The following is a 46408-nucleotide window of genomic DNA, read 5'->3' on the forward strand; positions in this document are numbered from 1 at the left end:
TGCTCAGGAGCTGCACCAACTCCTTCTACGAGAACCGCACCCGGCCTTGCCTGCTGTTCCAGATCAAGCGCTGCGCCGGGCCGTGCACCGGCGAAATCTCGCATGGCGACTATGCCGAGCTGGTCGCCGAGGCGAAGGATTTCCTCTCCGGCCGCAGTCAGAAGGTGAAGACGGAGATCTCCGCCGCCATGCAGCAGGCGTCGGAAAACCTCGATTTCGAGCGGGCCGCCATCTATCGCGACCGGCTGGCGGCGCTGTCTCATGTGCAGAGCCACCAGGGCATCAACCCGCAGACAGTCGACGAGGCCGATGTCTTCGCCATCCACCAGGAAGGCGGCCAGGTTTGCATCCAGGTGTTCTTCTTCCGCACCGGCCAGAACTGGGGCAACCGCGCCTATTTCCCCAAGGCCGATCCGGCGCTGGAGGGATCGGAAGTGCTGGGCTCGTTCCTGGCGCAGTTCTATGACGACAAGCCGACGCCGCGCGCCATCCTGTTGTCGCATGGCGTCGAGGACCAGGAATTGCTGGCGGAGGCTCTCTCCACCCGCGCGGGCCGCAAGGTGTCGATCTCGGTGCCGCAGCGCGGCGAGAAGAAGGACCTGACCGACAACGCACTTCAGAATGCCCGCGAAGCGCTCGGCCGCCGGCTGGCCGAGACCTCGACGCAAGGGCGGCTGCTCGCCGGTTTTGCCGAGACCTTCGGCCTGAAAAAACCGCCGGTGCGCATCGAGGTCTACGACAACTCCCACATCATGGGCACCAACGCCGTCGGCGCCATGGTTGTCGCCGGGCCGGAAGGTTTCGTGAAGAACCAGTACCGGAAATTCAACATCCGCTCGACGGAGATCACGCCGGGAGACGATTTCGGCATGATGCGCGAGGTGATGGAGCGGCGTTTTTCGCGGCTGCTGAAGGAACATGGCGATGTGCCGCAAAGTGGAGAGCTGGCGGACGACCCGACCCCGACCGAACAGGGCGACGACATCGAGGACACCGGCAGCTTCCCGGCCTGGCCAGACGTCATCCTCATCGACGGCGGCCAGGGCCAGATGACGGCGGTGCGCAAGATCCTCGCCGATCTCGGCATCGAGGACCGTGTGGTGGCGATCGGCATCGCCAAGGGCCAGGATCGCGACGCCGGCCGCGAACGCTTTTTCGTGAGGGGTAGAGACTCGTTTTCGCTCCCCGTGCGTGACCCGGTGCTTTATTTCGTCCAGCGGCTGCGCGACGAGGTCCACCGCTTCGCCATTGGTTCGCACCGCGCCCGCCGCAAGAAGGAAATGGTCAAGAGCCCGCTTGATGAGATCGCCGGCATCGGCCCCGGCCGCAAGCGCGCGCTGCTCATGCATTTCGGCACCGCCAAGGCGGTCAGCCGCGCCGCGATCGAGGATTTGATGGTGGTCGACGGCATTTCGGAGCAGGTGGCAAAGCTGGTCTACAACCATTTTCACGAGAGCTGATGGATTCGGCTATTTTCGGTTGGTCCATCGACTATCGCCTGTTGACCCCCCACATTCGCTTCTGATTTGAGTACGCAGGCAGAGAGAGTTCCCAAAATATGGCCCAGCGCGCATTAAACCTGCCCAACATCCTCACCTACGCCCGCATTCTCGCGGTGCCGCTGGTTGTGCTGTGTTTTTTTCTCGAAGGGCATCTGAAGTCGAGCGACTTCGCCCGCTGGTCGGCGCTGGTCATTTTTCTGCTGGCCTCGATCACCGATTATTTCGACGGCTATCTGGCGCGCGCCTGGCAGCAGACCTCCAATATCGGCAAGATGCTCGATCCGATCGCCGACAAATTGCTGGTCGCCACGTGCCTGCTGCTGCTCGCCGCCGACACCGACCGCCATGCCGGCATCGCCGGTTGGTCGCTGTGGGCGGCGATCATCATCCTGTGCCGCGAAATCCTGGTTTCGGGCCTGCGCGAATATCTGGCGGCGCTGAAGGTCTCGGTGCCGGTGACGCAACTGGCAAAGTGGAAGACCACCATCCAGATGGTCGCCATCGCCTTCCTGCTCGCTGGCCCCGCCGGCGACAAGATATTCCCGCTGACCACGCAGACCGGGCTGGTGCTGTTGTGGATCGCCGCGTTGGTGACGCTCTACACCGGCTACGACTATTTCCGCGCCGGCCTCAAGCACATCATGGATGAGTGACATGGCAACGAGGCTCATTTATTTCGCCTGGGTGCGCGAGCGGATCGGCAAGCCGCAAGAGGATGTCGAGCTGCCCGCCGGCATCGAGACCGTGGCCGACCTGCTGCGCTGGCTGAAATCGCGCGGCGAGGAATACGACCACGCGCTGCAATATCCCGATGTGATCCGCGTCGCCATCAACCAGGAACATGTCGAGCATCGCGAAAAGATCGCCGGCGCCCGTGAGATCGCGTTGTTCCCGCCGATGACGGGTGGCTGAAATGCCGACCGCGGTGGTGCCGACGGTGCGCATCCAGGCGGAGGATTTCGATGTCGCCGCCGAGATCGCCAGGATGGCGCAAGGCCGCGCCGATATCGGCGCCGTGGTGACGTTCTCGGGCCTTTGCCGCGACGAGGCGGGCAGGCTCGCGGCACTCGAACTCGAACATTATCCCGGCATGGCGGAAGCCGAGATCGGCCGCATCGCCGCCGAGGCAATCGAGCGTTGGCCGCTGCAGGGGCTCACCGCCATCCATCGCCACGGCAGGCTCGTGCCCGGTGAGAACATCGTGCTGGTGGTCGCGGCCTCCGCGCACCGGCAAGCGGCGTTCGAGGCGGCGAACTTCCTGATGGATTATCTGAAATCGCGCGCGCCGTTCTGGAAGAAGGAGCACCATGCCGACGGCTCCGAGGGCGGCTGGGTCGACGCCAAGGAGGCCGACGACCAGGCCGCAAGCCGTTGGAAGCAGGCCGTGCCGAAACGAGATTGACGCTTCGCGTCACCGCCGGAGGGGTGGAAGCCATCAGCCCTTGTCGGTGCCAATCCAGTGATCGAGCGCAATCCGGCCTGGCCCCCACGCCATGATGCCAAGTGCCATCGCCGCCCAGGTGATGTGCAACGGCCAGCCGTCCGGCACGGTGAGCTGTATGACCAGTGTCATCAGCAGCATCCCGAATGCCGCCAGTCGTGTCGCCAGGCCGAGAACGAGGAGGATTGGCAGCAGGATCTCCGCCGACCCTGAGGCGAACGCCACCAGCCCAGGTGTGGGAAAATCGTAAGGTCCGCCGGGCAGATGCAGCTTGAACTCCGAGGTGAAAAGCAGCACGGCGACGTCGTTCAACTGCAGAAAGCCGTCCCATTTGTTGACGCCGGACCGCCAGAACGGGACGGCGAGCGCGCAGCGCAGGACAAGCTGCGTCAGCGATGGAGTGGCGATCGTGCGCAAAGCGGCATTCACCCTTTCGGCAAGGGCGGCGATCCCTCGCTGCCCGGTGCTCGCGTTCCGCCCATGGTTCGTCATGCTCACTCTTCCTGATGTGCCGCTATGAAGGCGCCCGCTTGCAGCATGCCGGCGATATTGGCGGAAAGGTCGAACTCGGCACGTTCTGCAAATGCTGCCGCGGCAGCCGCGCCGAGCGGCTCGCCCGCCATGAGACGATCCAGAAAAACCGCGCCCCCGGGCGGCAGGTGGCGAACGAAGACTTCGAGGCCGGGCCGCGTGACCAGTGCATCTTCGGGGCCGTTCGCCTCGATCCGCCCGACAGGACCGTCGCTCCGGTTTGCAGCGAAGATCGTCACGGCCGGATAGCGCGAGCGTATGGCCCGCGTTGCCGGATGCGGCACGAGCACGGTATCGGCCAGTCGTTCGGCCGGGATCGACGCCAGTGCTCCGGACGCCAGCGGTTCCGCGTCGGCGGCATGGTAGGCGTCGAGCCAGGCCCGTTCGATGCGCGCCACGTCGGCCAGCCAGGGCATCGACCGCGCGTATTCGTAGCGCCCGATGAAATCGGCAAAGTCGCGGCCGTATTCGAACAGAAGCGGCGAGGTGGGTGGTGTTTCGCGAACGTGAAAGCGCGCCATCGCGCGAAAGAAGTCCGGACCGGTGATGCGCAGCGTCGCCGGGAAACTGGCGGCCAGCGCATCGATCAGGCTGACCGTGACGTTGTTGCGGTAGACGGCATATCGCTTGACCGCAGCCTTCCCGTTCGGCCCCGAGACAGCGTCAGGCGGGGCACGATCAGGATCGAGCAGGCCGGCGGTGAACGCTGCGGCATAGTCAGACCGGCGGCCGGGATCGCCCGACTGGAGCTCATCCCGTGGCATGGGCTTTTCCGAACAAGCTGTCGGCATGACGGTCGAGGATCGCCTGGGCGGCGGCGGCCTCCGCCTTGAGCACCGGCCAGTCGGGAATGTCGCTGTCCCATTCGATCAGCGTCGGGAGCGGCCCGCATCGGCCGATGACGATATCGAAGAGCTTCCAGACCGCGTCGGCGACCGGGCCGTCATGGCTGTCGATCAGCAGCAGATCGCCTTCGTCATCCTCCTGCTCGGCATGCCCTGCCAGATGAATTTCGCCGACGTGGTCGAGCGGAAAATCCGCGAGGTAGGAAAGAGCTGAATAGCCGTGATTGGTGGCCGAAACGAAGACGTTGTTGACGTCGAGCAGCAAGCCGCAATCGGTGCGCCGCACCAGCGCGCGGATGAAATCCGTCTCGCCCATCGTCGATTCCGGGAAAAGGACGTAGGTCGAGGGGTTTTCGAGCAGGATCGGGCGGCCGATCACCTCCTGTACTTCGTCGATGTGATCCGCCACGCGCGAAACGGTTGCCGGCGTATAGGGCAGGGGCAGCAGGTCGTTGTAATAGGTGGTGTCGTGGGTCGACCAGGCGAGATGCTCGGACACGAGCGCAGGCTCATAGCGGTCGACGAGCGCCTTGAAACGACCGAGATGCGCTTTGTCGAGCGGCCGCGGTCCGCCGATCGACATGCACACCCCGTGCAGCGAAACGGGATAGTCGCGACGGATCTTGGTCAGCGCATCGTGCGGCGGGCCGCCGGCGCCCATGTAGTTTTCGGCGTGGACCTCGAAGAAGCCGCCCTTTGCGTCGTCGCCGAGGATCGCGTGCAGGTGTTCATGCTTGAAACTGATGCCGGCAAGGTCGGCGACGGGGTATGCCGGAAAGCGCGAGGTTTTCGACACGCGGGATGGTGGGGCCAGTCCGTTCATCTTCGCCTCCGCTTTCCGGGCAGGTTGCGTTGCTTACGAAGGGATGTCGCGGGTCAGTTCCGTGGGCGAGCCCTTGCGGTCGCCGGGCAGTTCCATCGTTGTGCAGGTGCCACCGTCGACAAATTTCCAAGCGTTGCCCTGGTAATCAACAGTCGATGTGCCTTGGCAGGTGGTGCCGGGTCCTGCAGCACAGTCGTTCTGTCCCTTCAGGGCGACGCCAAAGCACTTCTCCTTGCCGGCATCCATCGCCGCTTTGACCTCTGACTCCGACAGCGGCGCGGCCGTCGCGAAAGAAGCAAGAGCCGTGGCAACGGCGCCGGCCAGAAATGCCGCGCTTACGGTTGATCTTGTCGACATGATTCACCTCCGGTTGGGTTGTTGAGCGCGCCATTCCTCAAGCGCGCACTGGTCAGTTCGGTCCGGAGGTTCCCCGTGTTACATCCGATTGGGAACACGACTTCGTGATCGCTTCGGGCCTGGCTTGAGCAAAATGTGCCTGTCACGCCAGGCGGGCTGACGACAGGGCCGCAAACCGCTGGAGGGCATCGCCGTGCGAGCAGTCCGTGTGGGCGCCACGGAACCACCGCAATCCTGCGAGACCTTCCGGCTGGTTTGATGCGCGACCGGGAGCAGGATCATGCTGGACAGGATCGCCGAGTTCTTCATCTTCGGTGTCGTGCCGCTGGTCGTCGGTATGCTGACGGTGCCTGGGTTGTCCGTCGCTGCTGAGAAGACCCTGAAGGGCGAGGTGATGTATCGCGAGCGGATCGCGCTGCCGCCCGATGCCGTGCTTTCCGTGCAGCTTGCCGATGTCTCGTTGGCCGGCGCGCCGGCCGCCGTCATCGGCGAGCGCAAGGTGGCGCCGGCCGGCCAGGTGCCGATCAAGTTCGAGATCAGCTTCGATCCCCAGGTGATCCGGCCTGATATGACCTATGCGCTGCAGGCGCGCATCACCGTCGACGACAGGCTGTTGTTCGTCTCCGATACGCGCCATCAGGTCGATCCGCTGAGCGACGCACCGCAGACCATCATGCTGAAGATGGTGACGTCGAGCGAGAAACCGGCAGCGGCCCCGGTGCTCGGGCAGAGCTGGCTGGTCGAGTATATCGACGGCATTGGTGTGATCACCGAGCCGCAGGCGACGTTCAGGGTCAGCGAGGCCGGCAAGGCCGGCGGCAGCGGCCCTTGCAACGTCTACTTCGCCACCGCCAAAGTCGATGGTTCGACGATCGCCATCAGTGATATCGGCTCGACCTTCAAGGCCTGTGCGCCCGAGATCATGGCCGAGGAAAAGGCGCTGTTCGAGGCGCTGGCCAAGGCGGCGTCCTACCATGTCGACGCCGGCAAGCTCGTTATCGCCGACAAGGACGGCCGCGTCATCCTACGCTTCAACGCCGCGAGCTAGAACATGATGCAAACCCGGCTTCGGTTTTGAAAAGATCATGCGCAAACAAGAAGCCAGAACCTCATTCCGATTTAATCTGAATGGAAGGTGGTTTTGCAGCCTGCGACAGATGGCGCCTGCGCGGCCGTCAAATCGCATGCCGATCGCGCCGCTTTTTCAGCCGGAATAAATCGGGCGGAAGGAACGTTGTCCCCCTCATAGACGGCGGGCGAGGCAAACGGGGTATTTTCCTTGGAAAACATCCCTTCGTTGAAGCCGCCAGAATGGCTGCGGCTCGTTCTGGCCACTCAAGGGGAGTCCAGAGATGAAAACGCACGCACTTATCCTTGCTGCCACAGGCGCATCGCTCATTGCCTTTACCGGCCTTGCCAAGGCAGACGACCATCTGTTCGATGCCCTTCAGCATGGTCTCAGTCCTGATAGCCAGCCCCTCCAGACCAACAAGGCCGGTCATAGCGGCGATGTAGCGCCTGGTCAGGGCAGCCCGTTCACCGGCCATGATATGCAGACCCCGGCTACCGATACGGAAGCAGCTAACGACCATGCGAATGTAAAGGCTCGCGAGCCGAAGTGATCAGAACCCGAGGCGAGGGGTGGGCACCAGTCGGCCCGTGGAAGGCCGTTGACGAAAAAGCCGGCGAAACGCCGGCTTTTTGAGTCATGAAGCGGAGATCCGGGCCGTCGGCTCAGCCGACGATCTCGGTGTCCGAGAACCAGTATTTGATTTCCTGCGCGGCGGTCTCCGGCGCGTCGGAGCCGTGCACCGAATTCTCGCCGATCGACAGCGCATGCACCTTGCGGATGGTGCCTTCGGCGGCGTTGGCCGGGTTGGTGGCGCCCATCACGTCGCGGTTTTTGGCAATGGCGTTCTCGCCTTCCAGGACTTGCACGACGGTCGGGCCCGACGACATGGACTCGACCAGCTCGCCGAAGAACGGACGTTCCTTGTGCACGGCATAGAAGCCTTCGGCCTCGCGGCGGCTCATCCATACTCGGCGCGAGGCGATGACACGCAAGCCAGCATCTTCCAGCATCTTTGTGATGGCGCCGGTGAGATTGCGCCGGGTCGCGTCCGGCTTGATCATGGAAAAGGTGCGTTCGAGCGCCATGGGGTCGTCCTTGTGATGAAAGTGGAATTGAAGGTGGCGGGCTCTATACAAGCCGCCCGGCATGTTGCCAAGGGGAAGTGCTCGGTCAGCGCGTAATCACAGTCGACGGGCGCCGAAACTCCCAGCCCTCCCGTTCCAGTTCCGGCATGTTATGGTCCTCACAGGGATAACCGACGCAGAAATACCCGATCAGCGTCCACTCGGGCGGCGCGCCGAGGATCGTCGCCATCTCGACCGGATCCAGGATCGACACCCAGCCCATGCCTATTCCTTCGGCGCGCGCCGCCAGCCAAAAGGTGTGGATCGCCATCACCGCCGAATATTCGATGGTGGCGGGCATCGTCAGGCGGCCGAGCCCATGTCCCTGTTCTGTCGCGCGGTCGGCGAAAACCGCGAATTGACAAGGCGCCTCGTTCAGGCCGGCGAGCTTCAGGCGCGCATAGAGCGCGGCGCGTTCGCCGCCGAACGATGCGAGCGCCTCCGCATTGCAGCGCTCGAAGCAGGCCCTGATAGCGGCGCGGCACTCAGCACTCTCGACCATGACGAAACGCCAGGGCTGGCTGAGGCCGACCGAGGGTGCAATGCCGGCGAGGTTTATGAACCGCTCCAGCGCGCCTTCCGGAAGCGGCGTCGGCTTGAACCGCCTGACGTCCCGCCGCCACCGGAAGAGGTTGGCCAGCTCGGTACGAAAATCGTCCGGGAATTCCGGGCCTGACGTCATGGTGTCCTGCTGCCTTTGCTAAGGGAGTAAGGGGGTGGGGGAGTAGGGCAGTAGGGCAGTAGGTATGTGCGCCGCCGCGACTTCCTAACTTCCTTACTCCCTTACTCCCCTATGCGGCGGCGGCGGCAGCCGCCGCCACCTTGCGGCCGAGGCCGTCATGCAGGTCTAGGCAGCGCTCGAACCATTGCGCCACCAAATCACTGTCGTCGAGCAACCGGTAGGGCGAGGCGATGCGCGCCCATTGCAGAGCGCCGAAGACGATGTAGTCGGCAAACAGCGGTGATTGGCCGCCGATGAACGGCTGATAGGCGAGCGTCGAGCGCAACGGCTCCAGCGAGGCGCGGAAGGCGCCAAGGCCGGCGTCGCGCGCCGCCATCACCTCTTCCAGTTTCTTGCCGAAGCGCTGCTCGCGGTTCTGGCGGAAATAGGCGGCGTTCGCCTCGTCCTGCATGGCGTGGAGGTCCATGATCGCCACGGTGGTGACATAGGGGTGGATGGTCAGCTGCGACCAGCGTTCGATGAAGCGCGCCATCGCCTTGCCGCCGTCGCCGGAAAACAATGTCGGCCGCTCGGGATAGGCCTCGTCGAGATAGAGCGCGATGGCGAAGGAATCGGCGACCACCTTCTCGCCGTCGCGGATCACCGGAACGAGTTTCGAAACGCCACCTTCAACAGTGGGCACTTCGAGAAAACGCGTCGGCACGGTCGAGATGTCGAGCCCCTTGTGGGCGAGCGCCATCGCCGCCTTCCAGCAATGCGGGCTGAACGGGCGGGTGGCATCGCGTCCGACGAGGTCATAAAGCAGAATGGTCATTGGCGGCGGCTTCCTTGCGGTCTACTAGAGCGACGTGCGTCCGCTCGGACGCACAAAGTACGCTCTAGCACTTTTGAATCTAGCATCGTGCTTTTCCGAACCGAAGGTCAGTGCAGCAAAAATCGATACCGATTTTCGGGCCGATGCGGTAGGCACCCGAAACGGGGTCTCGCGGGTCGGGAGAAAAATATGAAACAGCACTTCATGATGTTTGCGGGCTACAATCAATGGGCCAATAGCCGCATCTACGAGGCCGCCGCCGATCTCGACGAGGAAGAATTCGATCGCAATGTCGGTGCTTTCTTCGGCTCGATGATGGGCACGCTCAACCATATCTTGACCGCCGATCGCATCTGGATGAGGCGCTTTACCGGCGAGGGCGACGCGCCGGCCAGGCTCGACACGATTCTGCACCGCGCCTTGCCGGGCTTGCGGCTGGCGCGCGAGGCCGAAGACAAAAGGATCATCGACTGGATAGGGAGCTTGAGCGAGAAGGCCTTGTCCGGCCGTTTCTCCTACATGACCGTCTCCGATATGCGTACCGTCTCGCAGCGGCTGGCGCCGGCGCTCGATCATTTCTTCAACCACCAGACCCATCACCGCGGCCAGGCGCACGCGATCCTGACCATTCTTGGCCGGCCTTCGGTGCCGCTCGACCTGACGCAGTTCCAGCGCAGCGAAGAGGGGCGCCCCTTCGCCTGATTTATCCGCGTCCTATCGTGATCGGATCGAAAGCAGGTTGGAAAACCCGTCGAAGATGAATGGCATCTTCGACGGTCATGGTCGCAAAGCGGCTTGGCCAGGCGTCAGGCGGCGTATCCGCCACGGCCCCGGGCGACCGGCTTGACCGAGGCCGCCGGCTGGGCCGAAGGCCAGAGAATGCCTGCCGTCATCGCGAAGGTGATCAGGGCATCGCGCGCCGCTTCGGGCGAGATTTCGCCGGCGCGTGCCGCCTCGCAGGCCTTCACGGCCGCGCCATAGCTCAGGCGCCGCCGGGATGGCGGGAACTCGGTCAGGAACTCATGCATGTCGAAGAGCGAAGCAAGCATGCGCTTATGGCCGGCGCCGACGGTTACGGCGACCGGGGTGAAGAACGTCGTGTCGTGCATTCTAGCCTCTCGAATTGGGCGGAGGTGACGGCGGACGCCGCTCTCCGATCTGAATCGGACGCCCAGAAACGCGGATTGCGGCATCAGGTTCCATGTTGCCGGGATTTGGTTTTCGCCACCAAGTTCCGTGGCATTGGCGCCGTGCCGAAAGAGGGCTATTTCCACATGTCGCGCATGCGGGCGCCAAGGTCGACGCGCACTTGCGGCTGGCGGCGCGGATCGTCCTTGGCCTGAACGCTGGCCCACGATGTCTGTTCGAAGGCGCCGAGGATCGAGGCCGGGATGAAACGGCTGCGCGAGGCATAGACATGGCGGTCGCCGCGCGCCGCCTGGCCGTGGACGAAAAAGCGCTGCGGCATGATCAGGTGCAGGCCGTCCTTGGCCCGCGTCATCGCCACGTAGAGCAGGCGGCGCTCTTCATCGATATCTTCCTTCGAGCCGACGCCGAGATCGATCGGGATGCAGCCGTCGACGGTGTTGAGCACGAAGACGTTCTTCCATTCCTGGCCCTTGGCCGAATGGATAGTCGACAGGATCAGATAGTCCTCGTCGCGATGCGGCGGCCCGGCCTCGTCGCTGGTCGCATCCGGTGGATCGAGCGTCAGCTCGGTGAGGAAACGCTCGCGCGAGGCATAGCCCGAGGCGATCTGTTCGAGCTGCAGAATATCGGCTCGGCGCGTCGTTGCGTCCTCGTGGATGCGCTCGAGATGCGGCTCGTACCACAGCCTGACCTGTTCGAGGTCAACAGGCCATTTTCCCGACCCGGTGCGAAGCTGCGAGAACAGCGCGACGAAATCCGGCCAGTCGTCGGCGGCGCGTTGCGGCGGCCGGTAGCGCGCCAAGCCCATCGCTTCGTCGAGCGACGTCGCCATGGTGTCGACGATCTGCGAAGCCGCCGAAGGGCCGATGCCGGGTAGAAGCTGCAGCACGCGAAAACCGGCGACACGGTCGCGCGGGTTTTCGGCGAAGCGCAGGATGGCCAGCACATCCTTGACATGGGCGGCGTCAAGGAACTTCAGCCCGCCGAACTTGACGAACGGGATGTTGCGGCGCGTCAGCTCGATCTCCAGCGGCCCGCTGTGGTGCGAGGCGCGAAACAGGACGGCCTGCGCCTTCAGCGCCGTGCCGGCCTCGCGCTCGGTCAGGATCGCCTGGCAGACGTAACTCGCCTGCTCGGCCTCGTCGCGGACGCTGACCAGCTTCGGCTTTTCCGCCGATTTGCGCTCCGACCAGAGGTTCTTGGTGAAACGCTCCGAGGCCTCGCCGATCACCGCATTGGCGGCGGCCAGGATGGTCTCGGTCGAGCGGTAGTTGCGCTCCAGCATGACGATCTCGGCCGGCCGCGCGAACTGTTTGGGGAAGTCGAGGATGTTGCGGACTTCCGCCGCGCGAAACGAATAGATCGACTGCGCATCGTCGCCGACCACCGTCAGCCCGGATCCGTCCGGCTTGAGTGCCGTGAGGATCGAGGCCTGCAGCCGGTTGGTGTCCTGGTATTCGTCGACCAGCACATGGTCGAAGCGTCCACCCAGATGCGCTGATATCTCCGGCTCGCCGGCCATCTGCACCCAATAGAGCAGCAGGTCGTCGTAATCGAGCACGTTCTGCGCATGCTTGGCCTCGACATATCGGGCGAACAGCGCCTTAAGCTGTTCTGCCCAGCCGGCGCACCAGGGAAACACCGAACCCAGAACCTCGCCGAGCGGCGCCTGCGCGTTGACGGCACGCGAATAGATCGCCAGGCAGGTGCCCTTGGTCGGAAAACGGCCTTCCGTCTTCGAGAAGCCGAGTTCGTGCCGGGCAAGGTTCATCAGGTCAGCCGAATCCTCGCGGTCATGGATGGTGAAGGCCGGATCGAGGCCGATCTCCAAAGCATAGTCGCGCAGCAGTGGAACGTGCCGGCCCAGCTCAGCGCGTCGGTGATGACGGAAGCGTCCCGGCCAAGCACCTCACCGGCGATGCGCTCGACCCGCTTGGTCATTTCCGATGCTGCGCGCCGCGAAAACGTCATCAAAAGGATGCGCCTGGGATCAGCGCCCTTGACGATCAGATGCGCGACGCGATGCGCCAGCGTGCTGGTCTTGCCGGAACCGGCGCCGGCGATCACCAGCAGCGGGCCGGCAACCTTGCCGTCGCCATGCTCGACGGCAAGGCACTGCTCGGCATTCAGCTTTGCAAGATAGGCAGGCCGGAAGGTCGAATCACGGGCAGCGAGGTTCATTGCCCATCAAGCATCGTTTCTGCTTTGTTCGCAACGGTTTCGACGGGAGAGACGATTGATTTGTCCGACTGTTGGCGCACCAGCCGATGAACCCGGCCTAGCGCTGAGGCTCAACACCCATCGCCGCCGACTGCCGCCGCAGCGACTTACGATCGTCGGGTGGCGGCAGCTGCACTGGATCGAAGTCGTCGGGCACCTCGTCGATGATTTCCCTGGTTATGCGGTAGGCCACGTAGACGGCGGCCCCGGCTATGAGCAGACGGATCATGATTTTCTCCAATTGGTATGGAGGAACCGGACAGGCAGCGTTTTGTTCCCCGCTCATCAAAGGCCCCGAGCGAGGCCTGAGCGTGCAACCAAATCGGCACCGCCCCGTTTGCCCGATGACAGGAGGTTGCGATGAACAAGCTCTCAATCTTGCTGGCTTTAGCCGCAGCCTTGGCTGTGGCGGCTTGCGACAACAATATCCCGCCGACGAAGGCCCCTGGCACGGCCGATCAAAACCCGCAGGTCAACCCTGCGCCGAACTCGACGTCAGGCGGTGATCAACCCGGCACGCCGCCGGCACAGTAAAGGAAAATGGCCGGCGCCGCTTGGGAGGAGAGCTATGACGCCGGCCAGGCGGGTATCAGGTCCGCCGCACACGTAGACATAGCTGAGTCTTCCCCTTGCGTCATGGTGCGATCGCGGAAGATGGCCGCCTTGCACGAGCAATCAACTGACAAATGCGCAATTTTCGGATGCGGGTAGTCGACGCGCGCCAGGCGCCGTCGTCGTTGCGCCGTCGCAGCAGCTTCCTGCCCAACCCGGCGTTGGCCTTCTGATCCGGCGATGCCGGCGATCCGCCGCCCGCCATTTTCATGCCTTATCAGGCCAACCGGCGCTCAAGGTCTTGCGAAGCGCTGATGTCCCGTGCAAAAGCGCGGCCATGCTGATCATCAACGACCTTTCGCTCCGCATGGCCGGACGCCTGCTTCTCGACCATGCCTCGCTGACCCTGCCGGCCGGCAGCAAGGCCGGGCTTGTCGGCCGCAACGGCACCGGCAAGACCACCTTGTTCAAGGCGATCACCGGCGATCTCGCCTCCGAGACCGGCTCGATCAGTTTGCCGAAGAACACACGCATCGGTCAGGTGGCGCAGGAGGCGCCCGGCACCGAGGAGCCGCTGATCGAGATCGTGCTCAAGGCCGATGTTGAACGGAATGCACTGCTCGAAGAGGAAAAGACGGCGACCGATCCGCACCGCATCGCCGACATCCATATGCGGCTGGCCGACATCGACGCCCATTCGGCCGAGTCGCGCGCCGCCACCATCCTTGCCGGCCTCGGCTTCGACGACGCCGCTCAGCGGCGGCCGGCCTCGTCCTTCTCCGGTGGCTGGCGCATGCGGGTGGCGCTGGCGGCGGTGCTGTTTGCAGAGCCCGATCTTCTGCTGCTCGACGAGCCGACCAACTATCTCGACCTCGAAGGCACGCTGTGGCTGGAAAACTACGTGTCGAAATATCCGCACACGGTGCTGCTGATCTCGCACGACCGCGACCTGCTCAACCGCGCCGTCAACTCGATCGTCCATCTCGACCAGAAGAAACTGACCTTCTGGCGCGGCGGCTACGACCAGTTCGAGCGTCAATACACCGAGCAGCGCGAACTGCAGGAGAAGGGCCGCGTCAAGCAGGAAGCCGCGCGCAAGCACATGGAGTCCTTCGTCGAACGCTTCCGCGCCAAAGCTTCCAAGGCGAGGCAGGCGCAGTCGCGCATCAAGGCGCTGGAAAAGATGAGGCCGATCGCGGCCATCGTCAACGACACGGTGCGGCCGTTCTCCTTTCCCGAGCCCGTGAAGACCGTGGCCTCGCCGATCATCGCGCTCAACAACGTCAATGTCGGCTATGTCGAGGGCGAGCCGATCCTGAAGAAGATGACGCTGCGCATCGATGCCGACGACCGCATCGCATTGCTTGGCGCCAATGGTAACGGCAAGTCGACCTTCGCCAAATTGCTGTCGGGCCGCCTAAAGCAGGAAACCGGCACCATGACGGTGGCGCCCGGCCTGAAGGTGGCGATCTTCGCCCAGCATCAGCTTGACGACCTCAGGCCGAACGAAAACGCTTATGAGCACGTCCGCCGGCTGATGCCTGAAGCGCCGGAATCGAAGGTGCGCGGCCGCGTCGCCCAGTTCGGCCTCACCACCGAGAAAATGAACACCGCCGCCAAGGACCTGTCCGGCGGCGAGAAGGCGCGCCTCTTGATGGGCCTGTCCGCCTTCGAGGGGCCGAACCTGTTCATCCTCGATGAGCCGACCAACCATCTCGACATCGACAGCCGCGAATCGCTGATCCATGCGCTGAACGAATTTCCCGGCGCCGTCATCCTGATCTCGCACGACCGCCATCTGCTCGAGGCGACGGCCGATCGGCTGTGGCTGGTCAAGGACGGCGCGGTCAACCCCTATGATGGCGACCTCGAGGACTACAAGACGCTGGTCACCGGCGTGTCCGGCGACCGCCGCGGCAAGCGCGAGGCGGAAAAGGCCTCAAAGGCCGACCGCCGCCGCGATGCGGCAGCGCGCCGAGCCGCCTTGGAGCCGCTGGCCAAGGAGATCCGCGCCACCGAAGCGCTGATGGACCGCATCCGCAAGCGCATCGACGGCATCGAGGATGAACTCGCCAATCCGGCGGTCTATGAAAAGGACCCGTCGACGGCGACACGGCTGGCCAAGGAGCGCTCGCAGCTTGCCCAGACACTGGCCGCCCACGAGGAAAAATGGCTGTCGATGTCGGCGGAATACGAGGAGGGCACGGCGGAGTAGTAGCGGCGCCCGCTGCCTTCTCCCACAGGGGAGAAGGCAGAGCGCCATCTGGCCCTACACGTCGCCGCCATAAACGACTAGTTTGCCCCCCATGAACCAGCACGCCAAGCTCAGAATCGGCCATTCGGCCTGTCCGCATGATTGCCCCTCGACCTGCGCGCTCGAGGTCGAGTTGCTTGACGATAAGCGCATTGGCCGCGTCCATGGCGCCAAGGCCAATACATACACGGCCGGCGTCATCTGCGCCAAGGTCGCCCGTTACGCCGACCGCGTCCATCATCCCGACCGCTTGCTGAAGCCACTGATCCGCGCCGGCGCCAAGGGCCAGGGCGCCTGGAAGGAAGCGAGCTGGGAGGCCGCACTCGACCTCGTCGCCGAAAAGTTCATCGCGGCGGAGGAAAAGTACGGCTCGGAGACGGTCTGGCCCTATTACTATGCCGGCACGATGGGGCTGGTGCAGCGCGACGGTATCGAGCGGCTGCGCCACGCGAAAAAGTACTCCGGCTTCTTCAGTTCGATCTGCACCAATCTGGCCTGGACCGGCTGGATGATGGGCGCCGGCGCGTTGCGTGGTCCCGACCCGCGCGAGATGGCCAAATCCGACTGCGTGGTGATCTGGGGCACCAATGCCGTGGTCACGCAGGTCAACGTCATGACCCACGCGGTCAAGGCGCGCAAGGAACGCGGCGCCAGGATCGTCGTCATCGACGTCTACGAGAACGCGACGATGAAGCAGGCCGATCTCGGCTTGGTGCTGAAGCCCGGCACCGACGGCGCGCTGGCCTGCGCGGTGATGCATGTGCTGTTCCGGGACGGCATGGCCGACCGCGCCTATCTCCAGAAATACACCGACGACCCGCACGGTCTGGAAGCGCATCTTCAGACGAGGACGCCGCAATGGGCGGCTGATATCACCGGGCTTTCGGTCGAGGAGATCGAGACCTTCGCCCACCTCGTCGGCACGACCAGGAAGACGTATTTCCGCCTCGGCTACGGCTTCTCGCGCCAGCGCAACGGCTCGGTCAACATGCATGCCGCGGCCTCGATCGCCGCGGTGACCGGCTGCTGGCAGTATGAGGGTGGCGGCGCCTTCCATTCCAATTCCGGCATTTTCAAGCTCTACCAGGAACTGCTGGAAGGCACGCGGATGCGTGACCCCGCGATCCGCCATCTCGACCATTCCCGCATCGGCCCGGTGCTGACAGGGGCTGAGGATGCGCTCTATGGCGGCCCGCCGGTGACGGCGCTGCTGATCCAGAACACCAATCCGGTCAATGTCGCGCCGGAGCAGCGGCTGGTGAAGCAGGGTTTTTTGCGCGACGACCTGTTTTCCTGCGTGCACGAGCAGTTCATGACCGACACCGCAAAACTCGCCGATGTCGTGCTGCCGGCGACGATGTTTTTGGAGCATGACGACATCTACAAGGGCGGCGGCAACCAGCACATAACGCTCGGTCCGAAGCTGATCGATCCGCCGGAAGGGCCGCGCAACAACCATTTCGTCATCGAGGAGCTGGGCAAGCGGCTCGGCGTTGGCGACAGGCCTGGCTTCGGCATGACCGAGCGGCAGCATATCGACATCATTTTAGGCAAGCGCGGGCTGGGCAGTTTTTCGAGCCTCAAGGACGAAAAATGGGTCGATTTGCAGCCGGATTTCGAGGCGGCGCATTTTATCAACGGATTCGGCCATGCGGACGGAAAATTCCGCTTCCGCGCCGATTGGACCGGGCAGGCGGCGCCCAACCGGCCGCCGAAAAGCATGGGCCTGTTCGGACCGGTGGCAAGCCTGCCGGAATTTCCCGATCACATCGACCTGATCGAGGTGGCGGACGAGGCGCATCCGTTCCGGCTGACCACCTCACCGGCGCGTAATTTCCTCAACTCGACTTTTTCGGAGACGCCGGTGTCGAAGGCCAAGGAGGGTCGGCCGGAACTGCTTTTGCATCCGGACGACGCGGCAGCTTATGGGCTGGCCAACGGCGACCGCGTCGAGATCGGCAATGTGCGCGGCGAAGTCATACTGCACGCAAGACTGTTCGACGGCATCAAGCGCGGCGTCGTGGTGGCCGAAGGCATCTGGCCGAACAGCGCCCACGAGCGCGGCGAGGGCATCAACGTCCTGACCGGCGCCGACGCCACCGCGCCGTATGGCGGCGCCGCATTCCACGACAACAAGGTCTGGCTGCGCGCGGCGAAGTGAAGCTTCGGAACGATATGTCCATTCAGCCGTTTTGCCTGGCGGGGTGGAGGCGGTCATGGCAGAAGCGTTGGTGGCCCCGGAGCCTATAGGAAGAACGCTCTCATCCGGCGAACTCGTCACCACGATGTCACACTTTCATCGCGCCGAGATTCTGCGCATGTCGGGATGGCGCGACCGTCTGGACCGAACAAGCAATTGGGCGATAACGGTCGTCGCGGCGATGTTGTCGGTCTCGCTTTCGACGGCCAGCGCGCATCACGGCGTGCTGCTGTTTGCCATGATGCTTGTCCTGTTGCTGCTGGGGATCGAGGCGCGGCGATATCGCTTCTTTGACTTTTACCGAGCCCGCGTGCGCCAGTTCGAACGGCACTATTTCGCGCAGATATTCTCGCCGCAGCCGGACTTCGCCTCCGACTGGCTGCTGATTGTCGGCGAAAGCCTGCGCGCTCCAAAATTCCTCATTTCGCGACGAGTGGCGCTGGCGCGCCGTCTGCGTCGAAACTACATCCACATGCTGCTGATCCTTCTGCTGGCCTGGATCCTGAAACTGTCGACCCCCAGTCTTCTGACTGAAGGTGCCCGCATCGGCTTCGCCGGTTCGGTGCGCGAGGCCGTTACCGGCGCTGCCCTGGGCCCCATTCCCGGCGTGGTCATCGTCGTGCTGGTCGCCGCCCTCTATGCCGGCCTGCTGGCCACGGCCTTCCTGGCTGCTGGCGACGACGGCGAACTCTCCTTTGGAGACGTGCACGTCTAGAGCGGCAACGCAACTTCCTGTCGCGCGTTGTTGGGCAAGCGCATTGGGCGAGGAGTTCCATGGCTTGGCAGACGTCGACACGTTCCATCGTCCTGGCGATGCTGTCTTGCGCGCTCGCCCTTGCAGCGGCAAGGGAGCTGGGCAGCGGAGACGCATGCCGGAACTACGGCATCGGGATGGGCGGCTCGGTCGAAGGCACCTTGGTCGCGGAAATCGTTCTCCTCCTGCTTGTCGGGCGTGGCCTGGGTGAGTGCATCCTGAAGGGCATGATCGACGCCGTCTCGCAGCTCGGCATAGGAAATCGAACCGATCGGTTCGTTTCTGTTGACGCATCGTGCAGGATAGGGTGAACGCTGGCTCGGACAATGCGCGCGCCCCGCAGCGGGCACATTTGCACAACAATTTGAAAACTATGCAAAAAAATGTGGCGAAGGAAGCCCTTTAGCGGATTTCAAGCACCCGATTCAGGGTGCGCGCGGAACATCTTCGTGAATGGAAATCGCGGCAGCGCCAACCCACTTCGAGGCGGTCCGAGCGACGCGAAATCCTCCCAAGGCACGCCACTTGACGGACAGAACACTGAAAATATGAAAATACTGGAGTACCTGAAATGACCAAGATTGCTCTTACCGCCGCCGCCATCCTCATTGCCACGGGCAGCGCTTTTGCCGGCAGCGACCACTATGGTTCGGACGGTGTCAACCAGCCGGCCGCGCCTGTTGCCACTGGCCAAGCCACCAGCGTCGACAACACGTTCACGGGTTCGATCCGCAAGCTGCTTCCGACAGAGCACAACGCCGTCAACACCGATGCGACGACGACCCAGTCCGGCACGGCCCAGTCCGTCGCGCCGCAATCTGGCCGGGGCAACTGGGGCCGCTAAATCCTCAAACTCCGGAACACAAAGAACGGCGGGCTTGGCCCGCCTTTCTTGCTTTGCGTATCAAGTCACTACCTAGCGCAGATCCTTCGGCCGAATGCAGTGCGTCAGCCGCGCATCGCCGAGGGCGAGCCGTGCCCAGTTGCCGTCGAAAACGAAGCGGGCAAGCGCGGCTGTCGGGAATTTTTCCTCAAGCCTTTCGAGTGCCGCGGCATCCGATCCGACGCCGGCAAGCCGGCGCGCGAATTCCTCCAGGCCGGGATTATGGCCGAGCACCAAAAGGCTGCTTGTTGCCGCATTTGCCTGCCGCACCTTGGCGAGAATATCTGCCGCGCCCGCCTCGTAAAGCGCCTGGACAAACTTGGCCGGCGTTTGCGCCGGCAATTCCGCCGAGACCAGCCGCCATGTGTCGCGGCTGCGCAGCGCCGGCGACACCAGCGCCAGGTCCGGCAGCCAGCCCTGCCTGGCCAGTTCGCGCCCGACCAGTGAAGCGGCCTTCAGTCCGCGCCCGGAAAGCGGCCGGTCGAAGTCAATAAGGTCAGGATCGTTCCAACTCGACTTGGCATGACGCAGAAGAAGCAACTGCCTCGTTGTCGCCATGCCAGCCTCCTCCTGCTCAGGGTGTGATGCGGGCCAGATGCTCGAGGTCGGTCTCCTCGCGCAGCGGATCGGGCGCCATGACCACGGAGGTGCTGTTGTCGGCGTCGTCGGCGAAGCGGGCAAGCACGGTGCGGCCGTCTTCCATTCGCGCCTTGCCCTCGGCGACCAGCCCGAGCGCCAGCGGATAAAGCCGGTGCTCGGCCTTCAGCACGCGGGCGGCGAGCGTGTCCTCATTGTCGCCGACCATCACCGGCACGGCGGCCTGGGCGATGATCGGGCCGTCATCCATATCCAGGGTGACGAAATGCACAGTGCAGCCATGGATACGCGTGCCGGCGCGCAGCGCGCGGGCATGGGTGTCGAGGCCCTTGAAGGCCGGCAGCAGGGCAGGGTGGATGTTGATCATCCGCCCCAGCCACTTCTCGACGAAACGCGCGCCAAGAATGCGCATGTAACCGGCCAGCGCCACGATCTCGGCGCCGAACGAGACAAGCGCCGCGTCGATCGCCCCGTCATGCGCTTCCTTGCTGGTGTAGTCCGACCGCGAAATCACCTTGGTGGCGATGCCGCGCGCCGCGGCGATGCCGAGACCGGCGGCATTGGCCCGGTCGGAAATGACGCCGACGATCTCGGCCGGATAGTCCGGGTTGCTGGCCGCGGCGATCAGCGCCGTCATGTTGGAGCCGCGTCCCGAAATCAGCACCACGGTGCGCTTGCGCATGCTCATAGGTCGATCGAGCCCCGATAGATGACGCCGGCGTCGCGGCGCGGCACGATACGGCCGATCGGCGTCACCGTTTCGCCGGCCTCCTGCAACACGGCGGCGACCTGCGCCGCCTGGCCGGAGGCGACGGCGAGGATCATGCCGACGCCGCAGTTGAAGGTGCGCATCATCTCTTGCGGCGCCACGCCGCCGGTCTTCGCCAGCCACGAGAACACCGGCGGCACTTCGATGGCGTCTAGGTCGAGCTCGGCGGAAAAATCCTTCGGCAGCACGCGCGGAATGTTCTCGGGGAAGCCGCCGCCGGTGATGTGGGCCAGCGCCTTGATGCCATGCGTGCCGCGGATCGCCTTGAGGATCGACTTGACGTAGATGCGGGTCGGCTCGAGCAGCGCCTCGGCCAATGTGGCCTCATCGTTGAAGGGCGCCGGATCGGTCCACGAAAGACCACTTGTCGCGACAATGCGGCGGACCAGCGAAAAGCCGTTCGAATGCAGGCCCGACGAGGCCAGCCCCAACAGCACGTCGCCCTCGACGATGTCGTCGGTCGGCAGCAACTGGCCGCGTTCGGCCGCGCCCACGGCGAAGCCTGCAAGGTCGTAGTCCTTGCCGTGATACATGCCGGGCATTTCCGCCGTCTCGCCGCCGATCAGCGCGCAGCCGGCCTGCCGGCAGCCCTCGGCGATGCCGCCGACGATCGAAGCACCCTGGTCGGGGTCGAGCTTGCCGGTGGCGAAATAGTCGAGGAAGAACAATGGTTCGGCGCCTTGCACGACGATGTCGTTGACGCACATGGCGACGAGGTCGATGCCGATCGTGTCGTGTTTGCCCGCATCGATGGCGATCTTCAGCTTGGTGCCGACGCCGTCATTGGCGGCGACCAGCACCGGGTCGGTGAAGCCGGCGGCCTTGAGGTCGAACACGCCGCCGAAGCCGCCGATCTCGCCATCGGCGCCCGGCCGGCGGGTCGCGCGCACCAGCGGCTTGATCTTCTCGACCATGAGGTTGCCGGCATCGATGTCGACACCCGCCTCGGCATAGGTGAGCCCGTTCTTGCGCTTGCCCATCACTCGTTCCTGCTTTCCGGGGCTCTTCGCATGAACCGCCGCGCCTCGCAAGGATAACGGCACGGGTGGTGGGCTTTTGCCCCTGATAAAAGCGCGGAGATGTTGGCGGGACAGAGGGTCACGCCAACCTTCGCCTTCTGCGCCGCTCCCACTTGCCGTCGCCACCCATCTCCATCATGTATCAGCAAAGCACAAAGCGACGGGATATGCGTTTGACCATCCCCAACATCATCACGATCATGCGTTTCGTGCTGGTGCCGGCCGTAGTGCTGGCCATGCTGCAGGCGCGCTGGGACTGGGCTTTTGCCGGCTTCGTCATCGCCGGCATTTCCGACGGCGTCGACGGCTTCATCGCCCGCCATTTCAACCAGCATTCGCAGCTTGGCGCCTATCTCGACCCGATGGCCGACAAATTGCTGCTGGTCTCGGTGTTCGTGGTGCTGGGCTTCATCGGCGAGCTGCCGCTGTGGCTGGTCGTCACCATGGTCTCGCGCGATGCGCTGATCGTCTGCGCCGTGCTTTTGTCCACCGTCATGGCCCACCCGGTCGAGATGAAGCCGCTGTTCGTGTCCAAGGCCAACACCGCCATCCAGATCGTGCTGGCGGCGGTGGTGCTGGGTGAACTGGCCCTGGCCATTGATCTCGACCCGCTCAGGCCGGTGCTCATATTGCTGTCCGGGGTCTTGACCGTGGCTTCGGCCGCGGCCTATCTCGTGGCTTGGCTGAGGCATATGAGCGGCTATGGCGAAGGCTCGACACCAGGTACCTGAGGAAGACGCCGCCGAGGCAGCGGCTGCCGAGGCTGCTGCGTCTGGCGTGTTTCGCCGCCAGATCCGCTTCTGGCTGATCAGCGCCATCATCCTTGCGGTCTTCCTCTATGTCTTCAGCGGCATCCTGCTGCCGTTCGTCGCCGGCATGGTGCTCGCCTATTTCCTCGATCCCGTAGCCGACCGGCTGGAGCGGCTCGGCCTGTCCAGGCTGATGGCGACGGTGGTCATCCTGTTTGCCTTCATCGTCGTTCTGGTGCTGGCCTTCGTCATCCTCATTCCGGTGCTGGCCTCGCAGATGGCCGATTTCGCCAGCAAGCTGCCAGAATATCTGACCCGGCTGCAGACCCTGATCACCAGCTTCGACCCGAGATGGCTGGAAGAGAAATTCGGTGTCGACGCCAACGGCCTGCGCGAAGGGTTGAACTCGCTGCTGACCTCCGGCTTCGGTCTCCTGACCACGGTGTTCACCTCGGTCTGGAGCTCCGGCGTGGCGCTGGTATCGGTGGTCAGCCTGTTCGTCGTCACACCCGTCGTCGCCTTCTATATGCTGCTCGACTGGGACCGCATGGTGGCGATCGTCGACAGCTGGGTGCCGCGCGACTATGTCCAGACCGTCAGGGCGATCGCCAAGGACATCAACACCGCCACTGCCGGCTTTGTGCGCGGCCAGGGCACGCTGTGCCTGGTTCTGGGCGCCATGTACGCCACCGGCCTGACGCTGACCGGGCTGAATTTCGGCATCCTCATCGGCCTGTTCGCCGGGCTGATCTCCTTCATTCCCTATGTCGGTTCGCTGACTGGGCTGGTGCTGGCCGTCGGCGTTGCCTTCGTCCAGTTTTGGCCCGACTGGACCATGGTCGCGGCTGTGGCCGGCGTGTTCCTTGCCGGCCAGTTCATCGAGGGCAACATCCTGCAACCAAGGCTGGTGGGAAAAAGCGTCGGCCTGCACCCGGTGTGGCTGATGTTTGCGCTGTTCGCCTTCGGCGCGCTGTTCGGCTTCGTCGGCTTGCTGATCGCCGTGCCGGCCTCGGCCGCGGTCGCCGTTCTGGTGCGCTTTGCCATTGCCCGCTATCTCGAGTCGCCGCTCTACAAGGGCCACGCCGACGAGCCCGTGCCGCCGCTGCCGGCGCGCCGCGGGGGCGGCGGACCGCGCAGTTGAGCCAGATGCCGGACAACAAGACCGATCCGCCGCGCCAACTGCCGCTCGATCTCGGCCATGGCACCGGCTATTCGCGCGACGAGCTCGTCGTCTCCGGCACCAACAGCCAGGCGGTGGCGCTGGTCGATCGCTGGCCGGACTGGCCGTCGCCGGTGGTCGTGCTCGCCGGCCCGGCAGGCTCGGGCAAGACGCATCTGGCTTCGATATGGCGCTCCCGCGCCGGCGCGGTGGGGGTCGACGCCCGGCGCATCGGCGACTGCATGGCGAGTCTCGGCGCGCGGCCGGCCCTGATCGACGATGTCGATGCCGGTCCTGTCGACGAAGAGGGGCTGTTCCATCTGATCAATGCTGTACGCGGCGCCGGCTCGACCTTGTTGCTGACCGCGCGGCGCTTTCCGTCAGCCTGGGGCGTCAGGCTCCCGGACCTCGCCTCGCGACTGAAGGCAGCGGCGACTGTGGAGATTCACGAGCCCGACGATCTGCTTCTGGCCGGCGTCATCACAAAACTGTTCGCCGACCGGCAGGTCGATGTCGAGCCGCATGTCGTGCAATATCTGGTGCGCCGCATCGAACGCTCGCTGGCAACCGCGATGCGGGTGGTGGAGCGGCTCGACCGCACGGCGCTGGAGCGCAAGACGCCGATCACCCGGGCGCTGGCCGCCGAGACCGTCAGCGCCATGGATGAGGGGCAGGGGGAGTTCGAGATTTAAACGATGGCACTTACCTCCAAGGGGAGGAGGAAAAAGCCTCGGCCGGTGTTCCGTTTTGGGAAATAATCCTGGCATCTGTCTTGCAACGTCAGCCTTGCCGGCTAACCCCGGTCCTGATTGCGTATCAAATCAGGTAGTAGGCTCGCCGGGAGACGGGGCGGTTGGGGTTCTCTTCCCGGCGAGCTTACCTTCACGCCCACATTCTCAACGCTATCGGCCTTTACTGGAAATGAGATCGGTCACGACCAAACACGGGCAGGAGAATCCTGTCGGTCGATCCGCACCAGATTGGGATTCCTGAGGACACTGTCGAGATCGAAGCCTTCGGCCAATAGCGCCTTGGGCAGCACCTATCCCGGTGCCGGCCAGCCAGTCATCCGGTCGGAGATTGCTGCAAATGCTGTCGCCATGGTTCACTCCCGCCGCCGGGCAGGGCCGCTCGTTCGACGCCAAAGCGCTTGCGGTAATCGCCTGGCACCAGGCCGGTTATCCTGTAGAACACCTTGCGGAAGGAACCGGGGTCGTCATAGCCGACATCCCAGGCGATCTGATCGATCGATCGGATCGTCGCTTCCAGCATCTCGCGCGCCTTGCCGACGCGCAGATGCTGGCAGTACTCGGTCGGTTTGAGGCCGGTGGCGTTTCGAAAGCGACGCAGGAACGTCCGCTCCTCCAGGCCGGCATGCTCCGCCATCGCGGCAAGCGTCACATCGCGCGCGCCTCTCGCCTGGAGCCAATGCTGCACCTTCAGGACAGCCTCGTCGCCATGATTCAGCCTGGGCGCAAAGGGGCTGTAGAAGCGTTGCTCGCGCCCCGGCGGATCCACCAGCATGAAACGGGCGGTATCCATCATGACGGTCGGCCCAAGCATCCTGTCGACGAATTTCAGGCCGAGATCGGTCCAGGCCATGTAGCCGCCGGCGGTGATGATGTCGCCATCGTCAATGACCAGCTTGTCGGCATCCAGCGCGATGTCGGGGAAGCGCATCGCCAGCGCGTCGCGATAGGCCCAGTGCGTCGTCGCCGCACGACCGGACAGCAAGCCGGATTCGGCAAGCACGAAAGCGCCGGCGCAGACCGAGCCCAGCGTCGCGCCCGCCGCATGGCGGGCCCTGAGCCAGCCGGCATAGGGCGCAGCCGCCTCGCGAGCGATCGGATCCCCCAGGGTCGGAGGCAGGATAATCATAGCCGGTTCGTTGCCGGCGGCGGGCTCGCTGTCCCCGGACTCGCTGTCAAAGGTGCGGACGACGGTTCGGCTCGCGTCTTCCAACTGCCAATGGCTGACGCGAAGTCTCAGCGCGTCCGGCGACCGTTTGGCAGCCAGTCGGTTGGCGAGCTGGAAGAGATCCGTGAGGCCGAGGACGGCGGCTTCCTGAACCCCGGGATACACGACGAGCCCGATTTCGACCGGATTACGCACCGCAACCATCTGTCAGTTTTGCCTTGTCAAATGTCTGTTTTGCCAATCGTCACCATGCCCCCGTTGCGATAGCTTGTCCACAGAAGGAACGAACCTTCCCCGAAAGACCTCTCAACTTTTAGATCAAGGAGTAAGACGATGAGCGTGTTCACCACCAAGGACGGCACCGAGATTTTCTACAAGGATTGGGGCACGGGCCAGCCAATCGTGTTCCATCACGGATGGCCGCTCAGCGCCGATGACTGGGACAACCAGATGCTGTTCTTCCTCGAGAAGGGCTATCGCGTGATCGCGCATGACCGGCGCGGGCACGGCCGCTCGACACAGACGGCGACCGGCAACGAGATGGACACCTATGCCGCCGATGTCGCCGCTCTGGTCGCTCACCTCGACCTCAAGAACGCCGTCCATATCGGCCACTCGACCGGTGGCGGCGAGGTTGCGCGTTACGTCGCCCGCTACGGTGGCGAAGGACGCGTCGCCAAGGCGGTGCTGATCGGCGCGGTGCCGCCGATCATGGTCAAGACCGACAGCAATCCCGGCGGCCTGCCCATCGAGGTCTTCGACGGCTTCCGTGCCGCTTTGGTCGCCAACCGCGCCCAGTTCTACAGGGATGTGCCGGCCGGCCCATTCTACGGCTTCAATCGCGAGGGCGCCAAGGTCTCGCAAGGGGCTGTCGACAATTGGTGGCGCCAGGGCATGATGGGCGGAGCCAAGGCTCACTACGACTGCATCAAGGCTTTTTCGGAGACCGATTTCACCGACGACCTCAAGAAGATCGACGTGCCCGTCCTCATCATGCACGGCGATGACGACCAGATCGTGCCGATTGCCGACTCCGCTCTGCTTGCCGCCAAGCTCGTGAAGCACGGTACGCTCAAGGTCTACGAAGGCCTTCCGCATGGCATGTGCACCACCCACCCGGAGATCATCAACCCCGATCTCCTGGCGTTCGTCCAGAGCTGACGCTTCGGAGCTTCAGGCGGGTACGCGCGGAAATTCGCGCTGCCCGTCGCTTGCTTGAGCATGCTTCACCGGCCGCAGATGTGGTCCGGCGCGGCTGCGCCGGCAGAACGGCCGATGATTTCCGGTGAATGGATGGTCGGAGTGGAGAGATTCGAACTCCCGACCCTCTGGTCCCAAACCAGATGCGCTACCAGGCTGCGCTACACTCCGAGTCCTTGCGGGCTATAGGGTTCCGGGCTTTGGAAGGCAACCCCTTAAACGACGAAACCAGCACAAACCCGGCTCAGGTCGAGAGCGGAACGCCGCACCCCGGTCAATCGGTCCCAGGTTCCTGCCTGGTCAGACCTTTATGAAAGCGGCCGTCGCATACATGAAAGCGACGCCGGCCGCCATGCCACCCATGACCGGCGGTGTGAAGAAGGCATCGACGCCCTTCTGGTTGCGGCGCATCAGATAGGCGCCGACCTCGACGATGACCTGCAGGATCGCCCCGGCGCCGATGGCAAGCGCCAGCGCCGACCATTGCGGTGCATAGGCCAAGCTGCCGAGCCACATGCCGAGGACGGCAGGCCCGCCGGCGAGCAGGGCCAGGCCGGCGAACGTCCACAGCGGTGGCCGCTCCTTGAGGATCGGGGCGGCAATGCCAATGCCTTCGGTAATGTTGTGCAGGGCGAAGCCGAGCACCAGGAAGGTTCCGAGGCTTGCTGAACCGGCCGCGAAGGCAGCGCCGATGGCAAGACCTTCGCCGAGATTGTGAAGGCCGATGCCGAGCGCGATATATCCGGCCAACGCCAGGCCTGTCGGCGTGCCGCGCCGCCGCCCGATCGCCATCAGGACAAGAAAGCTGGCCAGACCCGCCAGCACCACCATGACCGGCCCCTGGAAGACAGCGGCTGCGGTTCCGACAAGCTCGAAGGATTCTTCGATCGTGTCGACCAGCAGAAAGGCGAGCAGTCCGATGGTCAGCGCCAGCAGGAAGTTCATGCCGTTCTGTCCGACACCGCGCAGCGCCGGATAGAACATGAGGCCGATGGCGACAGGCAGCACGCCGACGATGATGCCGACCAATCCCTGCAGCTTGAGCTGTCCCGCAGTGGCGGTCGGCGTCGGCACCGCAACCTCGATCAGGTGTTCGAAGGTGACGCCGGAATTCGTTACCAGGTTGACCGTGTGCGTTTCGCCCAGAACCCAGGGGAAGGGCAGGTTGATCCATGCCGTGGAGGCACGCGCGATCTCGCCCGGCGGGTCCTGGGTGAATTGCCAGTAAGCGCCGTCGACCTGGACCTGGGCGATCTTCATCGGCTCGGAACCGCCAGCTCTGACAAGCAAATGAAGGCCCGACGTATCGAGCACGACCCGCTCGAAAGTCAGTTTCTCGACGGCGGGCGCGCCATTCGACAATCCTTGCAGCGGATTGACGGCGATGATCCACGCCACCGCAATGGCGAGCGCGGCAAGAGGCAGCCCGATCCACAACCAGTTGCTGCGTGATCTTGCCGGCGAACCGATGGTGACGATCTTGTTCATGCCAGCGCCTCGACGACGTCGAACATCCCCATCCAGCCGAGTTCGGTGAACTCGCTTTGGTGCGCGTGGAACATGTAGAGGCCCGGTTCGTGCTCGGCGAAGGTGAATTCCAGGATGCCGCGCTGGGCCTGGCACTGGATGATGAGGTCGACCGTTTTCAAGGTCGGCGTCAGCGTCGTGCCCTGATCGAAATAGTCGAAGAAATTTCCGTGCAGGTGAAACGAGTTGATGAGATCGAATTCCAGGACATTGACCAGGTAGATGCGCACCGGCTTGCCGCGCACGATGCGGATCGGCGTCTTCGCATAGGCATGGGCGATGGTGTTGGCGGCGTAGAATTCGTTCTCCTCGTCGAAATTGGTGTCGAACCCGTTCATCACCATCACCAGCTCCTGCCAGCCGGCATTCTCGGGCGTGTCGAGCAGCCGCGACCGGGCGATCTCCGCCTGGTCGGGATGGCGATCCGGGTCCGGATCGATGACAAAGGCACCGTACATGCCCTTGTGGATGTGCCTCTTCAGCGGCAAGGCGTGGCAGTGATAGAGATGGCAGCCAAACGGCTTGGCGTCGAATTCGTAGACGAACTCGCCACCCGGATCGACCAGCCCGGCGCCGGGAATTCCATCCATGCGGGCGGCATGGATGCCATGGAAATGCATCGAGTGCGGATGCGAGCCGTTGTTCTTGAAAACCACGCGAATGCGCTCGCCTTCCTTGGCGCGCAGCGCCGGACCAGGCACGCGGCCGTTATACGTCCAGGCCGGGAAGGTCACGCCCGGCGCGATCTCGATTGTCTTGTCCACGGCCGTCATCTCGAACGTCCTGAGCGTGCGCCCATCGGGCAGAACCGAGACCGTCCCTCGCTCCCAGTCAGTCAGCATCAGCATCGGGTCAAAACCGTTGGCGGCGTTGTCCACCTCGCCGACCGTGACCATCGCGCCATGCGCATTCATATGCTGAGGTGCGGCATCGGTGGCAGCCACCGCCGTCACGTCATGACCGGTATGCGGGGCGGATTGACCGAGCGCGCTGCGGGCAGCGATCGCCGTCCCGCCCACGGCAGCAAGACTTCCCGTAAGGATGGAACGGCGGCTTATCCGATCGCGCAACCATACACCGACATCGACCATTCCAGATTGTCCCTTGAATCCACTCGTTGACCAAGAATAGCGTTAGCTGTCAAATATAGCAATGGCTTAATTCCAACTACGGCATGCCCTGCCATCTGTCTTGCGTCAGGGTCTTGACGATCCTGTTTCGAGAACGTCCGGTACATTTTTTCGCCGGCCAGCCGCGTCTGAGCGAAGCTATTTCCCAACCGTCGAGGGCGCCACCATCCAATGGATTCTTGACTTCATCCCGTCAAATCGGTCCCATGTCATCACAAACTGGGAGAGAATCCGTGATCTCACCAAGCCTATTCGCTGTATCCGCTTCGGCCATTATTTTGGCCGGTTGCACCACTATGAGTTCTGGGACTTGGCATAATTTGCACGAGAAGATGCGCGACAGCCCGCAAACGAGACATAGGCTTGTCGCCGACTGCATAGCGCGCCAGCGAGGGTTGAACTCGCAAAGGAAAGTGGCGCATGCAAAGCTCGTCAATCGAAATGTCGCCAACTATGCCCCCACCTACTGCCGCCGCTTTCTCGGTGGCATCGCTTCGGGCCGAATTACTTATGACGATTATCTGAAGCTGGGCTCACCAGATGCTGACCATAGCAAAGTGCTCAAGCTGATGGCGGGGCGTTGATTTTCTGCGACGCACTACCGTCACGCCGTCATCATCGGTGGCCCGCCGGGCCAAAAGCTGCGGCGAGCATCGGCCTTGCCGCCGGCGGCATTGCGAAGTAATGACGGGAATAAAGCGGCGGGTGCCGCCTGCACGAAGCAACGAGGTGTCCATGTCCGCGCGCATTTTCAGCCCAGCCAAAACCGCGATGCAGTCCGGCAAGGCCAAGACCGGCCACTGGGTGCTGGAATTCGATCCCGAGATGCGCAAGAAGATCGATCCGCTGATGGGCTACACCACCTCGGGCGACATGCGCAGCCAGATCAGGCTGACCTTCGATACCCGGGAAGAGGCGGTGGCCTATGCCGAGAAAGAGGGGCTGGCCTTCCGTGTCGAGGAGCCCAAGGAAACCAAGCGCCGCCAGATTTCCTATGCGGAGAATTTCCGCTATGACCGCAGGACGCCCTGGACACATTGACCGGCAAATGCCGGGCAGCCGTCCAGCGCATCATTCAGCCGGCCCTTGGCGTCGGCCCAGCGGTCCCGTAGCTCAGCTGGATAGAGCACCGGCCTTCTAAGCCGATGGTCGCAGGTTCGAATCCTGCCGGGATCGCCAGTAATTCAAGGTCCGTTCCGGACACATAGGTTACGGTTTATACTGGAGACATGGCGCGTGAATCCGCGTCTTTTTTCAGGTATCACCGATCGTCCGCACACCTCGGCAGACAGGATGCGCCGAGGTCGCGGACACCTCATGTGCCTGCGTTCATTCCATGTCCGCAGTGAGAAGGGCGTTGGCGGACCATATTCGCCAATGGCGGGGTAGGGCGGATCTGAACGGGGCTTTCCGCGAATGACATTGATGGGTGCGGCGGCGCTGCTGATCCTGATCCTGACCTATGCCGGTGTCGCCATCGGCAGGATCCCCGGCTTGCGCCTCGACCGGGCAGGCATCGCGCTGCTCGGCGGTGCGGCGATGATCGCCATCGGTGCGCTCGGCATGGAGGATGCCTACCGCGCCATCAATTTCGACACCATCACGCTGCTGCTCGGCATGATGATCGTCGTGGCGCATCTGAAAGTGTCGGGCGCCTTCCGTGCGCTCGGCGCCGTCGCCATCGAGCATGCACACGCGCCCTTTATGCTGCTGGTGATGGTGACGCTGCTGACCGGCGTGCTGTCCGCGTTCCTGGTCAACGACGCGATCTGCCTGGTCATGGCGCCGATCGTCGTCCACGTCACCCGCGTCATCAACCGCAACCCGATTCCCTATCTGATCGCCACCGCCACGGCGTCGAATTGCGGCAGCGTCGCCACCATCACCGGCAACCCGCAGAACATGGTCATCGGCGCGCTGTCGGGGATTTCCTATCCGGCCTTCTCGGCGGCGCTGGCGCCGGTCGCGCTGTTCGGCCTCGTCGCCGTCATCGTCATCGTGCGCATCGTCTACCGGGCCGAATTCGCGCGCAAGGCCGAGCTCAGCCCCGAAGTCTATCGCGGCCGCATGCTGCCGGGTCAGGTGCTGAAGGCGGTGGTCGTCTGCATCGGGCTGGCGATCGCCTTCTTCGCCGGCGTTCCGGTCGCCAAGGCCGCACTCATCGGCGGCGCCATTCTTCTGGTAACCCGCGCCATCAAGCCGGCACGCATCTACCGCGAGATCGACGGGCCACTGCTGTTCATGTTCGCCGGCCTGTTCATCGTCGTCGCCGGGGCCGAGAAGACGCTTCTGACACCCGACATCGTCGCCTCGGCAAAAGACCTCGGGCTGAACGATGTCTGGCGGCTGTCCGGTTTCACCGCAGTGCTGTCCAACATCATGAGCAACGTTCCGGCCGTGCTGGCGCTGCGGCCGTTCATACCCGGCCTGGAGAACCCCGAGCGCGCCTGGCTGGTCGTTGCGATGAGCTCGACGCTGGCCGGCAATTTCACGCTGCTCGGCTCGGTCGCCAATCTGATCGTCGCCGAACATGCGCGGGTCTCCGGCACGCGCCTGTCGTTCGGCGCCTTCTTCAAGGTCGGCCTGCCATTGACGCTGGTGACGCTGCTTGCCGGGACTGCGTGGCTGGCGCTTTAGGCGGGTCCGCGATCGCGACAGATACGAACGACCCGGCGGACCAATTTTCCTGCTTCCGCGCGCCGATGGGAATCGAGAATTAGAAACAATTGTTGACAATTAACTAAAAACCCGCGACGGTTCCGAAATCGCACCGGGAAGCGCTTGAAATGCTCACATGCATCGTTGGTTGGTCGCACTCCAAATTCGGCAGGCTGGACGCCGGCCTGGAGGAATTGATCGCTGGCGTGGCTGCCGCTGCCATGGCCGACGCGGGATTGCAGGCCGGTGAAATCGACGAGATTGTCGTCGGCACCTTCAATCCGGGCCTTGTCGAGCAGGATTTTGCGTCTTCCCTGGTATTGAACGCCAGCCCGGACCTGCGCTTCAAGCCCGCGACCAGGATCGAAAATGCCTGCGCCACCGGCTCGGCCGCCGTCTATCAGGCGGCACGCGCGGTCGAATCGAAGCGGGCGCGTTTTGCGTTGGTGATCGGCGTGGAAAAGATGACGGCGCTGGACAGCGCGTCGGTCGGCCGGGCCCTGTTGAAGGCGAGTTACGTCGAGGAAACACGGTCGATCGAGGGCGGTTTTGCCGGCGTCTTTGGCCAGATCTCCTCTTCCTACTTCCAGAAATACGGCGACCAGTCCGACGCGCTGGCCAGGATCGCCGCCAAGAATCATCGCAACGCCGTCGCCAATCCGCTGGCCCATATGCGCCAGGATCTCGGCTTCGAATTCTGTCGCAACGCATCAGATCGCAATCCTGTCGTCGCCGGCCCGCTGAAGCGCACCGATTGCGCGCTGATTTCCGACGGTGCCGTGGCGCTGGTGCTGACGGATGCTGCCACCGCATTGCGCATGAACAAAGCCGTGGCACTGCGCGCCATGTGCCAGACCAGCGATTACCTACAATTATCGAGACGGTCGGACGTGACGTCCTTCGAAGGGGCGGCGCGTGCCTGGTCCGGCGTGATGGCTGAAGCCCGCTTGACCAACCGCGATCTCGATTTCATCGAGCTGCACGACTGCTTCACCATCTCGGAGCTCATCCAATATGAGGCGCTGGGCATTGCACCCCGCGGCGGGGGCGCCAGCGCGATAAAGGACGGCATCACCGAAATGGGTGGCGAACTCCCCGTCAACCCGTCCGGCGGGCTGAAGGCCAGGGGCCATCCGGTCGGCGCCACCGGCGTCTCGATGCTGGTTAACGCAGCGATGCAGCTCACTGGCGAGGCGGGCGACATGCAGGTCAAGGACGCCCGGCTGGCCGGCGTCTTCAACATGGGCGGCGTTTCGGTTGCCAACTATGCCACCATTCTCGAACCGCTCAGGTGAAGCGCCCGTGTCGACCTTCAACATAGGCCACTTCCTGACCCAGAACGCGCGGCGTCTCGGCGACCATCCCGGCGTCATCGTGCCTGAGCGGACATTCACCTGGCTGGAGGTCGACCGGCGGGTCAATCGCCTCGCCAATGCGCTGGCCAACGCTGGCATTCGTCCGGGCGACCGTATCCTGGTCCAGGCGCGCAACAGCCATCGCGCCTTCGAGGTGAAATGGGCTTGCTTCAAACTGGGCGCGGTTTGGGTCCCGGTCAATTTCCGGCTGACGCCGGCTGAGGTCGCCTATATGGCTGGGCACGCCACGGCACGAGCGATCGTCTTCGACAGCGAATTCGCCGAGCATTGCGAGGCCGCGTGGGCCGAGTTGGATCCGGCTACGCTATCTATCTGCCTTGACGCCGCGCTCGACGGCAGCCTCGTCTACGAACAACTTCTCGCGGACGGCGGCGAGAGCTTTATCGAGGTGGATGTGGAACGGGACCAGCCGGCCTGGTTCTTCTACACCTCAGGCACCGCCGGACGCCCCAAGGCCGCCGTGCTCACCCATGGCCAGCTTGCCTTTGTCGTCACCAGCCATCTCGCGGACATGTTTCCCGGCACCAGCGAGAGCGATGCCTCGCTCGTCATCACGCCGCTGTCGCACGGCGCCGGTGTTCATGCACTGGCCCATGTGGCGCGCGCGGCGCCCCAGATCATCCTGATCGGTGCATCGCTCGATCCGGAAACGGTCTGGGAGACGGTCGCGCGACACAGGGTGACGAACTTCTTCACCGTGCCGACGCTGCTCAAGACCCTGGTCGAGCACCCTTCAGTCGACCATTACGACCACAGTTCGCTGCGTCATGTGAACTATGGCGGCGCGCCGATGTTCCGGTCCGACCAGGCATTCGCCCTGGCCAAGCTCGGCAGCGTCCTTGTCCAGCATTACGGCCTCGGCGAGTTCACCGCCAACATCACCGTGTTGTCACCCGGCCAGCACGGACTGGGATCCGGCTTGTCAGACCAGGCTGTAGGCACCTGCGGGGTGCCCCGCACCGGCGTCGAGGTCGCCATCCTTGACGTCGACGGCCAGCGCCTTCCCACAGGCGAAACGGGCGAGATCTGTGCCCGCGGGCAAGCAGCCTTTCTTGGCTATCACAACGATCCGGAGGCCACGGCGAAAGCCTTTCGGTACGGCTGGTTCCACACCGGCGATCTCGGCTTTCTCGACGGGCGCGGTTTTCTCCACATCACCGGCCGCGCCTCCGACATGTACATTTCCGGCGGGCTGAACGTCTATCCGCGCGAGATCGAAGAGGCGATCCTCGACGACGAACGGATCGACGAGGTGGCGGTGGTCGGCATGCCGCATCCGAAATGGGGTGAATGCGGGGTGGCCGTGGTGGTGGCGAAGGCCGGCTGCGAGATTGCCGCGAAGGATGTCATCGACGGCCTCGCCGGCCGCATCGCAAGATACAAATTTCCCAACCAGGTGGTGTTCTGGCCGGCGCTGCCGAAGTCCGCCTATGGCAAGGTGCTGAAGCGGGAGATCATCAACAGGCTCGCGGAAGAGCACGGGCGCGCGGCTTGACGGAGCAGAAGGTGGCGATGATGAAGATAAAAGGCCTGGATCATGTGGTGCTCACCGTGAGGGACATGGGGCGGACCATCGATTTCTACCGGCGTGTGCTCGACATGCGCCATGTCGTGTTCGACGGCAGTTACAATGCGCTGCATTTCGGCAACCAGAAGATCAACCTCCATCCGTATCGCGCCGAATACACGCCGCATGCCGACATTCCCGCACCGGGGACGGGCGATCTGTGCCTCATCGCCGAAGGCGGCATCGACGACATCGTACAGGAACTGGGCGCGCTCGAGATTCCCGTCGAGCTAGGCCCCGTCGATCAGACCGGCGCAGGCGGTGCGATGCGCTCGGTCTATTTCCGGGATCCTGACAAGAATCTCATTGAAGTTGCATGCTACATAGCCTGACATCGCACAGTTTCCATTCAAGGCTCATTCCATGGCTCGTCCCAAACTGAACCGCAAACCCGCACCGCAAATGGAGGTTGCCCGCCGCAGCCTCGATGCGCAGGCCGCCGACAAGCTGCGCGACGCGATCCTGACGGGCGTGTTCGCGCCCGGCGAGAAACTGACGGAAGAGGTGATTGCCGAGTCGTTCGGGCTCAGCCGCGGAACGATCCGGGCATCGCTGCGGCTTCTGGTGCATGAAGGGCTGATCGTTCAGGAACCCTACCGCGGCTACAGCGTAAGATCGCTGACCTCTCGCGATGCGTGGGAGCTGTTCACGCTGCGCAACACGCTGGAGGCCTTCGCCGCGCGGCTCCTGGCCGAGACCATCACCGAAGCCAAGCGGGAGCGGCTGGACCAGGCCTATGACAAGGTCGTCAAGGCGGTCGCGTCCGGCGCGAGGACGCGCGCGGTGGAGGCGGACTTCCAGCTTCACCTGACGATCGCCGAGTTGACGGAACATACCGCCCTGCAGGCCCACTACGCACTGATCGCCGGCCAGGTCCGCCTGTATCAATCCCTGGTCAGCAAGTTCCTTTCGCTGCAGGATTACATCGTCACCCATGAGTCCCTTATCTCGGCGATGCGGGAAGGCCGGGCTGGCGAGGCCGAACGGCTGGCCGCGGAACACAACACCGCCGATGGCGAGCGCCTGGTCGAGTGGCTTCGCGAGGCGGAAAGCCGGTCCGACCGGAGCGGCCGCGCTGCCGGCTCCCCGGCTGCCTAAGGAGAAACGAAGGGAGATACGCTGCACATCACGATAATTGTTAACAATGAACAATCAACCGTCTAATCAAAAAAGGGGAATAGGATCATGCCAAGCAAGCGCAGTTTTCTGGTCGCCGCGTCGCTGTGCGCCGCCGCCATTGCCTCGTCGGGCGCAAATGCTGCCGACGAATCGCTCAGCCGTGTCCAGGCGGCCAAGAAGGTCGTTGTCTGCTCGTCCAACGACGTTCCGTATGCTTACAAGAATCCGGCCAGCGGCAAGGTGGAAGGGACCGACATCGATATGGTCCGGGCCATCTTCGAGCCGCTGGGCGTGCCGGAAATCGAGCTTTATGAAGTTCCAATCTCGGGGATCATTTCGGCGCTGAACACCAGCCGCTGCGACATGATCTCGGACAACATCGCGATCACCGTCAAGCGCTCCGAGCAGATCGCGTTCTCGGCGCCGATGTACCGCGCCGGGCAGGCGCTCGTCGTGCCCAAGGGTAATCCCGCCAAGATCAAGAGCGAGGGCGATTTCCCCGGCCATACGGTCGGCTCCTATCTCGGAACCATCCAGCTCGACTGGCTGAACAAGATGGCGGCGGCAGATCCCACCATCACCGTCAAGGCCTACAAGAACATTCCGCAAATCCTTGCCGAGCTGCGGGCCGGGCGCCTGGATGCCGCCGCCTTCGACGACATGGTCGCGGCCGATGCGCTGAAGAACGATCCGACGCTGCCGGTCGAGATCCTCGACTACAAAATGCCCATCGGTGACTATGCCGTCGGCGCCGGCTTCCGCAAGGACGACGTTGCGCTCAGGCAGGCTTTCGACGAGCAGAACCGGCAGCTCCAGCTTTCCGGAGGGCTGCGCAAGGTTCTGGAAAAATGGGGCCTGCTTCCGGTCGAGCGATACTTTCCGTTTCCGAATTGCTGCAGCGGACACTGACAGGAGATCGCCATGAATGACGTGCTCGAGTTCCTGCCGGCGCTGCTCAGGGGTGCGGCCCTGACGGTCGGGATCACGATCGCGTCGATGGCGATCGCCCTTGTGCTGGGCCTGCTCATCGCGCTCGCCCGCATGTCGCCCATCGGACCCGTCCGGTGGGCGATGGCGATCTATGTCGACTTCATCAGGGGCACGCCGCTGCTGTTGCAGCTTTTCTATATCTACTATGTCCTTCCCTATGTCGGCATCTACATTCCGGCCCTGGTTGCCGGGATACTCGGCCTGTCGCTCAACTACGCGGCCTATCTGTCCGAGGTCTATCGCAGCGCCATATCGGCGATCGGCAAGGGACAGGTCGAAGCGGCGCGTTCGCTCGGCATGCGGCCGGCTCCCATCTTCATGCTGGTCGTGCTGCCGCAAGCCCTTCGGATCGCCATTCCGCCGATCGGAAACTACTTCATCGCCATGTTCAAGGACACCGCACTGGTGGCGGTGATTTCGGTCAACGAACTGATGTTCACCGCCGACCAGATCGCCTCGACGACCTACAAATATCTGGAGGTCTATACGGCCGCCTTCGTCATTTATTTCATCGTAAGCTATCCGGCTTCGATGCTGATCCTGAAGCTTGAAGACCGCATGAAACGCGCTCCCGCTGGTTGAGATCGCTGCCCAAATCGCAGTGACAGCGACCTCGATCCTGGAACCGCACGGCTGCCCCAGAAAGAGATTGAAATGAACAGGACTTTGCACCCCGAAGGCATTGCCTTTGTCGACAGCAGCTACGTTCCGATCGCGCAAGCCTCGATCCCCTTGATGGACTGGGGTTTCACCCGCGGTGACGCGTGCCAGGATACGGTTTCCGTTCGCAATGGTGCGTTCTTCAGATTGCAGGATCATCTGGACCGCTTCGAACAATCCTGTGCCCGGCTGCGCTACGCCATGCCTGTCGGGCGCAAGGGGATCGAAACGGTCTTGAAGTCCTGCGTGGAGATGACGGGATTGGCCAACGCGACGGTGCAGATGATCATGACACGTGGGCTTGGCCCCTCGGGATCGCGGGATCCGCGCCTGTGCAAGAACAGGTTCATGGCGTTCTGCGTGCCGTTCGTGGTCGTCGCCAATGAAGAACAGCGCATGCGCGGCCTCTCCGTCAGGATTTCCAGCCGCTGGCGTCTGCCGCCGGACTCCGTTCCCTCGCAGATCAAGAACTACAACTGGATCGACTTCGTGCTCAGCCTCTTCGACGCTTACGATGCCGGCTGCGAAACCTCGCTGATGAAGAACCATCTGGGCACCATAAGCGAAGGTCCCGGGTTCAACGTCTTTGCGCTGACGGGCAGTGTTCTCTCTACTCCAGGATACAATGTGCTCGACGGCATAACGCGTCGGTGCGTCATCGAAATCTGCCGCGAGATCGGGCAGGCGGTCGAGGTGAAATCGATCTCCGAGAGCGATCTGGCCGGCGCCGATGAAGTGTTCGCCTGCAGCACTGCCGGCGGCATCATGTCAATCACCAGCGTCAACGGCAAACCGATCGGCGACGGAAAGCCGGGTTCTCTTACGACGAGGCTGGCGGAGATCTACTGGACCAAACGCGACCAGGGCTGGCATGCGACGCCCGTCGATGAACTCTGATGCCGTGTTCAGGCGGCCGCCGCCAGGCCGCGCGACAGATCTGCCTTCAGGTCGTCGACGTCCTCAAGCCCGATCTGCAGGCGGATGAGTGGGCCGTCATAAGGACCCTTGGCGACGACGCGGTCGCCGAGGAAGACCGGCACCGCAAGGCTCTCATAGCCGCCCCAGGAGTAGCCGAGGCCGAAAATCTCAAGCGCGTCGAGGAAGGCATGCTGTTGTTTCTGGCCGCCGCCCGCAAGGACGATCGAAAAAATGCCGCTCGAGCCGCGAAAGTCGCGCTTCCACAGATCATGGTCGGGATGGCTGGGCAGAGCCGGATGCAGCACGCGCGCCACGCCCGGCTGGCCCTCCAGCCAGCCGGCGATGGCCAGTGCGCTGCGCTGATGATGGTCGAGGCGAACGCCCATCGTGCGCAGGCCGCGCAGCACCTGATAGACGTCGTCCGGCCCGGCGCAGCAGCCCATCGTGTAGAAGGTCTCGCAAAGCTGTTTCCAGCAAGTCTTGTTGGCCGACACGGTGCCGAGCAGCACGTCGGAATGGCCGGCCGGGTATTTCGTCGCCGCGTGGATCGAGATGTCGACGTCGTAATCGAGCGGACGGAAGTAGAGCGGCGTGGCCCAGGTGTTGTCCATCATGACGATCGCGCCGGCGGCGTGTGCCGCCTTGGCGATGGCCGGTATGTCCTGCACCTCGAACGTATTGGAGGCCGGCGATTCGGTGAACACGACCCTGGTGTTGGACTTGATCAGCGCCGCAATGCCGGCGCCGGCATGGGGATCGTAATATTCGACCTCGACGCCCAGCCGTTTCAGCATCGTGTCGGCGAAATTGCGGGTCGGGTGATAGACGGAATCGACGATCAGCACATGGTCGCCCGCCGACAGGAAGGCGAGCAGCGGCACCGTCACCGCCGCCAGGCCCGAGGGCACCACAATCGTGCCGGCCGAGCCTTCCAACGCGTCGATTGCGTGAGCAAGCGCGTCCGTGGTCGGCGTGCCGCGTGTTCCGTAGGTGTATTTCTGGCTGCGCGCAGCCATCGTTGCCGCATTGGGGTAAAGCACGGTCGAGGCATGCACGACGGGCGGATTGACGAAGCCGAAATAGTCGCGAGGATTGTTGCCCGAATGGGCAAGCAGCGTGTTGATACCCATCTCGCTGTCGTTTTTGGCCATTGCTCTCTTCACCCTGTCGTAAACCGCTAGCCATAGTGCGGCGGCATTGACCGTGCAACCGCCGGCGCCCCGCCAGCCGGCGGACTTCGGATAGGCCAAATCATTCCAAGTAGTCAGCGATCGAAGGTTGCGCCGCTTACGCCCCTCGGGCGATGGGACTATGAAGACGAGCGCAAAATATATATATTTGAAATCTAATATAAGTGTTGCCGGATTGCCCTGATCGAACGCTGCCGGACCCTGGCTGTTCCCGCCGCAATCCGGCTTCTCGCCTAGAGAGGATGACCATACCAAAGGGGAGGAATGTCATGCCTAACGTCAACTGGATGATAAAAGCGCGCGAGTTCGTCAACTGCAACTGTGCCTATGGCTGTCCGTGCCAGTTCAACGCACTGCCGACGCACGGATTCTGCCAGGCGGTGGCCGGCATGAAAATCGAGCACGGCTATCACGGCGATACCAAGCTTGACGGCCTGCGGTTTGCCGCGGTCTTTCGTTGGCCGGGGGCAATCCATGAAGGCAAGGGCGAGGCCGCGGTGGTCATCGACGAACGGGCGACCGAGGCGCAGCGGGGTGCGCTGCTCCGCATTCTCAGTGGCCAGGACACCGAACCCGGCGCCACCATATTCCAGGTCTTCTCGACGACGCTGGAGAAGGTTTACGATCCGATCTTCGCCGCTATCGACATCAAGGTCGACATTGATGCAAGAACGGCCCGGTTGAGCGTGCCGGGCATTACTGAGGGTCATGGCGAGCCGATCAAGAATCCGGTCACCGGCGCCGAGCATCGGGTACGCATCAACCTTCCGCATGGCTTCGAATATACGCTCGCTGAAGCCGGGCGTGGTTGGACCAAGGCGACCGGCCCAATCAAATTCGAGGTCGCGGACACGCATAGCCACTTCGCCGACATCCACCTCTCGCAAAGCGGTGTCGTGCATTAGGCCATGAGCGACACGGCCCTCGAGGCGGTGCTGCGGCGCGACCGCGCGGTCGTGACAGTGGCGCTTGTCGTCATTGCGGTGCTCGCCTGGGCTTACGTGCTGTGGCTCGCCGCCGATATGGCCATGCCCACCGCATCCGCGCCAGGCACCGACATGGCGGGCATGGATATGGCGGGCATGGACATGGGGGCCGCGATTGCGCCCGGATTCCAGGCCTGGACGCCGGCCGATTTCGCTTTCATCTTCGCGATGTGGGCCGTGATGATGGTCGGCATGATGACGCCGTCGGTTGCGCCGATGGTGCTGCTCTATGCCGGCGTCGGCCGCAAGGCGCACGCAAACGGCCACCCCATCGCGTCGACAGCATGGTTTTTTACCGGCTATCTGCTCGTCTGGATCGCCTTCAGCATCACGGCGACCGGTGCGCAATGGCTGCTGACCAGCCTCGCCTTGCTGAGCCCGGCGATGGCGACCAACAGCACGATTCTGGGCGGCCTCGTTCTGATCGCCGCCGGCCTCTATCAATGGACACCGATGAAGGGCGTCTGCCTGCGGCAATGCCAGGCGCCGATCGCGTTTCTGGCCAGTCATGGCGGCTTCCGGTCCGATCCGCTCGGCGCGCTTCGGTTCGGGATCAGACACGGAGCCTATTGCCTCGGCTGCTGCTGGGCGCTGATGGCCCTCCTTTTCGTCGGCGGTGTCATGAACGTCCTGTGGATCGCCGGCATCGCCATCCTCGTTCTTCTGGAGAAAACCGTCCCGACCGGGCAGCTGATTCCGCGCATCTCCGGCGCGCTGATGGCGATCACCGGCGTCTGGCTCCTCGTTGGAGCGTTTTGAATGTAAAGCGCATGATCCCGAGAACCGACACCGATTTCGCTAGGGATCGCGCGCATTGGCGAGCGCCCGTCTGGACGCGAAAAAGGCGCAAACCATGCCAATTCATTCCATGAGAAAGTCAGTAACGCAGCGTAAAGTCGAGGGGTGGATTTTGCAGGCCCAGCCCCGATTTGCGTTGATCGGACTTTTGCCGACTTTGTTCTCACTGCTGACTAATTTCCAGGCGCGTTTGTCTGCAATTCAGGCATTTGTGGCAATTGGTTTTCAAACTCTTTCGGTTTCGGTCATTTTCCTTGACCTCACTGGAATAATCGCCTTCGATGCAGTTCGTGAATGGGAGGCAGCGCGTCGGTTTGCGATGCGGGTTTCGGGAATGGGCCGGAACGGAAGCTGCGTTCACACGGAAAAAAAGTCGGGTTCGCCTGAAAAAAACAGAAAAGGGTCTGTGGGTTATGAAACACATTGCAATCGGCATTCTGGGCGCTGCCGCGTTTGGATTGATGGCTTCGGCCGCATCGGCGGCCACGCTCGACGATGTCAAGGCGAAGGGCTTCATCCAATGCGGCGTGTCCACTGGTCTGGCCGGCTTCTCGGCGCCGGACGACAAGGGTGACTGGCAAGGCATCGATGCGGATTTCTGCCGCGCTGTCGCGGCTGCCGTCTTCGGCGATGGCACCAAGGTCAAGTTCACGCCGCTCAGCGCCAAGGAACGCTTCACCGCGTTGCAGTCCGGCGAGATCGACATCCTGTCGCGCAACACCACCTGGACCATCAACCGCGATACAGCACTTGGGCTGAACTTCATCGGCGTCACCTATTTTGACGGCCAGGGTTTCATGATCAACGCCAAGAAGCTGCCGGGCGTGAATTCCGCGCTGCAGCTTTCGGGCGCAGCGGTCTGCGTGCAGAGCGGCACCACGACCGAGCTCAACCTTGCCGACTATTTCAAGTCGAACAAGATGGAGTACAACCCGGTCGTCTTCGAAAAGCTGGAAGAGGTCAACGCCGCCTATGATGCCGGCCGCTGCGACGTCTACACCACCGACCAGTCGGGTCTCTACGGCATCCGGCTGACGCTGGGCTCGCCCGCCGACCACGTCGTGCTGCCCGAGATCATCTCCAAGGAGCCGCTCGGACCGGCCGTGCGTCAAGGCGACGACCAGTGGTACCACATCGTCAAGTGGACCTACTTCGCCCTGCTGCAGGCAGAGGAACTCGGCATCACCAAGGCCAACATCGACGAGATGAAAGCCTCGGACAATCCCGAGATCAAGCGCGTGCTCGGCGAGGAGGCCGACACCAAGATCGGCACCGATCTCGGCGTCTCCAACGACTGGGTCGTCAACATCGTCAAGGCAGTTGGCAATTACGGCGAAATGTTCGAACGCAATGTCGGTTCGGGCAGCCCGCTGAAGATCGCGCGCGGCATCAACGCGTTGTGGACCAAGGGTGGCCTGCAATACGCTCCGCCGATCCGCTGATCGAAATGTGATCCGGAAGGCAGCTTTCCTGCCTTCCGGTTTCTCTTTCCAGGGGATGGTCGAATGGCATCGCAGGAAATTCTTCGCGAGGAGCCAAGCCGCGGCTCCTTCATCAACGATCCGAAGGTTCGCGGCATATTCTTCCAGGCGGTGGTCATCATCGTGCTGGTGGCGTTGGTCTGGTGGATCGTCCAAAACACCATCGACAATCTGACGCGTTTGCGCATTGCGTCAGGCTTCGGCTTCCTCAGGGGCCGCGCCGGCTTCGACATCAGTGACAGCGCCATCGCTTATTCGTCGGATTCGACCTATGGCCGTGCCATCGTGGTCGGCTTCATCAACACGCTTATCGTTGCCGCCGCCGGCATCGTCACAGCCACCTTCATCGGCTTCATCCTCGGCATCGGCCGGCTTTCGCACAACTGGCTGATCCGCAAGATCTGCATGGTCTATGTCGAGGTCTTCCGCAACATCCCGCCGCTGCTGGTCATCTTCTTCTGGTATTCAGGTGTACTTTCGGTGCTGCCGCCGCCGCGCGAAAGCATCAACCTGCCATTCGGCTCCTTTCTCAATCAGCGCGGCTTCTACTTTTTGCGCCCCATCTGGGGCGAAGGCTCCTGGCTGATCCTGGTCGCTCTGCTTCTTGGCATTGCCATGGCGTGGTTCGTCGCCCGCAAGGCGCATCAGCGGCAGATGGCGACCGGCCAGCAATTCCCTGTGTTCTGGACATCGACGGCCTTGATCATCGGCTTGCCATTGCTGGCCTACGCGCTGAGCGGCTTCCCGCTGAGCTTCGATTATCCAAAGCAATCGACCTTCAACCTGACTGGCGGCTTTCAGGTCAAGCCGGAATTCCTGTCGCTCTACCTGGCGCTGTCCTTCTATACGGCCGCCTTCATCGCCGAAATCGTGCGGGCCGGCATTATGGGCGTCAGTAAGGGTCAGACCGAGGCAGCCGGTGCGCTCGGGCTGCGGCCGGGATCGATCCTGCGGCTTGTCGTCATTCCGCAAGCCATGCGCATCGTCATTCCGCCGCTGACCAGCCAGTATCTGAACCTGACCAAGAACTCTTCGCTCGCCATCGCCATCGGCTATCCGGATCTGACGGCGACGACCGGCACGGTGCTGAACCAGACCGGCCAGGCGATCGAGTGCGTGCTGATCATGATGGTGGTCTATCTCGCGCTCAGCCTGTTGACGTCGGCGATCATGAACGTGGTCAACGCCAGAATGGCGCTGGTGGAGAGGTAGGGACATGCAGGAGCACGACCTTTCCTTCGTCCGCGTCGAAATGGCGCTGGCACAGTCGGCGCCGCCAAGCGAGCGCGGCCCGGGCGCCTGGATACGCAAGAACCTGATTGCTTCGGCCGGCGACACGATCCTGACCATCATCGGCATTGTGCTGGTCGCGATGATCCTGCCGCAACTGATCAGCTGGGCCTTCATCAACGCCCAATGGACCGGCACCGACCGCACCTTTTGCGCCACGGTGGCGCAGGGCGGCGTCCAGCCGGACGGCTGGTCCGGCGCCTGCTGGGCCTTCGTCAACGCCAAGTTCGGACAGTTCATGTTCGGCCGCTATCCGATCGATGAGCGCTGGCGGCCGATCCTGGTCGCCATACTGTTCGTGGCGCTCCTGGTGCCGCTGCTCATCCCGAAGGTGCCGCGCAAGGGGCTGAACGCCATTCTGTTCTTCGGGGCGCTGCCGATCTTTGCCTTCATCCTGCTGGTTGGTGGCGTGTTCGGCCTGCCGCATGTCGAAACCTCGCTATGGGGTGGGCTTCTGGTGACGCTCAGCCTGTCCTTCGTCGGCATTGCCGTGTCGCTGCCGCTCGGCATCGTGCTGGCTCTGGGCCGGCGATCGAGGATGCCGATCGTCAAGATGCTGTGCGTCATCTTCATCGAGACGGTACGCGGCATCCCGCTGATCACCGTCCTGTTCATGGCCAGTGTGATGCTGCCGCTGTTCCTACCGGCCGGCGTCAGCTTCGACAAGTTCCTCAGGGCACTGATCGGCGTGTCGCTGTTTGCCGCTGCCTACATGGCCGAAGTGGTGCGCGGCGGCCTGCAGGCGATCCCCAAGGGCCAGTATGAGGGCGCGGATTCGCTCGGCCTCGGCTACTGGCAGAAGATGGGTCTGATCGTGTTGCCGCAGGCACTGAAGCTGGTCATTCCCGGCATCGTCAACACTTTCATCGGCATGTTCAAGGACACCAGCCTGGTCTCAATCATCTCGATGTTCGATCTGCTCGGCGTCGTGAAGCAGAATTTTTCCGACGCCAACTGGGCAACGCCGCAGACGGCCAGGTCCGGCCTGGTGTTCGCCGCCTTCGTCTTCTGGCTGTTTTGCTTCGGTATGTCGCGCTATTCGATGTTCACGGAACGCCGGCTCGACACCAGCTACAAACGCTAAAAATAAAAAGGGAACCTCCCATGACCACAGAAAATGCAGTCAGCGCGGAAGAGATCAAGGTCAATGCGGCCAAGATGCAGATTTCCACCACCGATGTCGCCATCGACATCATTGCCATGCACAAATGGTACGGCGAATTCCATGTGCTGAAGGATATCAACCTGAAGGTGATGCGCGGCGAACGCATCGTCATCTGCGGCCCTTCGGGCTCCGGCAAGTCGACGATGATCCGCTGCATCAACCGGCTCGAAGAGCACCAGAAGGGCAAGATCATCGTCGACGGCAAGGAATTGACCAACGATCTGAAGAAGATCGACGAGGTGCGCCGCGAGGTCGGCATGGTGTTCCAGCATTTCAACCTGTTCCCGCACCTGACCATCCTGGAAAACTGCACGCTGGCGCCGATCTGGGTGCGCAAGACGCCCAAGAAGCAGGCCGAGGAAATCGCCATGCACTTCCTCACGCGTGTCAAGATCCCGGAACAGGCCAACAAGTATCCCGGCCAGCTTTCCGGCGGCCAGCAGCAGCGCGTCGCCATCGCCCGCTCGTTGTGCATGAACCCGCGCATCATGCTGTTCGACGAGCCGACCTCGGCGCTCGATCCGGAAATGATCAAGGAAGTGCTGGAGACGATGGTTGGCCTCGCCGAAGAGGGCATGACCATGCTGTGCGTCACCCACGAGATGGGCTTTGCCCGCAAGGTCGCCAACCGGGTGATCTTCATGGATCAGGGCCAGATCGTCGAGCAGAACACACCGGCCGAATTCTTCGACCATCCGCGCCACGAGCGCACAAAACTGTTCCTGTCGCAGATCCTGCACTGATCGCTCTCATGCAAATCAAAAGAGCCCGGCCGAAACCCGGCCGGGCTCTTTTGCGTCAAGGCTGTCGGCCGGCGATCGCGTTACGATTGCGAGGCCATGCTTCATGAAGAAGCCATCCGTCGCGAAAAAGCTTGGGCGCTTTCTCGCCATTCTAGTGATGGCAATCGTGCTTGCCGGGGTTCTGGGCACATTCATTC

At 63.1% G+C, this 46408-nt stretch carries 50 protein-coding genes, 2 tRNA genes and 1 pseudogene (1 of these 53 only partly in view); 34 read left to right on the forward strand and 19 right to left on the reverse strand.

Features of this window, described 5'->3' with window-relative positions:
• The 4 genes from uvrC to E5X88_RS17620 form a co-directional block, all read left to right on the forward strand.
• Positions 1-1460: the 3' portion of an excinuclease ABC subunit UvrC gene (gene uvrC, locus E5X88_RS17605; protein ID WP_292163482.1), read on the forward strand. The gene continues 631 nt to the left of window position 1, outside the view; only the last 1460 of its 2091 coding nucleotides appear in the window; its start codon lies beyond the left edge, outside the window; the stop codon is at positions 1458-1460.
• Positions 1461-1558: 98 nt separating this feature from the next.
• Entirely contained in the window at positions 1559-2155 is a 597-nt protein-coding gene (pgsA, locus tag E5X88_RS17610; protein ID WP_292163484.1) for a CDP-diacylglycerol--glycerol-3-phosphate 3-phosphatidyltransferase, read from the forward strand.
• A gap of 1 nt (position 2156) precedes the next feature.
• Entirely contained in the window at positions 2157-2414 is a 258-nt protein-coding gene (gene moaD / locus E5X88_RS17615) for a molybdopterin converting factor subunit 1 (RefSeq protein ID WP_292163486.1), read from the forward strand.
• 1 nt (position 2415) lies between these two features.
• A complete protein-coding gene (locus tag E5X88_RS17620) occupies positions 2416-2904 on the forward strand; it encodes a molybdenum cofactor biosynthesis protein MoaE (RefSeq protein WP_292163487.1) in 489 nt (162 codons plus the stop codon).
• Between the two features lie 33 nt (positions 2905-2937).
• Here E5X88_RS17620 and E5X88_RS17625 read toward each other — a convergent pair whose 3' ends face one another.
• The 4 genes from E5X88_RS17625 to E5X88_RS17640 are packed head-to-tail and all read right to left on the reverse strand — an operon-like array spanning position 2938 to position 5499.
• Positions 2938-3435: a DoxX family protein gene (locus E5X88_RS17625; protein ID WP_292163489.1), complete on the reverse strand. Its 498-nt coding sequence runs from the start codon at positions 3433-3435 to the stop codon at positions 2938-2940.
• A 2-nt stretch (positions 3436-3437) separates the two neighbouring features.
• Complete coding sequence (locus E5X88_RS17630; RefSeq protein WP_292163490.1) at positions 3438-4238, reverse strand: DUF2063 domain-containing protein; 801 nt, start codon at positions 4236-4238, stop codon at positions 3438-3440.
• Positions 4225-5142 carry a DUF692 domain-containing protein gene (locus E5X88_RS17635; protein WP_292163491.1) on the reverse strand — a complete coding sequence of 306 codons (918 nt, stop codon included), beginning with the start codon at positions 5140-5142 and terminating at the stop codon, positions 4225-4227. Before E5X88_RS17635 ends, E5X88_RS17630 begins: the two co-directional genes overlap by 14 nt.
• Positions 5143-5175: 33 nt before the next feature.
• A complete protein-coding gene (locus E5X88_RS17640; protein ID WP_292163492.1) occupies positions 5176-5499 on the reverse strand; it encodes a DUF2282 domain-containing protein in 324 nt (107 codons plus the stop codon).
• 280 nt (positions 5500-5779) lie between these two features.
• Between E5X88_RS17640 and E5X88_RS17645 the strand changes: the two genes are divergently transcribed.
• Complete coding sequence (locus tag E5X88_RS17645) at positions 5780-6547, forward strand: YbaY family lipoprotein (protein ID WP_292163494.1); 768 nt, start codon at positions 5780-5782, stop codon at positions 6545-6547.
• 71 nt (positions 6548-6618) lie between these two features.
• Here E5X88_RS17645 and E5X88_RS17650 read toward each other — a convergent pair whose 3' ends face one another.
• A complete protein-coding gene (locus E5X88_RS17650; RefSeq protein ID WP_292163495.1) occupies positions 6619-6834 on the reverse strand; it encodes a hypothetical protein in 216 nt (71 codons plus the stop codon).
• A gap of 17 nt (positions 6835-6851) precedes the next feature.
• On the opposite strand from E5X88_RS17650, the gene E5X88_RS17655 reads away from it, so the two are divergent.
• A complete protein-coding gene (locus E5X88_RS17655; RefSeq protein ID WP_292163496.1) occupies positions 6852-7121 on the forward strand; it encodes a hypothetical protein in 270 nt (89 codons plus the stop codon).
• Between the two features lie 112 nt (positions 7122-7233).
• Here E5X88_RS17655 and ndk read toward each other — a convergent pair whose 3' ends face one another.
• The 3 genes from ndk to E5X88_RS17670 all read right to left on the reverse strand — a co-directional run bounded on the left by ndk (position 7234) and on the right by E5X88_RS17670 (position 9191).
• On the reverse strand, positions 7234-7656 hold the full coding sequence (gene ndk, locus E5X88_RS17660) for a nucleoside-diphosphate kinase (RefSeq protein ID WP_126040693.1): 423 nt from the start codon (positions 7654-7656) through the stop codon (positions 7234-7236).
• Between the two features lie 85 nt (positions 7657-7741).
• Positions 7742-8377, reverse strand: a complete 636-nt coding sequence (gene bluB, locus E5X88_RS17665) for a 5,6-dimethylbenzimidazole synthase (RefSeq protein WP_292163497.1) — start codon at positions 8375-8377, stop codon at positions 7742-7744.
• 109 nt (positions 8378-8486) lie between these two features.
• A complete protein-coding gene (locus E5X88_RS17670) occupies positions 8487-9191 on the reverse strand; it encodes a glutathione S-transferase family protein (protein ID WP_292163499.1) in 705 nt (234 codons plus the stop codon).
• Positions 9192-9380: 189 nt separating this feature from the next.
• On the opposite strand from E5X88_RS17670, the gene E5X88_RS17675 reads away from it, so the two are divergent.
• Positions 9381-9893: a DinB family protein gene (locus E5X88_RS17675; protein ID WP_292163500.1), complete on the forward strand. Its 513-nt coding sequence runs from the start codon at positions 9381-9383 to the stop codon at positions 9891-9893.
• Positions 9894-9997: 104 nt separating this feature from the next.
• Here the strand turns inward: E5X88_RS17675 and E5X88_RS17680 are convergent, their stop codons facing one another.
• From E5X88_RS17680 to E5X88_RS17690, 3 genes and pseudogenes are all read right to left on the reverse strand, one after another.
• The gene (locus E5X88_RS17680) at positions 9998-10300 is read right to left on the reverse strand and encodes a DUF982 domain-containing protein (RefSeq protein ID WP_292163501.1); all 303 of its coding nucleotides are present in this window, start codon (positions 10298-10300) and stop codon (positions 9998-10000) included.
• Positions 10301-10455: 155 nt separating this feature from the next.
• Positions 10456-12521: pseudogene (locus E5X88_RS17685) on the reverse strand (ATP-dependent helicase).
• Between the two features lie 97 nt (positions 12522-12618).
• Positions 12619-12789, reverse strand: a complete 171-nt coding sequence (locus E5X88_RS17690) for a hypothetical protein (RefSeq protein ID WP_292163503.1) — start codon at positions 12787-12789, stop codon at positions 12619-12621.
• Positions 12790-12920: 131 nt separating this feature from the next.
• Here E5X88_RS17690 and E5X88_RS17695 point away from each other — a divergent pair, with 131 nt between their 5' ends.
• The 6 genes from E5X88_RS17695 (at position 12921) to E5X88_RS17720 (ending at position 19164) form a co-directional block, all read left to right on the forward strand.
• Positions 12921-13094: a hypothetical protein gene (locus E5X88_RS17695; RefSeq protein ID WP_292163505.1), complete on the forward strand. Its 174-nt coding sequence runs from the start codon at positions 12921-12923 to the stop codon at positions 13092-13094.
• A 355-nt stretch (positions 13095-13449) separates the two neighbouring features.
• Positions 13450-15327 carry an ABC-F family ATP-binding cassette domain-containing protein gene (locus tag E5X88_RS17700; protein ID WP_292163507.1) on the forward strand — a complete coding sequence of 626 codons (1878 nt, stop codon included), beginning with the start codon at positions 13450-13452 and terminating at the stop codon, positions 15325-15327.
• Between the two features lie 91 nt (positions 15328-15418).
• Positions 15419-17527, forward strand: coding sequence for a molybdopterin oxidoreductase family protein (locus tag E5X88_RS17705; protein ID WP_292163509.1), 2109 nt, complete (start codon positions 15419-15421; stop codon positions 17525-17527).
• 55 nt (positions 17528-17582) lie between these two features.
• Positions 17583-18281, forward strand: coding sequence for a DUF2270 domain-containing protein (locus E5X88_RS17710; RefSeq protein WP_292163511.1), 699 nt, complete (start codon positions 17583-17585; stop codon positions 18279-18281).
• Positions 18282-18340: 59 nt separating this feature from the next.
• Positions 18341-18631 carry a hypothetical protein gene (locus E5X88_RS17715; protein WP_292163513.1) on the forward strand — a complete coding sequence of 97 codons (291 nt, stop codon included), beginning with the start codon at positions 18341-18343 and terminating at the stop codon, positions 18629-18631.
• A gap of 260 nt (positions 18632-18891) precedes the next feature.
• Positions 18892-19164, forward strand: coding sequence for a DUF680 domain-containing protein (locus tag E5X88_RS17720; protein ID WP_292163514.1), 273 nt, complete (start codon positions 18892-18894; stop codon positions 19162-19164).
• Between the two features lie 72 nt (positions 19165-19236).
• Here the strand turns inward: E5X88_RS17720 and E5X88_RS17725 are convergent, their stop codons facing one another.
• From E5X88_RS17725 to purM, 3 genes are read right to left on the reverse strand one after another with little or no spacing between them, the layout of a single operon-like run.
• The gene (locus E5X88_RS17725) at positions 19237-19761 is read right to left on the reverse strand and encodes a histidine phosphatase family protein (RefSeq protein WP_292163515.1); all 525 of its coding nucleotides are present in this window, start codon (positions 19759-19761) and stop codon (positions 19237-19239) included.
• Positions 19762-19777: 16 nt separating this feature from the next.
• Positions 19778-20488 carry a phosphoribosylglycinamide formyltransferase gene (gene purN / locus E5X88_RS17730; RefSeq protein ID WP_292163517.1) on the reverse strand — a complete coding sequence of 237 codons (711 nt, stop codon included), beginning with the start codon at positions 20486-20488 and terminating at the stop codon, positions 19778-19780.
• Complete coding sequence (purM, locus tag E5X88_RS17735) at positions 20485-21549, reverse strand: phosphoribosylformylglycinamidine cyclo-ligase (protein WP_292163519.1); 1065 nt, start codon at positions 21547-21549, stop codon at positions 20485-20487. Before purM ends, purN begins: the two co-directional genes overlap by 4 nt.
• Positions 21550-21761: 212 nt before the next feature.
• Here purM and E5X88_RS17740 point away from each other — a divergent pair, with 212 nt between their 5' ends.
• From E5X88_RS17740 to hdaA, 3 genes are read left to right on the forward strand one after another with little or no spacing between them, the layout of a single operon-like run.
• Positions 21762-22319, forward strand: coding sequence for a CDP-alcohol phosphatidyltransferase family protein (locus tag E5X88_RS17740; protein ID WP_292163521.1), 558 nt, complete (start codon positions 21762-21764; stop codon positions 22317-22319).
• Complete coding sequence (locus E5X88_RS17745; protein WP_292163522.1) at positions 22291-23478, forward strand: AI-2E family transporter; 1188 nt, start codon at positions 22291-22293, stop codon at positions 23476-23478. Before E5X88_RS17740 ends, E5X88_RS17745 begins: the two co-directional genes overlap by 29 nt.
• A gap of 5 nt (positions 23479-23483) precedes the next feature.
• Positions 23484-24188: a DnaA regulatory inactivator HdaA gene (hdaA, locus tag E5X88_RS17750; protein WP_292163579.1), complete on the forward strand. Its 705-nt coding sequence runs from the start codon at positions 23484-23486 to the stop codon at positions 24186-24188.
• Between the two features lie 373 nt (positions 24189-24561).
• On the opposite strand, the gene E5X88_RS17755 is transcribed toward hdaA, so the two are convergent.
• On the reverse strand, positions 24562-25617 hold the full coding sequence (locus tag E5X88_RS17755) for a GlxA family transcriptional regulator (protein WP_292163523.1): 1056 nt from the start codon (positions 25615-25617) through the stop codon (positions 24562-24564).
• A 129-nt stretch (positions 25618-25746) separates the two neighbouring features.
• Between E5X88_RS17755 and E5X88_RS17760 the strand changes: the two genes are divergently transcribed.
• A complete protein-coding gene (locus tag E5X88_RS17760) occupies positions 25747-26574 on the forward strand; it encodes an alpha/beta hydrolase (protein WP_292163525.1) in 828 nt (275 codons plus the stop codon).
• A gap of 133 nt (positions 26575-26707) precedes the next feature.
• Here the strand turns inward: E5X88_RS17760 and E5X88_RS17765 are convergent.
• The 3 genes from E5X88_RS17765 to E5X88_RS17775 form a co-directional block, all read right to left on the reverse strand.
• Positions 26708-26784 (reverse strand) — tRNA-Pro (locus E5X88_RS17765).
• A 129-nt stretch (positions 26785-26913) separates the two neighbouring features.
• The gene (locus E5X88_RS17770; RefSeq protein ID WP_292163527.1) at positions 26914-28101 is read right to left on the reverse strand and encodes a metal transporter; all 1188 of its coding nucleotides are present in this window, start codon (positions 28099-28101) and stop codon (positions 26914-26916) included.
• A complete protein-coding gene (locus E5X88_RS17775) occupies positions 28098-29231 on the reverse strand; it encodes a multicopper oxidase domain-containing protein (RefSeq protein ID WP_292163529.1) in 1134 nt (377 codons plus the stop codon). Before E5X88_RS17775 ends, E5X88_RS17770 begins: the two co-directional genes overlap by 4 nt.
• Positions 29232-29503: 272 nt before the next feature.
• Here E5X88_RS17775 and E5X88_RS17780 point away from each other — a divergent pair, with 272 nt between their 5' ends.
• The 11 genes from E5X88_RS17780 (at position 29504) to E5X88_RS17830 (ending at position 38537) form a co-directional block, all read left to right on the forward strand.
• Complete coding sequence (locus tag E5X88_RS17780; RefSeq protein ID WP_292163531.1) at positions 29504-29854, forward strand: hypothetical protein; 351 nt, start codon at positions 29504-29506, stop codon at positions 29852-29854.
• Positions 29855-30005: 151 nt separating this feature from the next.
• Complete coding sequence (locus E5X88_RS17785) at positions 30006-30311, forward strand: ETC complex I subunit (RefSeq protein ID WP_015318428.1); 306 nt, start codon at positions 30006-30008, stop codon at positions 30309-30311.
• A gap of 61 nt (positions 30312-30372) precedes the next feature.
• Positions 30373-30449 (forward strand) — tRNA-Arg (locus E5X88_RS17790).
• A gap of 237 nt (positions 30450-30686) precedes the next feature.
• Positions 30687-31907 (forward strand): anion transporter, encoded by a 1221-nt coding sequence (locus E5X88_RS17795; protein WP_292163535.1) that lies wholly within the window; start codon positions 30687-30689, stop codon positions 31905-31907.
• A 149-nt stretch (positions 31908-32056) separates the two neighbouring features.
• Positions 32057-33223, forward strand: a complete 1167-nt coding sequence (locus E5X88_RS17800; protein ID WP_292163536.1) for an acetyl-CoA acetyltransferase — start codon at positions 32057-32059, stop codon at positions 33221-33223.
• A 7-nt stretch (positions 33224-33230) separates the two neighbouring features.
• Positions 33231-34799, forward strand: coding sequence for an AMP-binding protein (locus E5X88_RS17805; RefSeq protein WP_292163538.1), 1569 nt, complete (start codon positions 33231-33233; stop codon positions 34797-34799).
• Positions 34800-34816: 17 nt separating this feature from the next.
• Positions 34817-35203 (forward strand): VOC family protein, encoded by a 387-nt coding sequence (locus E5X88_RS17810; RefSeq protein ID WP_292163540.1) that lies wholly within the window; start codon positions 34817-34819, stop codon positions 35201-35203.
• Between the two features lie 31 nt (positions 35204-35234).
• Positions 35235-35969, forward strand: coding sequence for a GntR family transcriptional regulator (locus E5X88_RS17815; protein ID WP_292163543.1), 735 nt, complete (start codon positions 35235-35237; stop codon positions 35967-35969).
• A gap of 87 nt (positions 35970-36056) precedes the next feature.
• Complete coding sequence (locus E5X88_RS17820; protein ID WP_292163545.1) at positions 36057-36899, forward strand: ABC transporter substrate-binding protein; 843 nt, start codon at positions 36057-36059, stop codon at positions 36897-36899.
• A 12-nt stretch (positions 36900-36911) separates the two neighbouring features.
• Positions 36912-37562 carry an ectoine/hydroxyectoine ABC transporter permease subunit EhuD gene (ehuD, locus tag E5X88_RS17825; RefSeq protein ID WP_292163547.1) on the forward strand — a complete coding sequence of 217 codons (651 nt, stop codon included), beginning with the start codon at positions 36912-36914 and terminating at the stop codon, positions 37560-37562.
• Between the two features lie 72 nt (positions 37563-37634).
• Positions 37635-38537 carry an aminotransferase class IV gene (locus tag E5X88_RS17830; RefSeq protein ID WP_292163549.1) on the forward strand — a complete coding sequence of 301 codons (903 nt, stop codon included), beginning with the start codon at positions 37635-37637 and terminating at the stop codon, positions 38535-38537.
• A gap of 8 nt (positions 38538-38545) precedes the next feature.
• Here the strand turns inward: E5X88_RS17830 and E5X88_RS17835 are convergent, their stop codons facing one another.
• The gene (locus E5X88_RS17835) at positions 38546-39709 is read right to left on the reverse strand and encodes a cystathionine beta-lyase (protein ID WP_292163551.1); all 1164 of its coding nucleotides are present in this window, start codon (positions 39707-39709) and stop codon (positions 38546-38548) included.
• 308 nt (positions 39710-40017) lie between these two features.
• Here E5X88_RS17835 and E5X88_RS17840 point away from each other — a divergent pair, with 308 nt between their 5' ends.
• The 6 genes from E5X88_RS17840 to E5X88_RS17865 all read left to right on the forward strand — a co-directional run bounded on the left by E5X88_RS17840 (position 40018) and on the right by E5X88_RS17865 (position 46211).
• The gene (locus E5X88_RS17840; protein WP_292163553.1) at positions 40018-40653 is read left to right on the forward strand and encodes a DUF1326 domain-containing protein; all 636 of its coding nucleotides are present in this window, start codon (positions 40018-40020) and stop codon (positions 40651-40653) included.
• A 3-nt stretch (positions 40654-40656) separates the two neighbouring features.
• The gene (locus tag E5X88_RS17845) at positions 40657-41493 is read left to right on the forward strand and encodes a DUF2182 domain-containing protein (RefSeq protein ID WP_292163555.1); all 837 of its coding nucleotides are present in this window, start codon (positions 40657-40659) and stop codon (positions 41491-41493) included.
• A 452-nt stretch (positions 41494-41945) separates the two neighbouring features.
• Positions 41946-42974, forward strand: a complete 1029-nt coding sequence (locus E5X88_RS17850) for an amino acid ABC transporter substrate-binding protein (RefSeq protein WP_292163556.1) — start codon at positions 41946-41948, stop codon at positions 42972-42974.
• Between the two features lie 63 nt (positions 42975-43037).
• A complete protein-coding gene (locus E5X88_RS17855; RefSeq protein ID WP_292163557.1) occupies positions 43038-44225 on the forward strand; it encodes an amino acid ABC transporter permease in 1188 nt (395 codons plus the stop codon).
• Positions 44226-44229: 4 nt separating this feature from the next.
• The gene (locus tag E5X88_RS17860) at positions 44230-45387 is read left to right on the forward strand and encodes an amino acid ABC transporter permease (protein ID WP_292163559.1); all 1158 of its coding nucleotides are present in this window, start codon (positions 44230-44232) and stop codon (positions 45385-45387) included.
• A gap of 20 nt (positions 45388-45407) precedes the next feature.
• Positions 45408-46211: an amino acid ABC transporter ATP-binding protein gene (locus E5X88_RS17865; protein WP_292163561.1), complete on the forward strand. Its 804-nt coding sequence runs from the start codon at positions 45408-45410 to the stop codon at positions 46209-46211.
• The last annotated feature ends 197 nt before the right edge of the window (positions 46212-46408 follow it).

Origin of the sequence: Mesorhizobium sp., from assembly GCF_004962245.1 — a bacterium.
Classification (GTDB): Bacteria; Pseudomonadota; Alphaproteobacteria; order Rhizobiales; family Rhizobiaceae; genus Mesorhizobium.

Bases quoted from the DNA above. Each gene is read 5' to 3' on its own strand.
- E5X88_RS17835 (WP_292163551.1), bottom strand. From the start codon at position 39,709: ATGGCCAAAAACGACAGCGAGATGGGTATCAACACGCTGCTTGCCCAT.
- E5X88_RS17695 (WP_292163505.1), top strand. From the start codon at position 12,921: ATGAACAAGCTCTCAATCTTGCTGGCTTTAGCCGCAGCCTTGGCTGTG.
- hdaA (WP_292163579.1), top strand. From the start codon at position 23,484: ATGCCGGACAACAAGACCGATCCGCCGCGCCAACTGCCGCTCGATCTC.
- E5X88_RS17710 (WP_292163511.1), top strand. From the start codon at position 17,583: ATGGCAGAAGCGTTGGTGGCCCCGGAGCCTATAGGAAGAACGCTCTCA.
- E5X88_RS17635 (WP_292163491.1), bottom strand. From the start codon at position 5,142: ATGAACGGACTGGCCCCACCATCCCGCGTGTCGAAAACCTCGCGCTTT.
- E5X88_RS17715 (WP_292163513.1), top strand. From the start codon at position 18,341: ATGGCTTGGCAGACGTCGACACGTTCCATCGTCCTGGCGATGCTGTCT.
- E5X88_RS17630 (WP_292163490.1), bottom strand. From the start codon at position 4,238: ATGCCACGGGATGAGCTCCAGTCGGGCGATCCCGGCCGCCGGTCTGAC.
- E5X88_RS17840 (WP_292163553.1), top strand. From the start codon at position 40,018: ATGCCTAACGTCAACTGGATGATAAAAGCGCGCGAGTTCGTCAACTGC.
- E5X88_RS17865 (WP_292163561.1), top strand. From the start codon at position 45,408: ATGACCACAGAAAATGCAGTCAGCGCGGAAGAGATCAAGGTCAATGCG.
- E5X88_RS17680 (WP_292163501.1), bottom strand. From the start codon at position 10,300: ATGCACGACACGACGTTCTTCACCCCGGTCGCCGTAACCGTCGGCGCC.
- E5X88_RS17820 (WP_292163545.1), top strand. From the start codon at position 36,057: ATGCCAAGCAAGCGCAGTTTTCTGGTCGCCGCGTCGCTGTGCGCCGCC.
- pgsA (WP_292163484.1), top strand. From the start codon at position 1,559: ATGGCCCAGCGCGCATTAAACCTGCCCAACATCCTCACCTACGCCCGC.
- E5X88_RS17640 (WP_292163492.1), bottom strand. From the start codon at position 5,499: ATGTCGACAAGATCAACCGTAAGCGCGGCATTTCTGGCCGGCGCCGTT.
- E5X88_RS17855 (WP_292163557.1), top strand. From the start codon at position 43,038: ATGGCATCGCAGGAAATTCTTCGCGAGGAGCCAAGCCGCGGCTCCTTC.
- purN (WP_292163517.1), bottom strand. From the start codon at position 20,488: ATGAGCATGCGCAAGCGCACCGTGGTGCTGATTTCGGGACGCGGCTCC.
- purM (WP_292163519.1), bottom strand. From the start codon at position 21,549: ATGGGCAAGCGCAAGAACGGGCTCACCTATGCCGAGGCGGGTGTCGAC.
- E5X88_RS17700 (WP_292163507.1), top strand. From the start codon at position 13,450: ATGCTGATCATCAACGACCTTTCGCTCCGCATGGCCGGACGCCTGCTT.
- E5X88_RS17670 (WP_292163499.1), bottom strand. From the start codon at position 9,191: ATGACCATTCTGCTTTATGACCTCGTCGGACGCGATGCCACCCGCCCG.
- E5X88_RS17645 (WP_292163494.1), top strand. From the start codon at position 5,780: ATGCTGGACAGGATCGCCGAGTTCTTCATCTTCGGTGTCGTGCCGCTG.
- E5X88_RS17850 (WP_292163556.1), top strand. From the start codon at position 41,946: ATGAAACACATTGCAATCGGCATTCTGGGCGCTGCCGCGTTTGGATTG.
- bluB (WP_292163497.1), bottom strand. From the start codon at position 8,377: ATGACGTCAGGCCCGGAATTCCCGGACGATTTTCGTACCGAGCTGGCC.
- E5X88_RS17725 (WP_292163515.1), bottom strand. From the start codon at position 19,761: ATGGCGACAACGAGGCAGTTGCTTCTTCTGCGTCATGCCAAGTCGAGT.
- E5X88_RS17770 (WP_292163527.1), bottom strand. From the start codon at position 28,101: ATGAACAAGATCGTCACCATCGGTTCGCCGGCAAGATCACGCAGCAAC.
- E5X88_RS17845 (WP_292163555.1), top strand. From the start codon at position 40,657: ATGAGCGACACGGCCCTCGAGGCGGTGCTGCGGCGCGACCGCGCGGTC.
- E5X88_RS17815 (WP_292163543.1), top strand. From the start codon at position 35,235: ATGGCTCGTCCCAAACTGAACCGCAAACCCGCACCGCAAATGGAGGTT.
- E5X88_RS17745 (WP_292163522.1), top strand. From the start codon at position 22,291: ATGGCGAAGGCTCGACACCAGGTACCTGAGGAAGACGCCGCCGAGGCA.
- E5X88_RS17655 (WP_292163496.1), top strand. From the start codon at position 6,852: ATGAAAACGCACGCACTTATCCTTGCTGCCACAGGCGCATCGCTCATT.
- E5X88_RS17675 (WP_292163500.1), top strand. From the start codon at position 9,381: ATGAAACAGCACTTCATGATGTTTGCGGGCTACAATCAATGGGCCAAT.
- E5X88_RS17795 (WP_292163535.1), top strand. From the start codon at position 30,687: ATGACATTGATGGGTGCGGCGGCGCTGCTGATCCTGATCCTGACCTAT.
- E5X88_RS17760 (WP_292163525.1), top strand. From the start codon at position 25,747: ATGAGCGTGTTCACCACCAAGGACGGCACCGAGATTTTCTACAAGGAT.
- ndk (WP_126040693.1), bottom strand. From the start codon at position 7,656: ATGGCGCTCGAACGCACCTTTTCCATGATCAAGCCGGACGCGACCCGG.
- E5X88_RS17860 (WP_292163559.1), top strand. From the start codon at position 44,230: ATGCAGGAGCACGACCTTTCCTTCGTCCGCGTCGAAATGGCGCTGGCA.
- E5X88_RS17775 (WP_292163529.1), bottom strand. From the start codon at position 29,231: ATGGTCGATGTCGGTGTATGGTTGCGCGATCGGATAAGCCGCCGTTCC.
- moaD (WP_292163486.1), top strand. From the start codon at position 2,157: ATGGCAACGAGGCTCATTTATTTCGCCTGGGTGCGCGAGCGGATCGGC.
- E5X88_RS17625 (WP_292163489.1), bottom strand. From the start codon at position 3,435: ATGACGAACCATGGGCGGAACGCGAGCACCGGGCAGCGAGGGATCGCC.
- E5X88_RS17755 (WP_292163523.1), bottom strand. From the start codon at position 25,617: ATGGTTGCGGTGCGTAATCCGGTCGAAATCGGGCTCGTCGTGTATCCC.
- E5X88_RS17810 (WP_292163540.1), top strand. From the start codon at position 34,817: ATGATGAAGATAAAAGGCCTGGATCATGTGGTGCTCACCGTGAGGGAC.
- E5X88_RS17785 (WP_015318428.1), top strand. From the start codon at position 30,006: ATGTCCGCGCGCATTTTCAGCCCAGCCAAAACCGCGATGCAGTCCGGC.
- E5X88_RS17620 (WP_292163487.1), top strand. From the start codon at position 2,416: ATGCCGACCGCGGTGGTGCCGACGGTGCGCATCCAGGCGGAGGATTTC.
- E5X88_RS17720 (WP_292163514.1), top strand. From the start codon at position 18,892: ATGACCAAGATTGCTCTTACCGCCGCCGCCATCCTCATTGCCACGGGC.
- E5X88_RS17705 (WP_292163509.1), top strand. From the start codon at position 15,419: ATGAACCAGCACGCCAAGCTCAGAATCGGCCATTCGGCCTGTCCGCAT.
- E5X88_RS17830 (WP_292163549.1), top strand. From the start codon at position 37,635: ATGAACAGGACTTTGCACCCCGAAGGCATTGCCTTTGTCGACAGCAGC.
- E5X88_RS17690 (WP_292163503.1), bottom strand. From the start codon at position 12,789: ATGATCCGTCTGCTCATAGCCGGGGCCGCCGTCTACGTGGCCTACCGC.
- E5X88_RS17800 (WP_292163536.1), top strand. From the start codon at position 32,057: ATGCTCACATGCATCGTTGGTTGGTCGCACTCCAAATTCGGCAGGCTG.
- ehuD (WP_292163547.1), top strand. From the start codon at position 36,912: ATGAATGACGTGCTCGAGTTCCTGCCGGCGCTGCTCAGGGGTGCGGCC.